General features: G+C 64.6%; 41 protein-coding genes and 1 tRNA gene. 13 read left to right on the top strand and 29 right to left on the bottom strand.

The window, feature by feature from the left end; genetic code table 11:
- The first annotated feature begins 14 nt into the window (after positions 1 to 14).
- On the top strand, positions 15 to 806 hold the full coding sequence (locus tag LN450_RS13185) for a cytochrome C assembly family protein (RefSeq protein WP_008571117.1): 792 nt from the start codon (positions 15 to 17) through the stop codon (positions 804 to 806).
- 264 nt (positions 807 to 1,070) lie between these two features.
- Here the strand turns inward: LN450_RS13185 and LN450_RS13190 are convergent, their stop codons facing one another.
- On the bottom strand, positions 1,071 to 2,120 hold the full coding sequence (locus tag LN450_RS13190) for an aldose epimerase family protein (RefSeq protein WP_011346786.1): 1,050 nt from the start codon (positions 2,118 to 2,120) through the stop codon (positions 1,071 to 1,073).
- Between the two features lie 237 nt (positions 2,121 to 2,357).
- Between LN450_RS13190 and LN450_RS13195 the strand changes: the two genes are divergently transcribed.
- Positions 2,358 to 3,941: an alpha-N-arabinofuranosidase gene (locus LN450_RS13195; protein ID WP_011346785.1), complete on the top strand. Its 1,584-nt coding sequence runs from the start codon at positions 2,358 to 2,360 to the stop codon at positions 3,939 to 3,941.
- A gap of 228 nt (positions 3,942 to 4,169) precedes the next feature.
- Here the strand turns inward: LN450_RS13195 and LN450_RS13200 are convergent, their stop codons facing one another.
- Both LN450_RS13200 and LN450_RS13205 read right to left on the bottom strand, forming a co-directional pair.
- Positions 4,170 to 4,538: a response regulator gene (locus LN450_RS13200; RefSeq protein ID WP_007967477.1), complete on the bottom strand. Its 369-nt coding sequence runs from the start codon at positions 4,536 to 4,538 to the stop codon at positions 4,170 to 4,172.
- Entirely contained in the window at positions 4,531 to 5,694 is a 1,164-nt protein-coding gene (locus tag LN450_RS13205) for a PAS domain-containing sensor histidine kinase (protein WP_011346784.1), read from the bottom strand. The genes LN450_RS13200 and LN450_RS13205 overlap by 8 nt, the downstream gene beginning before the upstream one ends.
- 158 nt (positions 5,695 to 5,852) lie before the next feature.
- Here LN450_RS13205 and LN450_RS13210 point away from each other — a divergent pair, with 158 nt between their 5' ends.
- The 6 genes from LN450_RS13210 to trxC all read left to right on the top strand — a co-directional run bounded on the left by LN450_RS13210 (position 5,853) and on the right by trxC (position 12,904).
- On the top strand, positions 5,853 to 9,026 hold the full coding sequence (locus LN450_RS13210) for a response regulator (RefSeq protein ID WP_039418740.1): 3,174 nt from the start codon (positions 5,853 to 5,855) through the stop codon (positions 9,024 to 9,026).
- Positions 8,999 to 9,847: a CheR family methyltransferase gene (locus LN450_RS13215; protein WP_008571108.1), complete on the top strand. Its 849-nt coding sequence runs from the start codon at positions 8,999 to 9,001 to the stop codon at positions 9,845 to 9,847. The genes LN450_RS13210 and LN450_RS13215 overlap by 28 nt, the downstream gene beginning before the upstream one ends.
- Positions 9,844 to 10,428 carry a chemotaxis protein CheB gene (locus tag LN450_RS13220; RefSeq protein WP_011346781.1) on the top strand — a complete coding sequence of 195 codons (585 nt, stop codon included), beginning with the start codon at positions 9,844 to 9,846 and terminating at the stop codon, positions 10,426 to 10,428. The genes LN450_RS13215 and LN450_RS13220 overlap by 4 nt, the downstream gene beginning before the upstream one ends.
- Positions 10,425 to 11,555: a hybrid sensor histidine kinase/response regulator gene (locus LN450_RS13225; RefSeq protein WP_011346780.1), complete on the top strand. Its 1,131-nt coding sequence runs from the start codon at positions 10,425 to 10,427 to the stop codon at positions 11,553 to 11,555. Before LN450_RS13220 ends, LN450_RS13225 begins: the two co-directional genes overlap by 4 nt.
- 363 nt (positions 11,556 to 11,918) lie before the next feature.
- A complete protein-coding gene (locus tag LN450_RS13230; RefSeq protein ID WP_008571105.1) occupies positions 11,919 to 12,284 on the top strand; it encodes a DUF1428 domain-containing protein in 366 nt (121 codons plus the stop codon).
- A gap of 173 nt (positions 12,285 to 12,457) precedes the next feature.
- Positions 12,458 to 12,904, top strand: a complete 447-nt coding sequence (gene trxC / locus LN450_RS13235) for a thioredoxin TrxC (protein WP_011346778.1) — start codon at positions 12,458 to 12,460, stop codon at positions 12,902 to 12,904.
- A 117-nt stretch (positions 12,905 to 13,021) separates the two neighbouring features.
- Here the strand turns inward: trxC and LN450_RS13240 are convergent, their stop codons facing one another.
- Positions 13,022 to 15,391, bottom strand: a complete 2,370-nt coding sequence (locus LN450_RS13240) for a TonB-dependent receptor (protein WP_011346777.1) — start codon at positions 15,389 to 15,391, stop codon at positions 13,022 to 13,024.
- 267 nt (positions 15,392 to 15,658) lie between these two features.
- Between LN450_RS13240 and LN450_RS13245 the strand changes: the two genes are divergently transcribed.
- On the top strand, positions 15,659 to 17,344 hold the full coding sequence (locus tag LN450_RS13245) for a glycoside hydrolase family 43 protein (protein ID WP_042840901.1): 1,686 nt from the start codon (positions 15,659 to 15,661) through the stop codon (positions 17,342 to 17,344).
- 92 nt (positions 17,345 to 17,436) lie between these two features.
- On the opposite strand, the gene LN450_RS13250 is transcribed toward LN450_RS13245, so the two are convergent.
- The 9 genes from LN450_RS13250 to LN450_RS13290 all read right to left on the bottom strand — a co-directional run bounded on the left by LN450_RS13250 (position 17,437) and on the right by LN450_RS13290 (position 29,299).
- Positions 17,437 to 19,392 carry a response regulator gene (locus LN450_RS13250; RefSeq protein ID WP_011346775.1) on the bottom strand — a complete coding sequence of 652 codons (1,956 nt, stop codon included), beginning with the start codon at positions 19,390 to 19,392 and terminating at the stop codon, positions 17,437 to 17,439.
- Complete coding sequence (locus LN450_RS13255; protein WP_008571099.1) at positions 19,382 to 20,257, bottom strand: sensor histidine kinase; 876 nt, start codon at positions 20,255 to 20,257, stop codon at positions 19,382 to 19,384. Before LN450_RS13255 ends, LN450_RS13250 begins: the two co-directional genes overlap by 11 nt.
- The gene (locus LN450_RS13260) at positions 20,254 to 21,252 is read right to left on the bottom strand and encodes an ATP-binding protein (RefSeq protein WP_080505880.1); all 999 of its coding nucleotides are present in this window, start codon (positions 21,250 to 21,252) and stop codon (positions 20,254 to 20,256) included. The genes LN450_RS13255 and LN450_RS13260 overlap by 4 nt, the downstream gene beginning before the upstream one ends.
- A gap of 2 nt (positions 21,253 to 21,254) precedes the next feature.
- A complete protein-coding gene (locus tag LN450_RS13265) occupies positions 21,255 to 21,650 on the bottom strand; it encodes an ATP-binding protein (protein ID WP_008571097.1) in 396 nt (131 codons plus the stop codon).
- Entirely contained in the window at positions 21,647 to 22,009 is a 363-nt protein-coding gene (locus LN450_RS13270) for an STAS domain-containing protein (protein WP_003484273.1), read from the bottom strand. Before LN450_RS13270 ends, LN450_RS13265 begins: the two co-directional genes overlap by 4 nt.
- Before the next feature lies 1 nt (position 22,010).
- The gene (locus tag LN450_RS13275; RefSeq protein ID WP_011346773.1) at positions 22,011 to 22,853 is read right to left on the bottom strand and encodes an STAS domain-containing protein; all 843 of its coding nucleotides are present in this window, start codon (positions 22,851 to 22,853) and stop codon (positions 22,011 to 22,013) included.
- Between the two features lie 660 nt (positions 22,854 to 23,513).
- Positions 23,514 to 25,838: a tetratricopeptide repeat protein gene (locus tag LN450_RS13280; protein ID WP_011346771.1), complete on the bottom strand. Its 2,325-nt coding sequence runs from the start codon at positions 25,836 to 25,838 to the stop codon at positions 23,514 to 23,516.
- 25 nt (positions 25,839 to 25,863) lie between these two features.
- A complete protein-coding gene (locus tag LN450_RS13285) occupies positions 25,864 to 27,732 on the bottom strand; it encodes an ATP-binding protein (protein ID WP_039416608.1) in 1,869 nt (622 codons plus the stop codon).
- A 211-nt stretch (positions 27,733 to 27,943) separates the two neighbouring features.
- A complete protein-coding gene (locus LN450_RS13290; protein WP_170808546.1) occupies positions 27,944 to 29,299 on the bottom strand; it encodes a helix-turn-helix transcriptional regulator in 1,356 nt (451 codons plus the stop codon).
- A 904-nt stretch (positions 29,300 to 30,203) separates the two neighbouring features.
- Between LN450_RS13290 and LN450_RS13295 the strand changes: the two genes are divergently transcribed.
- A complete protein-coding gene (locus LN450_RS13295; protein WP_011346768.1) occupies positions 30,204 to 30,995 on the top strand; it encodes a response regulator transcription factor in 792 nt (263 codons plus the stop codon).
- Between the two features lie 522 nt (positions 30,996 to 31,517).
- On the opposite strand, the gene LN450_RS13300 is transcribed toward LN450_RS13295, so the two are convergent.
- The 13 genes from LN450_RS13300 to murJ all read right to left on the bottom strand — a co-directional run bounded on the left by LN450_RS13300 (position 31,518) and on the right by murJ (position 47,714).
- A complete protein-coding gene (locus LN450_RS13300; RefSeq protein ID WP_008571090.1) occupies positions 31,518 to 31,904 on the bottom strand; it encodes a DUF805 domain-containing protein in 387 nt (128 codons plus the stop codon).
- A 410-nt stretch (positions 31,905 to 32,314) separates the two neighbouring features.
- Entirely contained in the window at positions 32,315 to 33,706 is a 1,392-nt protein-coding gene (gene radA / locus LN450_RS13305; protein ID WP_011346767.1) for a DNA repair protein RadA, read from the bottom strand.
- Positions 33,707 to 33,955: 249 nt separating this feature from the next.
- Positions 33,956 to 35,836, bottom strand: coding sequence for a M61 family metallopeptidase (locus LN450_RS13310; RefSeq protein ID WP_011346766.1), 1,881 nt, complete (start codon positions 35,834 to 35,836; stop codon positions 33,956 to 33,958).
- Between the two features lie 168 nt (positions 35,837 to 36,004).
- The gene (gene cyoD / locus LN450_RS13315; RefSeq protein ID WP_003484294.1) at positions 36,005 to 36,340 is read right to left on the bottom strand and encodes a cytochrome o ubiquinol oxidase subunit IV; all 336 of its coding nucleotides are present in this window, start codon (positions 36,338 to 36,340) and stop codon (positions 36,005 to 36,007) included.
- On the bottom strand, positions 36,340 to 36,972 hold the full coding sequence (gene cyoC / locus LN450_RS13320; RefSeq protein WP_008577121.1) for a cytochrome o ubiquinol oxidase subunit III: 633 nt from the start codon (positions 36,970 to 36,972) through the stop codon (positions 36,340 to 36,342). The genes cyoD and cyoC overlap by 1 nt, the downstream gene beginning before the upstream one ends.
- Entirely contained in the window at positions 36,969 to 38,969 is a 2,001-nt protein-coding gene (gene cyoB / locus LN450_RS13325; RefSeq protein WP_011346765.1) for a cytochrome o ubiquinol oxidase subunit I, read from the bottom strand. Before cyoB ends, cyoC begins: the two co-directional genes overlap by 4 nt.
- Positions 38,969 to 39,904 (bottom strand): ubiquinol oxidase subunit II, encoded by a 936-nt coding sequence (gene cyoA, locus LN450_RS13330; protein WP_011346764.1) that lies wholly within the window; start codon positions 39,902 to 39,904, stop codon positions 38,969 to 38,971. The genes cyoB and cyoA overlap by 1 nt, the downstream gene beginning before the upstream one ends.
- A gap of 360 nt (positions 39,905 to 40,264) precedes the next feature.
- A tRNA-Thr gene (locus LN450_RS13335) sits at positions 40,265 to 40,340 on the bottom strand.
- 90 nt (positions 40,341 to 40,430) lie between these two features.
- Entirely contained in the window at positions 40,431 to 41,381 is a 951-nt protein-coding gene (ispH, locus tag LN450_RS13340; RefSeq protein WP_011346754.1) for a 4-hydroxy-3-methylbut-2-enyl diphosphate reductase, read from the bottom strand.
- 66 nt (positions 41,382 to 41,447) lie between these two features.
- Positions 41,448 to 41,966 (bottom strand): signal peptidase II, encoded by a 519-nt coding sequence (lspA, locus tag LN450_RS13345; RefSeq protein WP_008577115.1) that lies wholly within the window; start codon positions 41,964 to 41,966, stop codon positions 41,448 to 41,450.
- Between the two features lie 78 nt (positions 41,967 to 42,044).
- Complete coding sequence (gene ileS / locus LN450_RS13350) at positions 42,045 to 44,876, bottom strand: isoleucine--tRNA ligase (protein ID WP_011346753.1); 2,832 nt, start codon at positions 44,874 to 44,876, stop codon at positions 42,045 to 42,047.
- Between the two features lie 6 nt (positions 44,877 to 44,882).
- Positions 44,883 to 45,935, bottom strand: a complete 1,053-nt coding sequence (locus LN450_RS13355) for a bifunctional riboflavin kinase/FAD synthetase (RefSeq protein ID WP_011346752.1) — start codon at positions 45,933 to 45,935, stop codon at positions 44,883 to 44,885.
- A 186-nt stretch (positions 45,936 to 46,121) separates the two neighbouring features.
- Positions 46,122 to 47,714, bottom strand: a complete 1,593-nt coding sequence (murJ, locus tag LN450_RS13360; protein WP_031421598.1) for a murein biosynthesis integral membrane protein MurJ — start codon at positions 47,712 to 47,714, stop codon at positions 46,122 to 46,124.
- A 116-nt stretch (positions 47,715 to 47,830) separates the two neighbouring features.
- On the opposite strand from murJ, the gene rpsT reads away from it, so the two are divergent.
- Complete coding sequence (rpsT, locus tag LN450_RS13365) at positions 47,831 to 48,100, top strand: 30S ribosomal protein S20 (RefSeq protein WP_003484323.1); 270 nt, start codon at positions 47,831 to 47,833, stop codon at positions 48,098 to 48,100.
- 91 nt (positions 48,101 to 48,191) lie between these two features.
- On the opposite strand, the gene obgE is transcribed toward rpsT, so the two are convergent.
- From obgE to rplU, 3 genes are all read right to left on the bottom strand, one after another.
- Positions 48,192 to 49,259 (bottom strand): GTPase ObgE, encoded by a 1,068-nt coding sequence (obgE, locus tag LN450_RS13370; RefSeq protein ID WP_011346750.1) that lies wholly within the window; start codon positions 49,257 to 49,259, stop codon positions 48,192 to 48,194.
- 246 nt (positions 49,260 to 49,505) lie between these two features.
- Positions 49,506 to 49,766, bottom strand: a complete 261-nt coding sequence (gene rpmA / locus LN450_RS13375; protein ID WP_003484326.1) for a 50S ribosomal protein L27 — start codon at positions 49,764 to 49,766, stop codon at positions 49,506 to 49,508.
- Between the two features lie 12 nt (positions 49,767 to 49,778).
- Positions 49,779 to 50,099 carry a 50S ribosomal protein L21 gene (rplU, locus tag LN450_RS13380; protein ID WP_003484328.1) on the bottom strand — a complete coding sequence of 107 codons (321 nt, stop codon included), beginning with the start codon at positions 50,097 to 50,099 and terminating at the stop codon, positions 49,779 to 49,781.
- 292 nt (positions 50,100 to 50,391) lie between these two features.
- Here rplU and uvrA point away from each other — a divergent pair, with 292 nt between their 5' ends.
- On the top strand, positions 50,392 to 53,355 hold the full coding sequence (uvrA, locus tag LN450_RS13385; protein ID WP_011346749.1) for an excinuclease ABC subunit UvrA: 2,964 nt from the start codon (positions 50,392 to 50,394) through the stop codon (positions 53,353 to 53,355).
- Complete coding sequence (locus LN450_RS13390; RefSeq protein WP_007967522.1) at positions 53,355 to 53,759, top strand: acyl-CoA thioesterase; 405 nt, start codon at positions 53,355 to 53,357, stop codon at positions 53,757 to 53,759. The genes uvrA and LN450_RS13390 overlap by 1 nt, the downstream gene beginning before the upstream one ends.
- The last annotated feature ends 38 nt before the right edge of the window (positions 53,760 to 53,797 follow it).

Raw genomic sequence — 53,797 nt, forward strand, 5'->3', positions numbered from 1 at the left:
GCGAAACTTCCACGATGACAATCGTTCTCATCGCGTTCGCCCTGTATCTGCTTGCCACGGCACTGCTCACCCGGGCGGTGTTGCGCGATGGCAACCAATCGCCTGCGCACTGGCTGGCGCCCGCATTGGCTGCAGTGGCCTTGCACGCCGGTTACCACGTGCTGGTGGCCGTGCGCACCGCCGGCGGGCCGGACATGCACTTCTTCGCGGCCTTGTCGTTGTGCGGGCTGGGTATGGCTGCGCTGACGGCGGTGTTCGGCGGCCGCGGGCGGATGGCGGCGGTGGGTGTGGTGGTGTTCCCGCTGTCGGCGATCCTGTTGGCCAGCTACCACGCCTACGGCCATGAGCCCAGTTCGGATCTGGGCTGGCGACTCGAATTGCACGCGTGGCTGGCCTTGCTGGCCTACGCCACGCTGGGCATCGCGGCGCTGCTGGCAATCATGCTGTGGCTGCAGGAACGCGCGTTGCGGCGGCGCGATTTCCATAGCTGGCTACGCGCACTGCCACCGCTGACCGAGCTGGAAACGCTGCTGTTCCGCACGATCACGGTGGGCTTTGTGCTGTTGAGCCTGACCCTGCTGACCGGCCTGTTGTTCGTGCAGGACTTCCTGGCGCAGCGGCTGTTGCAAAAGACCGTGCTGAGCATCCTGTCGTGGATCGTGTTCGGTGCGCTGCTGATCGGCCGCTGGCGCAATGGCTGGCGCGGCACCAAGGCGGTGCACTGGACGCTGACCGCGATGGCGCTGCTGGTGCTGTCGTTCTTCGGCAGCAAGTTCGTCATCGAGCTGGTGCTGGGGCCGCGTTGAGCGCGGTTGGCCTAGCCCAGCGTCTCTGATGTGAAATCGAACACGGCGAAGTGCGATCGCCTGGATTGCACATCCTGGCCGGTGCGCTGGCCGCGCGCATGGATCGAACTTCTGCGGCCTGCTACGGGCAGGCACACCAGAGCATTGGCAACCCAGGCTTGCGGCAACTGAAGGTCTTGCAACTTCAGAGTGGGCACTGCGATCAGCGGTGCCGGGTCGCGCCCGCACGACGCAGCTCAGCCAACCCCCAAGCGCTGAAATCTCTCACGCATCCAGCGCGGCGCGCACGGCGTCCCAGGGCTGGTCCGGCCCCGCCTTGGCAAAGCGATAGCTGATACTGCGGCGGTAGGTCTGACCCGGCCGCAGGATGGTCGAAGGGAAGTTGGGGTGGTTGGGAGCGTCCGGATAGTCCTGCGGCTCCAGGCATACGCCACGGCCCAGTCCGGGATGGTGGGCGTCCAGATGCTGGCCTTCGTACACCTGCACCGCCGGGGCATCGCTGCTGATGCGCAGCGCCACGCCACTGTGCGGGGAGTACAGCTCGGCAACGCAGTCCGCGTCGGCGGCCAGCACCAGACACTGGTCGTAGCCCTTGCCGAGGATGATCTGGGGATGCGCCGGCTGAATGTTGTCGGCCAGCGCAGCAGGCTGGCGGAAATCGAATGGCGTACCGGTCACCGATGCGATCTCGCCCGTGGGGATCGACTCGGCATCCACCGGCAGGTAGCGATCGGCCGGCACGCGCAGCACCTGCGCTGCGGCCCGCAGCTGCGGATCGCCGGACAGATTGAAATACGGGTGGTGGGTAAGGTTCAACGCAGTCGCGGCATCGCAGTGCGCTTGGAAGTTCAGCTGCAGGCTCAGCCCGTGAAGCTGTAGGTGCGCGCGCACATGCAGATTGCCGGGGTAGCCCTCTTCGCCATCGGGTGAGTCGTAGCCCAACAGCACCTGGTCCGGCGCCTGCTCCAGCACGCTCCACACCCGTCGCCCGAAACCGCGCAGCCCGCCGTGCAACTGGTTACGCCCCTCATTGGCGGCCAGCACGTGGGTGACGCCCTCCAGGGTGTAACGCGCACCGGCGATGCGGTTGCCGAAGCGGCCCACCAGAATGTTGAGGCTGTCGCCATCGGCAGCATAGGCGGCTAGATCCGGCAGGTTCAGCACTAGCGGCACGACACCCTGTGCGGTGGTCAACTGCAGCGTATGCAGGATGCCGCCGTAGGTGAGCACCTCCGCCTGCAGACCAGCCTGGCTGCGTAGCGTGAGCGCATGGATTTCGACACCGTCTGGCAACTGCCCGAACACTCGCTGCATGGATCGTCCCGCCGATGAGGTAGCCCGCGAGCATAGCCGCATGCGATGGCCGCCGACCATGCCGCCGCGCACATCCTGGCCGGCGAGGCGATTGCAGTGGCGAAGCGACTGCCGCGCTCGCCTGCAGCGGCCGCGCTGCAGCAATACAAAGGGCGGCCACCGGCACTACGCTAGCCGCGCACTTCCCATCGCAGCAGCACCCACCCGACCATCGACCAGCACAGGAGCACCGACCCGATGCAGTGGATTTCCCCCGCGTTGCAGGCATCGCGCAGGCAGCTGTTGAACGCCGTTTTCGTCGCCGCCGCGCTTGCCAGCGTGCCGGCCAGCTTCGCTGCCGAGGTCAAAGCCAGCGGCACCTTGCGCGTGGACCAGCCCGGCGCGCAGGTGTCACGGCAACTGTTCGGCCAATTCGCCGAGCATCTGGGCACCGGCATCTATGGTGGCGTGTGGGTGGGCGAGGAATCGCCGATCCCCAATACGCGCGGCTATCGCAACGACGTGGTCGCCGCGCTGAAAGCCATTGCCGTGCCCAACATCCGCTGGCCTGGAGGTTGCTTCGCCGACGAATACCACTGGCGCGATGGCGTCGGCACGCCGGGCAAGCGCCCGATCCGGGTCAACACGCACTGGGGCGGTGTGGAAGAGTCCAACCGTTTCGGCACGCACGAGTTCATGGACTTCACCGAATTGCTCGGCACCCAGGCCTATGTCGCCGGGAATGTGGGCGATGCTGCGCCGGAGGAGATTGCGCAGTGGACCGAATACATGACCGCGCCGACACGCTCGAGCCTGGCCAACGAGCGCCGCGCCAATGGCCGCGATGCGCCCTGGCAGGTTCCCTACTTCGGTGTGGGCAACGAGCTGTGGGGCTGCGGCGGCAATATGCGCGTGGAGTACGCAGCCGATGTGTTTCGCCGCTACCAGACCTTCGTCAAGTCGCCGGCCAACCAGAAGATTTTCAAGATCGCGCCCGGCCCAAGCGACGACGACTATCACTGGACCGAGGTGATGATGCGCGAGGCCACCAAGTTCATGGATGGGCTGAGCATGCACTACTACACCATTCCCGGTGGCTGGCCGCCGCGCGCGTCTTCGACCACGTTCGACGAAACCGCGTGGATCCAGACGTTGTCGCGCACGCTGGTGATGGACGAGCTGATCACCAAGCACAGCGCGATCATGGACAAGTACGACCCGGCCAGGAAAGTGTCCCTGATCGTGGACGAATGGGGCACCTGGTATGCGCCATTGCCAGGCACCAATCCCGGCTTCCTGCAGCAGCAAAACAGCCTGCGTGACGCGCTGGTGGCGTCGCTCAACTTCGACATCTTCAGCCAGCATGCCGAGCGTGTGCGCATGGCCAACATCGCGCAGATGGTCAATGTGCTGCAGGCGATGATCCTCACCGATGGCGATAAGATGGTGCTGACGCCGACCTATCACGTGTTTGCGCTTTACAAGCCCTACCAGGACGCCACACACCTGCCGCTGCAATTGCAGACACCTGCGTATCGTCATGGCGACACGCAGGTGCCGGCCGTGCACGGCTCGGCGGTCAAGGCGAAGGACGGCCATGTGTATCTCGCGCTGACCAACCTGGACGCGACTGCGGCGGCGGCTGTGAGCGTGCAGGTGGAAGGGCTGCCGCTGCGTGCGGTGGAGGGACAGATCCTGACCGCACCGGCGATCACCACGTACAACACCTATGCGCAGCCAAAGGCCGTTGCGCCGGCGGCATTCAAGGGCGCACGTGTCCAAGGCAAGGCAGTGAACGTGGCGCTGCCGGCGCATTCGATCGTGATGCTCAAGTTGCGATGAGCGATCGAATTCAATGTACAGAGCCTGCCCAGACGCATGGCGTGTCGGGCACCGCCAGCCGTGTGGGCGCCGTATTGCCTCGTTCGGACGCGCCTTCAAACGGGGCGCGATCGTTGCATCTGATGTGCCTGGTGGTCACGTCGCCGTGCCGGCGTGACACTCCGGGTTGAAGGCGCCATCGACAAGGCGCACTAGCAGCGCCGTCGATGCCGCACGCCCAGCCAACGTTTACGCGTTGGCGGGGGTGCTCTTGAGCATGTCGATGAGCTGGCGCAGGCGGTAGGGTTTGGGCAGGAAATCGACCTGAGCCGGCAACGGCGGCAACTGCGCCTTGGCAAATCCCGAGGCCAGAATCACGCGTGCCTGCGGCAGCAGTTGCGCCACCTGCTCGCTCAGTTCAATGCCCGACATGCCGTTGGGCATACGGATATCACTGAACACCACATCGTACGGGCCGCTGTCGCGCACCATGCGTAACGCGCTGTGACCATCATCGGCGGTGTCGACGCTGATGCCGGCATCGCGCAGCGCTTCGCCGATCAGTTCGCGCAGTTCTTCTTGGTCTTCCACCATCAGCAGGCGAAGGGATTCAGTCATGCTCGGCCTCCTCGACGGCCGGGAGAAACACGGTGACGGTGGTGCCGCGTCCAGCTGCGGTCTCAAGCTCGACGAAGCCACCGGACTGGGATGCGAAGCCATAGACCTGGCTCAAGCCCAGGCCGGAGCCCTTGCCGACATCTTTGGTGGTGAAAAAAGGTTCGCTGGCGCGCTGTGCAACGTGGGCGGACATCCCCGGACCATCGTCGCGTACCGCAAGGGCGACGTACGGGCGAAGGACGCCTTGGTGGCCTGAGGGTTCGGGTCGTTGCGCAGCAGAAGCAAGCAACACGATGCTGCCGCCAGCGGGCATCGCATCGCAACTATTGAAGACCAGGTTGAGCAGCGCCGCCTCCAGCTGGCCAGGGTCGACGCGCACATGCGGCAGTGCGTCGGCGAACTGCAACGCCAAGCTCACACCCGGCGGGCAGGCACGCCGTAACAGTTCCAGCGAACGGGTCACGATGTCGTTGACGGGGTGGCGCTCGGGGTTCAGCTGTTGCCCGCGCGCGAAAGCGAGCAGTTGCCGCGTCAACAAGGTGCCGCGATCCACCGCAGTTTGCGCCACTTCGATCAACATGCGGGTGCGCGCATCTTCACCAGCGCTCAGCGCTATCAGGTCCAGGCTGGTCACCATCACCGTGAGCAGGCTGTTGAAATCGTGGGCCATGCCCAGCGTCAACCGGCCCAAGGCTTCGACCTTCTGCGATTGCAGCAACGCCTGCTGCGCCTGTTGCAGCAACTGCTGCGCTTCATGGCGCTCGGTCAGATCGCGGGTGACTTTTGCAAACCCGACCAGCACGCCGAATTCCAGCACCGGTTCGATCACCACGCTGGCCCAGAACCGGCTGCCGTCCTTGCGCAGGCGCCACCCTTCGGCAGCGAAGCGCCCTTCTTGCTTGGCAATTTCCAGATTGCGGCTGGGTTCGTCGCGTTGCGCATCCTCGGGCAGGTAGAACCGCGAGAAATGCGTGCCCAGGACCTCGCTTGCGCTGTAGCCCTTGATGCGCTCGCCGCCGGGGTTCCAGCTGCGAATATGCCCACCAATATCGAGCATATAGATCGCGTAATCGGACACGCTCTGTACCAACAGCTGACACTGCCGGCTGTCGTAAGAAAGCGGCCCTGCGCTGTCGACGGCCGTTTCCGCATCCATCGCGCGATGATTCTCCGGAAAGCGCCGGACCATATTGATAGCGACGTGAAGGCTGCGTGCAAGCCAACCCGGCAGCAAAAAGCGTCAATTTCCCGGCGATTTGTGCGTGAAAGTTATCGGCTACCATGACCGCCCTTCCAGTTCGGTCCACGCACCTTATGCACACCATCTCGACCACACGCGACCGCTGGGTGTGGGTCATCGCGGGGGCCTTGATGGCTGGAACGCTGGGCATGGAACTGGTAACCCCGCTCGGTTATGCCGTGTGGCTGACCTACTTCGTGGCAGTGGGCGTGACGGTGTTTCAGAACCGCCCGCAGGTGCCACTCATCGTCGGCGTGCTGTCGTGTGTCTTGCTGGCGATCGGTTTTCAGCTCGCGCCACCAAGCACGAATTCGAGCCTTTCCTCGGTCAATCGCAGCATTGGCGGCGTGTCGTTCCTGGCAATGGCGTTGGTGGTGATGCAGGCGATCCGCGCACGCCGCCAGGCCGAATTCGCACTGTGGCTGCAGCAGGCAGAAAACACGGTCGAAGCCAGTTTGCGCGGCGATCAGGCACCGCAGGAGCTGGCCGATGCCGCGGTGCGCGCACTGTGCCAGACACTGGATGCGCAGGTCGGCGCGCTGTATCGCATCGAGGGCGACCGTCTGCGACTCACCGGTGGTGCCGCGTTGCCGCCGGATCTGCCGCAGACGCTGCCCACCGCAGCCGGCCAGCTCGGCGAAGTGCTGCAACGTGGCACGGTGCGTCGCATCCGTGGCATGGACGCCGGGCATCTGCAGATCGCCTCCGGGCTGGGCCAGAGCAGCTGCCAGGAGCTGCTGCTGGCGCCGATCACCGCCGACGACCGGGTGATCGGCGTCATCGAGCTCGGGCGCGTGACTGACCCACGCACCGCCGGCTCGCGCGAAGAAGAACTGCTGGCACGCTGCGGCGAGAACATCGGCCTGGCACTGCGCACCGCATTGCTGCGCGCGCAGCTGGTGGCGTTGCTGGAAGAAACCCAGCGACAGAGCGAGGAACTGCAGACCCAGCAGGAAGAACTGCGCGTGGCAAATGAGGAACTCGAAGAACAGAGCCGTAGCCTGCAGCAATCGCAAAGCGACCTGGAAGTGCAGCAGGCAGAACTGGAACAGACCAACGTGCAGCTGGAAGAGCGCACGCAGGCGCTTGAGGCGCAAAAGCAGGCCTTGTTGATCGCGCAGAATCAGCTGGTGCGCAATAGCAACGAGTTGTCCACTGCATCGCGCTACAAGTCGGAATTCCTGGCCAACATGTCGCACGAGTTGCGCACGCCGCTCAACAGCGCCTTGATCCTGGCCAAGTTGCTGGCCGACAACAAGGACGGCACGCTCAGCGCCGAGCAGGTGAAATATGCGCAGGCGATCCTGTCGTCCAACAACGACCTGCTGGCGCTTATCAACGACATCCTGGACCTGTCCAAGATCGAAGCCGGGCACGTGGAGCTGGCCGACGAAACGGTCGTCACCGATTCGGTGCTGCAACGCCTGCGCGAAACCTTCGAACCGCTGGCGCGACAGAAGGGTCTGGCATTGGAGATCGCGGCAGCTGCCGGCGCGCCGGCACAGTTGGTCGTCGACAACCAGCGCCTGCAGCAGATCCTGAAGAACCTGTTGGCCAACGCCATCAAGTTCACCGAACACGGCAAGGTCAGCTTGACGGTCCAGGCGCATGCGCCCGGCCGTGTGCACTTTGCGGTGACCGATACCGGCATCGGCATCGCGCGCGAACAGAGCGAGGTGATCTTCGAAGCGTTCCGTCAGGCCGACGGCAGCACGCGCCGCCGTTATGGCGGTACCGGGTTGGGTCTGTCGATTTCGCGCGACCTGGCCCAACGCATGGGCGGCAGCATCAGTGTGGACAGCGAGCCCGGGCGCGGCAGCTGCTTTACGCTGGAATTGCCGACCGATGGCGCACCTGCGGAGGTGACCGGCCCTGCCGATACAGCTACGAACGCCGCCGCGGTCGCAGGCCCGGCGTCTGCTGCCCATGTGCAACAACGCAACGGCAGCGCGATGGGTGCGCAATCCGGCGCATCTGGTGGTGCGGTGGCCCACACGGTGCCGGTGCCAATCGCATCGCCCAACGCTGCACCGATCCAACGGGCCGACGACGATCGCGACCAACGCAGCCGCCCCGGCCGGCTGATCCTGGCGGTGGAAGACGACACCCGCTTTGCGCAAGCACTGGTGGAACTGGCCCACGAACTGGATTTCGATTGCGTGGTGGCCCCCAACGCAGAAGAGGCCCTGCGCCTGGCCGCCGAGATGCGCCCGAGCGGCATCCTGCTGGACATCGGCCTGCCGGATGCGTCCGGTCTGAGCGTGCTCGAACGCCTCAAGCGCGATCCGGCCACTCGCCATGTGCCTGTCCACGTGGTGTCCGCGCTGGAACGCAGCCAGATTGCGCTGGAGCTTGGTGCGGTTGGCTACCTGATCAAGCCGGCCACGCGCGAACTGCTGGCCGGTGCGATCCGCCAGCTGGAAGAAACCAATGCACGCGCAGTGCGTCGTTTGTTGATCGTCGAAGACGACAGCGCATTGCGCGCGAACCTACAATTGCTGCTGGCGCGCGACCAGCTGGACATCGTCGCGGTCGGCAGCATTGCCGAGGCGATGGATCAGCTGGCAGGCTCCACCTTCGATTGCATGGTCACCGATCTGGCCTTGCCCGACGGCAGCGGCTACGACCTGCTCGAACGCATGGCCGGCAACGATGCGGTCGCCTTCCCTCCCGTGATCGTCTACACCGGGCGCGCCCTGACCCGCGACGAAGAACAAGGCCTGCGCCGGTATTCCAAGAGCATCATCATCAAGGGCGTGCGCTCGCCGGAACGCCTGCTCGACGAGGTGACGCTGTTCCTGCACAGCGTGGAAGCCTCGTTGCCCAGCGATCAGCAGCGCCTGCTGCGCGAAGCACGCCGCCGCGACGCGGTGCTGGACGGCGCCACCGTGTTGCTGGCCGAAGACGACGTGCGCAACATCTTTGCGCTCTCCAGCGTGCTCGAACCGCTGGGCGTCACGCTGCAGATCGCACGCAATGGCCGCGAGGCGCTGGAGCACCTGGCCAAGCACGAGGTGGACCTGGTCCTGATGGACATCATGATGCCGGAGATGGATGGCATCACCGCGATGCGGCAGATCCGTACGAACCGTCAATGGCAGGATCTGCCCATCATCGCGCTGACCGCCAAGGCCATGGCCGACGACCGCGAACGCTGCCTGGAAGCCGGCGCCAACGACTACATCGCCAAGCCCATCGACGTGGACAAGCTGGTCTCGCTGTGCCGCGTGTGGTGCTCGCGGCAATGAACGCGGTAGAGCTGTTCGACCTGGAACTGCGCGTGCTGCTGGAAGCGGTCTTCCAGCGCTATCACTACGACTTCCGCGACTATGCGGTGTCGTCGTTGCGACGGCGCATGCGCCACGCGATGGCGCGTTTCGACTGCGCGCGCGTGGCCGATCTGCAGCACCGTCTGCTGCACGAGCCGGACACCTTCGCGCAGGCGATGCAGTTCTTCACCGTGCAGGTCTCGGAGATGTTCCGCGACCCGGCATATTTCCGCGTCCTGCGCGAGCATGCGGTGCCGGTCTTGCGTACCTATCCCTCGATCAAGCTCTGGGTGGCAGGCTGCAGTACCGGTGAAGAAGTCTGGTCCCTGGCCATCCTGCTGCACGAAGAAGGCCTGTTGGAAAAGGCGGTGATCTACGCCACCGACATCAACCCCGAAGCGCTGGGCATGGCCGAAGCCGGCGCCTATGGCATCGATCGTATCGCGCAGTTCAGCCGCAATTATCTGGACGCCGGTGGCCGCACCTCGCTGTCGGACTACTACACCACCGCTTACGACGGTGCGGTGTTCGACCGGCGCCTGAAACGCAATATCGTGTTCGCCGATCACAGCCTGGCCACCGACACGGTGTTTTCCGAAGTCCACCTGGTGTCGTGCCGCAACGTGCTGATCTATTTCAACCGCAGCTTGCAGGATCGCGCGGTGGGGCTGTTCTACGACGCATTGGTGCATCGCGGATTTCTCGGATTGGGCAGCAAGGAGTCGCTGCAGTTCGGCGCGCACGCGCAGGCCTTTGAAGCCTGCGCGCGCGAGCAGCGGCTGTATCGGAAGGCCGCATGAGCCGCGCGTCTGCAGCCCAGTGTTTCGATGCGATCGTGATCGGTGCCTCCGCCGGTGGCGTGATGGCCCTGCAGGCGTTGTTGTCCGGGCTGCCGGCAGATTTGCCGATGCCGGTGTTGGTCGTGCTGCATCTGCCGCGCGACCGCCCCAGCCACATCGCCGAGCTGCTGGATGCGCGCTGCGCGTTGCCGGTGCGCGAGGCCGACGACAAGCAACCGCTGCTACCCGGCACCGTCACCATCGCCCCGCCCGACTACCACCTGCTGGTGGAAACCCGCCACAGCCTGGCGTTGTCGATGGATGCGCCGGTGTTGTTTTCGCGCCCGGCGATCGACCTGCTGTTCGAATCGGCTGCCGATGTCTTCGGCGAACGCCTGCTGGCGATCCTGCTCACCGGTGCCAGCAGCGACGGCAGCGCCGGGGTGGCCGCGGTGCGTGCGGTGGGCGGTACCGCCTGGATCCAGCGCCCCGATGACGCCGCCGCCTCGTTGATGCCCGCCTCCGCTCTCGCCCACGCCGGCGCCGATGCGGTGCTGACCTTGCAAGCCATCTGCACCCGACTGGAAGCTTTTCACGCATGAACCTCACCGCGACCGGCCTGGCTGCAAGCAGCGACGACACCGAATCGACCAAGATCCTGATCGTGGACGATGTGCCGCAGAACCTGGTGGCCATGGAAGCGCTGCTGCAACGCGACGGCATCCGCGTGCTATGCGCCGCCTCCGGTGCGCAGGCGCTGGAACTGCTGCTCGAACACGACGTGGCATTGGCGCTGCTGGACGTGCACATGCCGCAAATGGACGGTTTTTCGCTGGCGGAATTGATGCGCGGTTCGCAGCGCACCCGGCATGTGCCGATCATTTTCCTGACCGCCTCGCCAAACGATCCGATGCGCGCTTTCCAGGGTTATGAAACCGGCGCCGTGGATTTTCTGCACAAGCCGATCGAGCCGCACGTGATCTTGAGCAAGGTCAACGTGTTCATCGAGTTGTACCAGCAGCGGCGGCTGCTCAAGGCGAGAAATGCCTCGCTCGAACGCGCGCTCACGCTCAACGAAACCATGATGGCCGTGCTCACTCACGACCTGCGCACGCCGCTGTCGGTGATCCTGCTGTGCGCCGACAAACTCGGCCTGGATGTCGATGCCGACAGTTCGGCGGCGCGCACGCTGGAACACCTGGAAAACAGCGCGCACCGCATGTCGCGCATGGTCGAGCAATTGCTGGATTTTTCGCGCCTGCGCACCGATGGTTTGCCGATGCAGTTCGGCCCATGCAACCTGGGCGAGGTGGTGCACAGCGTGGTGGGCGAAGTGGCGCAGGCCAATCCACACACTACGATCGACCTGCGCACCGAGGGCGATCTGGATGGCGATGGGGATGGCGACCGGTTGGCGCAGGTCGTGTCCAATCTGGTCGGCAACGCCGTCCTGCATGGCGGACGCCATCCGGTGCAGGTGCATCTGGATGGACGCGAACACGACACCCTGCGCCTGTCGGTGCGCAACGCCGGCAGCATCCCCGACAGCCTGATGCCGCGCCTGTTCGAACCGTTCAAGGCCAGCTTCCATGCCAGCCAAGGACTGGGACTGGGCCTGTTCATCGCCGACCAGTTCGTCAAGGCACACGGCGGCACGCTGCAGGCGCGCAACGAGGACGGCGATGTGGTCTTCGAAGCACGACTGCGCCGCCACAACCTGGCAGCCTGACCGCCGCACGTTCCCGGCGGCTGCAGTGCCGAGGCGCGCGCAGGTGTGCGACCAGCGCATCTTGGCCGATGGATTGCCGCGGCCTCCAGCAAGAGGGGCCAACAGCGCGCTGCCGTCGATCAACGCACAACAGATCCGCTGCCGCCGTGTCAGCGAGCCCGACAGCCAGCGCCTTGGCAGTGCGCCAGGCGGCCCAGGTGACAGCCAACTCAAGCAGTGCCGTTGCACCCCATGCGCCGTATGCTCGTGCGGCCAGCGCGCTGGACGCACGCTCCTGCCCCACTGCTCTCCAGTTCTTGGTCGTACGAACATCCCTTGGTCATCCTCGGGTGCACACCGTGCACCCCGTCTGCGGAGGTGGTTATGTCGTATATCGATGGTTTTGTGCTTGCCGTCCCCACGGCCAACAAAGAAGCATTCATCGCGCATGCCCGCATGGGCGATGCGGTCATCATGGAATACGGTGCGCTGCGTGTAGTGGAGTGTTGGGGCGACGATGTCCAGCCGGGGCAATGGACCGATTTCTATCGCGCCGTGGATGCCACCGCCGAAGAGACCGTGGTGTTTTCCTGGATCGAATGGCCGGACAAGGCCACCCGCGATGAGGGCATGCGCAAGATGATGGAAGACCCACGCATGGACCCGTCAGTCAATCCGATGCCATTCGATGGCAAGCGCATGGTCTACGGTGGCTTCGTGCCGATCGTGGCGCTGGGCCAATCGGCGTGAGCGATGTGGGGCGTGGCGGCCCGCAGGAGCTTGGCCAGGCATGCGCAGGCTGGTGCCGCCGCTGGCATTGGGCACGGAATCGCTGGTGGTGATCGCTACACTGGCCGCATGCAGCATGCGCCGCCAGCGATGGCCGGAGACAGCGCAGGCAGCGCCGCCGACTGGAGACCAACATGACCGATGCACCACTACTGATCGCCTGCCCGAGTTGCGCTGCGATGAACCGTATTGCGCCCACGCGCCTGCGCGATGCGCCCAACTGCGGCAGCTGCCATCGGCCGCTGTTCCTGGGGACGCCGGTGGCCTTGTCGGCTGCAGATTTCGACAAGCATGCGGTGCGCAGTGCACTGCCGCTGGTGGTGGATTTCTGGGCACCTTGGTGCGGGCCATGCCTGAGCATGGCGCCGAAATTTGCCGCAGCCGCTGCAGCATTGGAACCGCAGGTGCGCCTGGCCAAGGTGGATACCGACCTGCATCCGGCGCTGGGCACGCGCTTTGGCATCCGCAGCATTCCCACCTTGCTGGTCATCCAGGGCGGGCAGGAACTGGGCCGTCATTCCGGCGCGGTGAGCAGCGCGCAAATCGTCAACTGGGTGCGCTCTGTCCTGAGCAAGCGGTGAAACGACACGACGACCAGCTGCGCATACACGCAGTCGGCCTATCCACCTGCAGGAAACATCACTGCGGCGCAGTTGCCGCAGTGACTGCATCAGCCGATCAACCAGGCGATCAACCGGTTACTGCCAGTTGACGTTGACCGACACCCCAACGACACGCGGCTCGTTGTAGACCGCGGCCATGTAGTTTTCGATCACACCCTTGAGGTTCTTTTCGTTGGTGATGTTGCGCGCGAACGCCGCCACTTCCCAGGCACCGTAGCCACCGGTGTAACCCAGCTTGAGGCCACCTTCGAAATTACCGTCGGAACGGAACTCGGTGGAGTCGTACAGCACGAAGCTGGTCTGGCCCTGCTTGTTCCAGTCGGTGGACACGAAGAACGCGCCGTCGTTGCCCACCGGGATGTCGTAGCGCGCGGCCAGGTTGAGGTTGTACTTGGGCGCGTTGGGCAGCGGGTTGCCGTCGATCTGGGCGAAGGTGTTGGCACCTACGCGGATGGTCGGGTCGTTGACGGTGCACACCACCACGCCATTGAGCGCGCAGGCCTGCGCAAACACGCGCTTATCGTGGATTTCGCTGTGCAACAGGCTCAGGCCGGCGGTGATCGACAGGTTGGAGATCGGGCGCCAGTCCAGGTCCGCTTCCATGCCGTAGGCCTTGGCCTTGTCGGCATTGAACAGCACGCCATTGCCGTCCGAGTCGTTGCCGTTGAGCTGGATATCGTCGACCGTGTAGGTGAAGCCGCTGACATTCAGGCGCAGACGGTTCTCGAACAGGCTGCTCTTGATGCCGGCTTCCCACGACAGGATGGTTTCCGAATCGGCGGTAGTGAAGTCCGAATTGAACACCGCGCTGCGGCCCTGGATGGTGGGGCCACGGAAACCGCGCGCCACGCGCGCATACACGCTCAGCTGCGGGTCGATCTCATACATCGCGCTCAGATCCCAGCTGGGCTGGGTGTCGGACATGCGCACATCGCGCCGGCCGCGGTAGGTCACCACACCGGCTGCGGTATCGGCGGTCTTGAGCAGACGGGTTTCCTTGGTGTCCTTGGTCTGGCGGATGCCGGCGGTAAGCGTCAGCGCGTCGGTCGCCTTGTAGCTGAGCTGCCCGAAGCCGGCCCACGAGGTATTGGTATTGCGCAGGCGCACCCAGTTATTCGGGTTGCGCGCGGCGGTCTGCAGGAAATAGGCACGTTGATAGAAATCGGTGGTGTCGCGGCCGTCGAAATAGAACGCGCCCACCTGCCACTGCAGGGCCTCGTCGCCTTCGCTGGCCAGGCGCAGTTCCTGCGTGTACTGGTCCAGGTCGCGGATCTGTCCCATCGACTGGCCAAAGCCGTTCGGCACGCCATTGACCGGGTAATTGGCGGCAGCACCGCCATCGGTGTCGCCACGGCTGTAGCCGGAAGTGGTTTCGTAGGCGGTGATGGAGGTCAGCGACACGCCACCGAAGTCGTAAATCGCCTTGAGCGAGCCGCCATCGGTTTGATACGCCTGCGGGTTGTCGTGCCCCTCATCATAGGCCACACGGTCGCGCGGCACGTCCACCTTGTCGCTGCCACGCGTGATCGCGTTGCGCAGGAACAAGGTGGAAGTGCCGTCGTAATCGCGCGTGTGCACCGAGCCCAGCAGCGAAAACGCATCGTTGGGCTTGAGCAAGACCTGCAGGCGCGCATTGCGGTCGTTGTAACCGCCCATCGCGTCCTTGCGCGGGGTGCGCGTGCCATCGGCGCTGCTGCCGGCAAAGGTGTTGTCCACCCAATCGTCGCGGTGCTGGTACAACGCGGACACGCGGAACGACAGCACGTCGTTGATGGGGCCACCGAAGCCGCCATCCAGCGAGATGGTGTTGTAGCTGCCGTAGCTGGCGTTGACGCGACCGGTGTAGGTGTCGCTGGGCTTGACGGTGTCGAACTTGACGATGCCGGCGGTGGTGTTGCGGCCGAACAGCGTGCCTTGCGGACCGCGCAGCACTTCGACCTGGTCCACGTCATAGACCGGATTGGATTTGAGCACGACATGCTCCAGCACCACATCGTCCTGGATGATGGAGACCGGCTGCGAGGCACCCAGGTAGAAATCGATATTGCCCAGGCCACGGATATAGAAGCGCGGGAAGATGCGCCCGGTGGTGGTTTCAGCGTAGAAGCCCGGCACGCGGCCGGACAGGGCCAGCAGCGTGTCATCGCCACCGGCGGTGTAGTCGCGCATCGCTGCGCCCTGCACCACGCCCACCGAGACCGGCACGTCCTGCAGGTTCTGCTCGCGGTGCTCGGCGGTGACGGTGACCGTGTCCAGCGCGGTCGGGCTGGCTTCGCCCTGGGTCGCCGGCGCTTGCTGCGCAGACGCGGTTGCCGCCAGCGAGGCTAGCAACAGGCCGGCGCAGGCACGGGCCAGCGGCGTGCGCTGCAAGGCGGTGCGGCGGCGCGCAGCGACCTGTGCAATAGCGGACACCGGCGACGGAAAGACAGGCGAGTACAACGACATGCGGGTTGATCCTAGGTAGTGATGCGAGGTGATGACACAGCGTCGAAGCCGTTTGGCATGGCACGCCGGTTGGCGGCGCCGCGTGGCGCCGCGTGGCGCCGCGCGCACGATATGTCAGCAATGTTGCAGCGAAGTGGCAGCGCCCGGTCCACACACCCCGCCACGCGCGTGGAGGCCTGCCACCACGCGGGGTTGGCATCGCAAAACGTCATGCCACGCCGCCCTGCGTGCTGTCATGCTGGTGTCGTACTGGCGTTGCGCCAGGGCATGGCACGAGGGGATCTCTTGAAACGACTCGCATGGGTGGCCGGCCTGCTGGCCGCATTGATCTGTCAGCTGGCGCATGCCGGCACCGCGTTGATCACGCAGATCGATTACCAAGGCGACGATGGTGGCCCCGCGCCAACCGCCGCGCAGTACCGCAACCCGGTCGTGGCCGGTTTTCATCCGGACCCGTCGGCGGTGCGCGTCGGCGACGATTTTTATCTGGTGAATTCCAGTTTCGGCTACTTCCCCGGCCTGCCGGTGTTCAAGAGCAGCGACCTGGTGCATTGGAACCAGATCGGCAACGCGATCGACCGTCCAACCCAGATCAACTACGGCAACGACGAACTGACCCGCGGCCTGTTTGCCGCCAGCATCAGCTACCACGCTGGCACCTTCTATATCGCCAACACCTGTTTCTACTGCGATGGCGGCAATTTCCTGATCACCGCCACCGATCCGGCCGGGCCGTGGTCGGATCCGATCTGGCTGGACGTCAAGGGCATCGACCCCTCGCTGTTTTTCGATGACGATGGCAGTGCCTGGCTGGTCAACAACGACGTGCCGGCCGGCAAGCTGCGCTACGACGGGCACCGCGCCATCTGGCTGCAGCGGCTGGATCTGGCCAGCATGAAGTTGGTCGGCACCCGTCAGGTGATCGTGGATTCGGGCTTCAAGCCGGCCACCAATCCCGAACACATCGAAGGCCCGCACCTGTTCCGCCGCGATGGCTACTACTACCTCACCGCGGCCGAAGGTGGCACCGGCGAGCAGCATGCGCAGATGATCTACCGCAGCCGCCAGATCACCGGGCCATACGAAACCTGGAGCGGCAATCCGGTACTCACCCAACGCGACCTGGACCCATTGCGCAATGCGCCGATCACCTCGGCCGGGCATGCACAGTTCGTCGAACTCAAGGACGGCACATGGTGGGCGGTGTTTCTCGCAACGCGCCCTTACCGCGGCAATCACTACAACCTGGGCCGGGAAACCTTCCTGTTGCCAGTGCAATGGCGCGATGGCTGGCCGGTGGTGCTGCCGCACGGCGCCGCGGTCCCTGTCGTGGCAGCGCGCCCACCCTTGCCGGCGGGCACGCAGCCCCTGCCGACCACCGGGCCGATGCAGTGGAGCGAGCGCTTCGGGGATGCGCGCGTGCCAATGCAATGGATGACCATCCACCCACCCATCAGGCCGTGGTATCAGCCCGGCGCGCAAGGCTTGCGCGTGACGCCGGCAAACATTGCGCTGGGCGATATCGGCCGTGGTCAGCCGGCCTATCTGGGTCATCGCCTGCAGCATCATCACGCCACCTTGGTCGCCAGCGTGGATGGCAGCGCGCTGGCACCAGGCGAACAGGCCGGTCTGGCGATCGTGGCCAAGGAGAGCAACTTCCTGGCAGCAATGCTGGTGCGCGAGGACAGCGGCGCTGCGGTGGTGCTGTATCGCCGCGCCGGACCGCAACAGCCCGGCACCGGCACCGAACTGGCACGCGCGCCACTGCCCGATGCCACGCAACCGGTGAAACTGCGCTTTGCGCTGGACGCCGCACGCGTGCGCGTGGATTACGCCGTCGGCCAGGGGCAGTGGCAGACGCTGCTCGAACAAGGCGATGCAAGTGTGCTCAGTACCGAGTCGGCCGGCGGTTTTCTTGGCGCCACATTCGGGCCGTACGCGTATGCGCGCTAAGCCAAGTGCAGGAACGTGGCTGCACGCCCGGTGCATGCGCAGGCCGCGCCCGCCCCGCAGCGACGCATGCGTGTTTGGAGCCGCTTAACGCCCTACGCCCGCGCCAGGACGCTGCTGTCGAGCATCTGCCCCACCGTGTTGAGCAGATCGTTGAGGCTGAAAGGCTTTGGCAGCAGGGCCATGCCCTCTGCCAGAAATTCTTGCCGCGTGGCCGCATTTTCGGCATAGCCGGTAATGAACAGGATCGGCAGACCCGGGCGTAGCGTGCGCGCCACATCGGCCATGTCGCGCCCGTTCATGCCGGGCAGGCCGACATCGGAGACCACCAGATCGATGTGCGCCTCGGTGCGCAAGTGTTCCAGCGCGCCGTTGGCATCCTCGGCTTCGATGACCTGGTAGCCGGCATCGCTGAGCACTTCACTCACCATCATGCGCACCACGTCGGTGTCGTCCACCAGCAGGATGCGCTCGTTGCGCGTGCGCGGCGCGCTGGGCGCCGGTGCCGGCAACATTTCGTTGGCCGAGAGCCCGCGCGGCAGCAAGAGCGCTACCGTGGTGCCACGACCCACATCGCTGGTGATGCGTGCGGTACCGCCGGATTGACGCGCGAACCCGTAGGTCATCGACAGGCCGAGACCGGTGCCTTCGCCGATGGGTTTGGTGGTGAAAAACGGTTCGAACACCTGGTCGAGAATGGCCGGCTCGATCCCGCTCCCGTTGTCGATCACCTTCACCGCGACATAGTCGCCGTCGTCCAGTTCCGGGTCGTTGCGCGCGGTGTAGGCCGCACTCTGGATGCGGATGGTGCCCTGCCCTTTCAAGGCATCGCGCGCATTGATGACCAGGTTGAGCACCACGTTTTCGAGCTGGTTGGCATCGGCAATGGCCACCAGCGGCGTGGACGCAAGATCCAGCTCCAGCCCGATGTTTTCGCCGATCGAGCGTTGCAGCATGTCTTCCAGCGAACGCACACGGGTGTTGACGTCGAACGGTTGCGCGTCCAGCGATTGCTTGCGTGCGAACGCCAGCATGCGCTGGGTCAGCGCGGCGGCGCGGTGCGCCGAGCCGGTAGCGATCTCGGCCAGGCGCGGCACGCGTTCGATGCGATTGGATTCCACTGCGAGCTGGATCATGTCCAAGCCGGAAATGATGCTGGTCAGCAGGTTGTTGAAGTCGTGCGCGATGCCACCGGTGAGCTTGCCCAGCGCTTCCATCTTCTGCGCCTGCAGCAGCTGGATTTCGGTGTGCTGACGCTGCGCGATCTGATGCGCGAGCTCGCTGGTGGCGGTATCCAGTTCCTGGCGCTGCTCGCGCTCGCGCAGGCGCTGCTCGGTCACGTCTTCCACCAGCAACAGCCCCAGATCCGGCTCGCGGTAGGGCGACACCCGCCATTCGGTTTCGCAGAGCTTGCCATCGCGCAGCAGCGACAAGGTGCCGCTCCAGCGCTCGCGTTGCGCCAACGCAGTGGTCAGTGCGTGCACGGCGGCGGCCTGATCCAACCCGGCGGCATGGATCGCAGCGCCGAGTGTGGCGCTGCCGATCAAGCGTTGGAATGCGGCATTGGCCTCGTGCATGTGCAGGTTGGCATCCACCACCGCAATCGGCGCGCTGATGTGTTCGAAGATTTCGCGGAAACGCGCCTCGCTGACCCGCAACGCCTCCTCGGCGCGGCGTGCGCGTAACAGCGTGCGCAAGGTGGCCAGCAACACGTTGGGGTCGACCGGATGGATCAGGTAGGCGTCGGCGCCGGCATCCAGCCCGGTGATCATGTCGCCGGTGGCGATCGAGGCCGCCGAAACATGCACCACCGGCAGCAACGCGGTGCGCGGCTCGGCACGCAGCGTCCGCACGATATCGAAGCCGCTCATGTCCGGCAGGTTGACGTCCAGCACCACCGCAGAAAACGTCTGCGCGGCAAGTTTGGCAAGACCCTCGGTCCCGGTACCGGCTTCTTCGACCGCGAACTGATGGTGTTCGAGCACGCGCCGCACCGAATAACGCGTCACCGCGTTGTCGTCGACGACCAGGATGTGGTGCTTACTGCCCACGCGTTTCCTCCGCTGCCAGTGTCATCGGCAGCACCACGTAAAATTCAGAACCCTGCCCGACCACGCTGTTGATCCCCACCCGGCCGCCCAGCAATTCGGCGAACCGTTTGCAGATCGACAACCCCAGGCCGGTGCCGGTCAGGCGTTTTTGCAGCGGCGAGTCCACCTGTACGAAATCTTCGAACAAGGCCTCGTGAAGCTCGGCCGGAATGCCGATGCCGGTGTCGTGCACGCCAAAGCGTACATGGCTGTCGCCTTCCAGCTGCGCAAACACGCGCACCTGCCCCTGCGGGGTGAACTTGAGCGCGTTGGAAATGAAATTGCGCAGGATCTGCGCCAGCTTCTTGTCGTCGGTGTACAGCAGCGGCAGCACCGGCGGATCCTCGAAGATCAGCGTGGTCGTGCCCACATCGGTGAGCGGACGGAACATGCCGCGCAGCGCCGCGAACAGGTCCATCAGGTCGAACCAGCCCGGCGAGATAGTGATGCGCCCGGCTTCGATCTTGGCCAGGTCCAGCAGGTCGTCCACCATCTCGGTGAGCTCGCGCGCCGAACCGCTGACAAAGCGCACCTGCTTGAGCTGCTCTGCATTGAGCGGCCCGTCCATGCCATCCTCCAGCAGCCGGGTGATGCTCAGGATCGAGCCTAGCGGGGTGCGGAACTCGTGGCTCATGTACGACAGAAAGCGGCTCTTGAGTTCGGACACCTCGCGCAGCTGTTCGGCCTGTTGGTCGAGCTCGGCATACAAGGCCAGCACGCCCTGGTTGGTTTCTTCCAGCTCTTCGCGCAAGGCCTGGTTCTGCTGGCGCAAGCTTTCCAGTTCAGCCATCGCCTCGGCTGCCGGCATCTTGGTGGTTGAATTCATTGCATGCCTCCCAAGCGCATGACGAACACGCAGCAATCGTCGCGGCCGCGCGCGTAATCGCGCGCCAGCACTGCGGCAATGATGCGTGGATGGCGCGACAGCAGGCCCGGATGATCGCGCAGGGTCCAGCGCGATTGCAGGCCGTCGCTGTGCATGACCAGTAACTTGCCGGCGGCGTGTGGAAAGTCGAACGGTTGCGCCTTGCGGAACTGCACCCCGACGATGCCCGGGTGCGAGGGCATGCCGCGCACGCCGTCGCCATCGCACAACGAGGCGACGATATTGCCCACCCCGGCAAAGCGCACCTGGCCGCTGCCGGGATCGAACTGCATGACCGCCGCCGCGCCGCCGCGCGTGCCGCTCATGCCGGCATGCAGGCGCGCGATGCGTTCGCCGGGTTCGCCACGGGCCGCTGCCGCAGCGCGCGTCCCCGCATCGGCGGCATCGGCCGCGCCCGCTCCGTGGCCCAGGCCGTCGATCATGCTCACGGTCACGCCCTGCGCATCGATCGCCAGATGCCAGCCATCGCCGCAGACCGTTTCGTTCTGCAGCGGCAGACGCAGCGCGCCGTAGGGCAGGTCGGGCATGTTCTCGGCATCGGCGTACACGCGCGCCAGGACCACGGCCCCCCGGGCATCGGAATAGGCGTCCAGCAACGCGGCATGTCGCTGCACCGTGCCCAGGCCGTTGCCAGGCGTGCTGCCGGTGGAATACCCGTCCGGCAGACAATCGGCCAGCACGAATCCGCGCCCCTGATCGAGCGTGCACAACTCGATGCCCAGACCATCGCGGCCGGCGACGCTGCACAGCTGCATCTGCCCGCCACCGGCATGGTTGAGCAGGTTGGTGCACAACTCGGTCGCCACCAGGGCCACGCGGCCACAGCCGTCTTCATCGAAACCGCAGGCCTGTGCAAGCGCCACCGCTTCGCGGCGCACCTGCCCGACCTGGGTACCCTCTTCGACGCGGATCACCTGGGTGAGCGCGCCGGTCATGGTTACTTCCATTTGGTGATGGTGATGCGGGTGCCCTTGCCGGCTGCGCTATCGAGCACGAAATCGTCCACCAGCCGCCGGCTGCCGGACAGTCCCAGCCCCAGGCCACTGCCAGAGGTCCAGCCGTCGGTCAGTGCGAGCTCCAGGTCTGCAATGCCCGGGCCCTGGTCGCGGAACGTCAGCTGCACGCCCTTGCGGATGCCGCTTTCAACCAGCGCCCAGTCCATGTCGCCGCCACCGCCGTAGATCACCGTATTGCGCGCCAGTTCGCTGGCCGCGGTGACCAGCTTGGTTTGATCGACCAACCGCAGCCCGCATTGCACCACCAGCTTGCGCACGGTCTGCCGCGCCAGCACCACATCCTGCTCGGTGCGTACCGGTTGCGAGCCGACCGTCATGGAGCCGCATCGGGTTGTTGCAGCAGGCGCATGCCGCGCTCGACATCGAGCGCGGTGCGCACCGACGGCAAGGTCAGCCCCAACTCCACCAGGGTGATCGCCACCGCCGGCTGCATGCCCACCACCACGGTTTGCGCGCCCATCAGCGTCGCCAGCCCGGAAATGGTGCTGATCATGCGCCCGATGAACGAATCGACGATATCCAGCGCGGAAATGTCGATCAACACGCCACGCGCAGAGGTGGCGCTGATCTTCTCGGACAGGTCGTCCTGCAGTTGCAGCGCCAGTTGGTCGTGCATGTCCACCTGGATGGTGACCAGCAACAGATGGCCCATCCGCAGGATCGGAATACGTTCCATGTCAGTCTGCCTTGCTGACGGTCACGCCGGTGCGCTTGAGCGCCAGCGCCAAGGCATCGGCCAGGTTGGCCTTGGTCACGATCCCCTGCAGGTCCAGGCCCAGATGCACGATGGTTTGCGCAATCTGCGGGCGCACGCCGCTGATGATGGCGTCGGCCCCCATCAGCCGGATCGCGGTCACGGTCTTGAGCAGATGCTGTGCCACCAGGGTGTCCACGGTGGGCACGCCGGTGATGTCGATGATGGCGATTTCCGAGCCGGTGTCGACAATGCGTTGCAACAGCGACTCCATCACCACCTGGGTGCGCTGCGAATCCAGTGTGCCGATCATCGGCAGCGCCAGCACGCCGTCCCACAGCTTCACCACCGGGGTGGACAGCTCCAGCATCTCTTCCTGCTGACGCACGATGATGTCTTCGCGGGTCTTCTGGAAAACCTTCACGGTGTACAAGCCCAGGCGGTCGAGCAATTCCGACAACGCCCACAACTGCTGGCCTAGTTCTTCCGGGGTACTGGCGTATTCGCGCTGTACCAGCGCGAACAACACGCGCTTGAGCGAAAAGATGAAGTTGGCGGTTTCCTGCGAATCGAAACCACGCGTGGCGCGGTCGCGCGAGAGATGTTCCAGGAAGCGACGCACCTCGCTCCATTCGGCACTGTCCAGGCTGCTACCGTCGTGCTTCAACGAGGCCACCAGCAAGCGCAGGAATTCGCCGGCCTGCGCTTCGAATTCCTGCCGCGACAGACGCGCATCGTTGCCCAGGCTGGACTCCAACCATGCGGCCAGCAACGCATGTTCCTGGCCACCAATCGCATCGATCGAGCGCTGCTGCAATGCCACCATGAGATCACCCACCAAAAGAAAAGAGGTTGGGCATGCGGGCTGGACTGCGCCCTGACCGACGCGGCGCCCCCACGCCGATGCGCAGCAGAATAAAGCAATTCAGATTGACCAACCAGCGAGCCAACCTGTAGCAGTCATCCGCCCACGGGCGCAGTGTGACATTGCCGCGCGCATGCCGAACGTGCGCCGGTCCACGCCTGCGGACATGCGCCGCGCCAGCGCGCGTGCAAGGCAACACGCCAACCGGTCGGCGTGGAATCACCCCGGGCCCTGGCGATGGCCGATCGACGGCGCGTCGCTGCGTTTTGAGCCTGCAGCGATGCTCTTCCGATCGGCATTGCCACTGCCATGGCGAGCTCCATCAGGACACTGGAGACCAAACAGGATCAAACGCCGCAGAAACGGCAGTGCGTAGCGCTGCGCCCTGCGCCTGCACGCAGGGCATGCACTTGCGTCATCGCCCTGCCGACGGTGTGGCGGCACGTCCAAAGCGGGAGGGTGTGCCGGCATGAATGCCGCCGCGTTGCACAAGAGCAATGAGCGTGTTCTTGACGCCGGATGCAGCGCCGCGCATCCAGCGTGGCGCCCGAACGCACGCCACGATCGCCAATGTCCACCCACCCCGGCGACAAACGCCGTTGGATCAGGCCGATCGCCGCCCTATAGTCCGTAACGCTCCACCGCATCCAGATGCGGCTGCGGATCCTGGCCGCAGGCCTCGGCAAGCCGCAGCCAGCACATCGGATGCGACCAGCGCGAGGTCGTGCATCGCAGGACGCGATGCAGTTCCTGCGGGGCGACGTTTTCCGGAAGCGCCACGGTGAACAACACGCCCGGCAGTCCGGATGTTGCATCCTCCGGGTCGAACGCGTCCGGATGGTCCGGGTCGACCACGCGGTAGTCGTCGCGACTGTGCAGCCACATCTTCCAGCCGCGCATTTCCAGGTCTGCACGCATCGCCTCGATCACCTCGTCGCCAGGATGCACGCCGTCCACCAGCCAGCTATTGGCATAGCCACCCGGTTGCAGCACATGCACCTGCGCGTAGGTCGGCACGAAACGCTCGCGTTCGGCTTCGTCTTCCGGCGGCGGATACAACAGTTCCGCGTCGAACACCACCCAGTCGCCGACATGCTGGCGCCGATGCGCAGGCGCGTTTTCGACGATGCGTGCAGTGACCGGGCCGGTGCGGCGCGCGTAGTACTCGGCCATTTCGCCATCATCCATGCAACGAATGATCACCCAGCCCCAGGTCTCTTCGACTACGCCGCCGGTGCTGCTCAGCTCCATGCCAATGGCCTGCGCAGAGGCACGCACCGCGTCCCAATCCTGCGCCGCACTGGCCGCCGTCATGTGATCCCAATGCGCAGAACGCGGTTCTTCCAGCAGCTCGGTAAGTTGCCGATAGACCGCGGCGGCCTCGGCAAACCGGCCGGTATCGAGATACATGCGCGCCAACAAGCCGCGTGCGCCGTGCGAGCCGGGCGATAGCTCCAACAGTGCCGTGCAGGCCTGCTCCAGCGCCGGCCAGTCGCCCAGCCGCTGCGCCAGCTGCGCCTCGCACCACAATGCCGCCACCGGCGCCTGTGGGCGATACAGCTGTGCCAGCCGGCGCACACCGGCTTCATCGCCGCGGCCCAGCAACAGATTCATCAGCCGGAAGGTGGGGCTGGTTTCGCGATCGGCATGCCGCTGCACGAATGACCACAGCAACGCGATCGCTTCCTCGTCGGCCGCACAGGCACTCAAGGCAGAAGCAGTGGTGTCGACAAGCTCGGCATCGTCCGGACAGTCAGCGACGGCCTGCAGCAACCACTGCGCTTCGCGCTCGGGATTGCGCACCACATCATCGCCCTGCGCGTTCAACCATTCCAGCAACTGCGCGGCAGCGACCGGTGACTCCTCGCCCGCTGATACGGCCGCGATGCGCGCAGCCCAACCGTCCAGCGCCAGCGTGGCACCACGGTCCTGTCGCAACTTGGGCAGATGCGCACGTGCAAGCGCCAGATGCCTGCGCGCGGTCCACACCGCGCCGCGTTGCAGCGCCAGTCCGATCGCAAGCTCGGCCGCTTCGATCAGGATGCGATGCGCGCCAACCTGCGCGTAATGGTCGAGCATCTGCTGCACGCGGCTGCCCAGGTCCCAGCTATTGCGCTCGGGCGCGCGCGCCACCAGCACCGCCACCGCACGCAGCCAGTGCAGGCGATAACGCGGCGCAATCTCGCGCCATGGCAGCAACGCTTCCATGGCTTCGTCATCGCGCTGCAACAGCGCCAACGCGCGTGCCTTCTGCAGGCGCCGCGGCTGGCTGCAATTGGCCCACTCGGCACCTTCGCGCGCGGCGTCGCGTTCGCGCTGTTCCACCAGCGCCAGCGCTTCCTGCGCACGCCCAAGCGCAAGCAGGATCGAGATGCGCATGTCCGGCACGCCGTCGTAGATTTCGCCGCCATGGTCCAGGATGGCCTGCGACTGCTGCTCCAGATACTGCAGCGCCGCGTCACCGCGCCCGTCGTCGAGCAATGCATCGGCTTTTTCGCAGCTCAGGCACTGGTAACACGACCAGCTCGGGTCGATGCGGCCCAGGGTTTCGTCGCACACTTCGATACGTTCTTCCACCCAACCCGGGCCATCGATGTTGGCATAACACGCGGCCAGGTCCTGGGTCACGCAGACCGATTGCGGGCACTCCACTGCGTCGGCGCGATGCGCACGCTCGAACAGCGCCACCGCATCGCCCAGCGCACGCTCGCCTTCGCACAGGTTGCCGACCCGGTTGCGCATTTCCCAATGCCCGACAAACACCTCCAGCCACGGGTTGGCCAGCGTCTTGCCCAGCGCACGTGCCTCCGGCAACAAGGCCTCGGCGCGGTCGATCTGCAGATCGCAGATGTGGTCGGTCAGGCGCGTCAGCAACTGCGCATTTTGCGGCTGCCCAGCTTCGCCCAGATCGTCCTGCAGTTTTTCCACCCAGTTCCAGATTTCCATCGTGCCGCTCCTGCGATGCGGCGCTTCAGCGCGCCAGCAATTGGGTCACGGTCTCGGCGAAATCGCCGAAGGCCTTGTTGAGATCGGAAACACCTGATTCGGTGCTGCCCGGCTGCGGCTGCGTACGCCCCTGCGCCGCGACGATCACCTTGAGCGCACGCAGCAAGCGCGCCGCCACCGCGGCCTGCGGGTTGCCTGCGCGCTGCGCGCCCAGCAAGGCCTGCAGCGCCGGATTATCCAGATTCAGATACAGCCGCTGGGTCTGCCGCGCTTGGATGCGCGCGGTGAATTGCCGCGCCAGGCGCAACGCGGCGGTAGAGACACGCTTGTCGTTTTCGTCCTGCTCCAGGCGGCGTTTGAGCTCGGCCTCGCGGTCGGGCACTACCACCAACGGCAGTTCCTGCGGGCTGAAACGCGCCGGCACCAGCGCTTCGCCATCGCCCAGGTGCTGTTCCAGCCAGGCCAGTTCATCGGCCGGCAGCGTGTCCAGCTGGAACAACTGGCGGTTGCCCTGCTCGGTGCCCAGCTCGACCAGACGCACACCCTTGACCTGCGCCCAGCGCCGCAGAAACGGCACCACCGCATACCGGTTGCCGTAGGCCACCGGCACGCCCATCGCACGGAACAGCATTTCTTCGAAACCGCTGTCGCTGTCGAGGATCACGTGCACCGCACCGCGCGATGGCAATTGCTGCGCCGGCAGATCGCCTTGCGACGTCGGTACCCGCACGTGTTCCAGCAGCAATTCGAACAGGCGCTCATCGCACAGCGCCGCGCCCAGCAGAGCTTCGTTATGACGCAACAGGATGCGTCGCCATGCCTCCGGTTGCTGGCGCGCCACATCGGCCAGGCCTTGCACCAAGGCCTCGGACAAGGCGTGCTGCACCGCGCTATAGACCGTATCGCGCTGCAGGTCTTCGCGGCTTGCGGTAGGCGTCAGCCGATTGGATTCGATCACCCCACCGATGAAGCCCGCCCACGGCGGCAGCAGTTCGCGCGCGTTGTCATCCAGCAACATGCCGCGCAGGAACACCGACAGATTGCGGTTGTCGCTGGTGCCGTAGGTCGCACCGTCCTGCACCCACAACAGGCCGACCGCATCGCTGCCCTCTTCCGCACGCACCGGCATGCAGCACAACGGCTCGAAATTGCGCTCAAAGCGCGCGGCGAACTCGCGTTGCCGGCGCCAGGCCTGCACCGGATGCAACGGTACGGCGTCCTGCACGCGCCACGGCGGCGGCTCGGGATTGATCGGCTGCGTTGCGGCGCCGATCCAGATCGGCTCGCGCAACAGCGCGCAATAGCGCGACAGAATCTCGCGCAGCCGCCCTTCCTGAGCCAACGACAGATAATCGCCGTGTAGTTCCAGCACCACCTCGGTGCCCACCTGCGCACGCGCAGGAATCGGGCTGACCGTGTACTGCTCGGCGTTGCTGGAGATGTAGCAATAGCCCAGCGTGGGAGACTGGTAGGAGGTGGTGCGCACGGTCACCCGCCGCGCCAGCACGAAGGCGGACAAGAAGCCCAGCCCGAACATTCCGATCAGGCCGCTGTCCTCGTGGCCGCCCTGGCGCAGCCCACGCGTATAGCCCACGCCCACGGTGGCCAGGTAGTCGTGGATTTCCTGCTGGGTCAGTCCGGCACCGGTATCGACGATGCGCACGATGCCTTGCGCGGTATCGGCATGCACCTCGATGCGCGATTGGCCGTCCCAATCGGGTTGTTCCAGACGACGACGCAGGATGGAATCGTGCGCGTTCTGCACCAGCTCGCGCAGCGCCACCACCGGGGTGGAGTACAGGTGCTTGCCGAGGACCGACATCAGTCCATTGAGATCGACGCCTGCCCGGCGGATCTGCGAGGCGTCGGTCGCCTCGGGAGTGGGATCTTGCATGATCGGTCGTCGTTTCCTTGGCGACGACGCCCATCCTCGGACGCGTCCCCCTGGGTGCCAGTGCCAGCCGGAAAGGCTAGCCGGAACCCACATTGCACGCACGTCTCAGTTTGACCCCTGCCCTCCGTTGCGTACAGCGACGCGCACTGCACCGCACGCCGGGTTGACCCACCACGGATCGGTAGCGCTACCAATCCGTGGGTTGCGGAGATTACCGCTGCAGGGTCTCCATCGGCGCCTCATTGAAGTGCTGGCGATAGCCCTTGGCCAACGCCGAACGGCTGCCGACGCCCCAGCGACTGGCCGCCTGCAACACACTGCCGCAGCCGCCTTCGGCCAGCAGTTCGTCGCGGATGCTTTGCATCCGGTAGCGGCGCAGCACCTGCGTCGGCGATAGCCCGGTAGCCGACTTGAACGCTTGCTGCAGCGCGCGCCCGGTGACCCCGATCTGTGCGGCCACTTCGTTGATCGACAGATCCGAGCGATGCGCATTGGTGATCATGTAGCTGTAGGCGCGCCGATACTTGGCCGGCAACCGGGCGGAGATATCGTCGCTGACGTGCGCCGGGGTGCCGCTTTCCAGCAAGCGCGGTGCCTGCACTTCGCTGCGCAGGCACTGCACCGCGCCCAGCGCGTAGCGGTTGTAGAGCAGCAACGCTTGTTCGGTGCGCCCCATCGCCTGGCTGATCTTGGCCTGGCAGTACTCGAACTCCAGGTTCCAGCGCGGCGCATGATGTCGGCCGGCACCGGCCAGCGCACGCTCGGCCAGATCGGCACGGCCCACCGCCAATGCCGCCAGCGCCAGTTCCACCTGCGCGTCCTGACGCGCACACGGCGGGCAGCCGGTGGCTGCGGCCGGCAATGCGTCGATCTGCGCGTCGAAGCCGAAGGTGTCGCCGCCGGCAATACGCAACAGGCTGCGTACATGCCGCATGCGCTGCGCAAGCACCGGCATGCTCTCTGCCAGATCGGCGATGCAGGCGCGCAGGTCGCTGGGCTCGAAGGCATGCGTGGCATCTTCCTGGCGCAGCGTGGCTTGCCAGAACACATGGTCGCTCATGCGGTCGGAGCGACGGATACGCAGCTGCGCAATCATGTCCAGACGCAGCGCAGTGGCAATCCGCAGCCAGTCCGACGCGCCGCTCTCCAGGTCGGCCAGCACCTCGCGGGCACGCTCCAGGGTCTGTAAGGCCAACGTGCTCTGGCCCAGATGGAAGTGGGTGAGCGATTTGCCCAACAGGCTCTCGCCGCACAGGCTGGGCGGCGTTTCGCGGTCCATTGCCAACTGCGCGAAGCAATTCAACGCCGCGCTCAGGCGCCGCTGTCTCAGCATCAACCAGGCGGTGTTCCGGCACGACAGCAGGCGCAATTGGCGCTGATGCCCGCGCATGGCCTTCAAGGCCTGCCGATACGCATCTTCGGCCTCTTCCTGATATTCCAGGATCAGCAACGCATCGCCGCTGGCACCGAACAAGCTGACCTCATCGTCGGCGCCATCCGCTGCGCCCTGTCCGTCGCGTCGCTGTTGGAGATGTTGCAGTCCCTGTGGCCAAGCACCAACCAGCATCCTGCTCGTATAGGTAGGAAGACGTTCTGCGTATGACAACGCAGAGATCGCTGCAAAGTAGGTGGAAAGGATCATGCCGGTCTCTCTCTTTGGGGGGCGGAGCAAAAGACAACAGGCGCCGAACTCGCTGGCGCAAACGATTGTATGCAGCGGATCCAATAGAATTTCCCTCTGAAAGCCATTGAAAAAATCAAAAAAGCTCACTCTGTCAAACAACCATGTGATGCGTTTTCTCCCGACGCAAAGCGCATTTGCACATCGTTGGCATTGTCGTACGCCAGACATTTCGCGCCATCCGGTTGAGTATTGATATCGCCGGTCTACGCCAATCCCCAGGCACAGTCGGACAACGTCTGCGAACGCGCCGCTTCCATGCGCATTGATGGTCATCGGCGATGTTCAACACGATGCACCGTGACTGTACGGACACGTACGCCGAAGCGTTTTTGATCGCGAGAAGCGGGCATGCCACGAAGGAAAATCGCTGCTGACCTATTCCAGCCGCGCGCGATCCCACGACCAATCGCAATAGATTGGTCTAGACCTCGGCAACCGGATGCCTCTGCCCGCGCGCGTCGGTCCATGCTTACTCGCTACTGCATGACGCGCATGGCGCAATTGCATGCGTCCCAGACATGCCCGCTATGTAAGAGCTCTGTTACGTCTAAATGAGCGCGAGTTAAAGCCGATGTCGACAAATCCGAAGACGCGTACGCAAGCGTGAAACTTTTGGTCTCTGCAATGGTACATACCATTCGTCCAGCTCCACTGGACTCTCCCCCGCCAACCGACTGGTCCGACGATGCAGCGATCTTTGAAGATGGATTTTGTCCTGGCATTGGCCGACCCGCACCGGCGCCCGTCCCATGCGTGGCTTGTACGCCGACACGCGAAGGCCGCCTGAATGAACGACCACTCCCCCTCCAATGCCGGATCGGTGTTCCTGTTGACGCAGGACGCGCGCCTGACCTCGCAGGTCAACGCCAGCCTTGCACCGCTCGCACGCAACGTCTCGACGTTTTCCGATGAACTGGAGCTCCTGCGTTCGCTGCGGCACTCGCCGTGCGAGCTGCTGATCTTCGATGCCAGCTGTGTCGCCGCCGATGACAGTTCACTGCTGGCCTGGCAGCGCTGCCATAGCGGCCAGCCCACGCCGCTGATCGTGCTTGGCCGTTTCGATTGCGCCGACAACATTCTGGCCTGGTATCGCGCAGGCGCGCAGGAGGTCCTTGCGCTGCCTTTCAATTCGCATGAGTTGCACGTGCGCGCGGCCCTGGCGATATCGCCGGTGGCGCATGCCTGCCCGGAGACGCAGCACCTGAGCGTGGGTCCCTACAAGCTGATCCGCGATGAAAATACCGTCTACCTGGAAGGCAAGCCGATCGCGTTGACCGCACGCGAGTTCTCGATTGCCTGGCTGCTCTTTTCCAGCCCCGGCGTGTGCTTCCGGCGTTGCCAGCTGGCCAAGGCGGTCTGGGGCAGCCATACCGAATTCACCGACCGCACCATGGAGCAGCACATCTACAAGTTGCGCAAGAAACTGCAGCTGAGCGGTGACAGCAGCGCGGTGCGCATCAGAACCGTCTATTCGCACGGCTACAAGCTGGAGCTCGCGTTGCACGATACCGAGGCAACGACAATGAGCAAGGCCGTTAGCCCAAGTCTTGGCCCTGCACATCACGCAGCCGCCTGCTGAGCAAGCGCACCGCTGCAGATGCGATCTGCGAGCTGCACTGCGCAGTCTCGCCTGCGTGACAGCGAAGGGTGCTTGATGACAGGACGGGCGTCGGCACGCCATCGACGACGGAGCGGCCTGCACGCGCACCCGGCCCGCAAGCTGTGCCGTCATTCAAGTTCTGCAGGTACCGGCCATGCGACTGGCTGCATCGTTCACTGCACAGCGTGGGGTGCACGCTGATCGGCGTTGAGCGACGTCGCTGCATCCGTGAGCAGGCGTGGCAGCGACGAATGCGGCGCTGCCTGCTGCGCCGGGACTGTCCAGCGAAACACGCTTCAAGCATGTCGCTGTGTCTCCGCCGTCCATCTCTGGGGATCGGATGCGGACGCCCACTCTGCAGAGCGCAGACTTGGCAACTCTCACGCACGCAGGCCGTGACCTTGCGCCTATGCGCCATACGCAATGGCACGATTGGCACATTCACACACGACAACGGCGCAGGGAACTCCTGCGCCGTTGTCCGCTTTCATAACGCGCGAATTACTGCTTGGGGTTTTCGCCATACTGGTTCGGGCCGGGCGTGCCTTCGATGCACATGAAGACCAGCAACACGAAAGCACCGACGTACGGCACCAGGCTGATCAGATAAAACCAGCCGGACTTGTCCTGGTCGTGCAGGCGGCGCACCGTGACTGCAATACCGGGCACGATCAACGCCAGACAAACGATCACCATGACCGCACAGATCAGCCAAGCCAGCGCACCCGGGCCGTTCTCGTTCCCCATCGCCACTGCCGCGACGGCGAACAGGCCGCCAAACACGAACAGCACCAGGAGCTGCATCAGCGCGAACATCCAGTATTCCTTGCGGCGCGAGCGACCGTTGAAGTCGGCGTAACGCTTGAGCGGCAGCAACATCCATTCCATCGTGATTCTCCTGAAAACGCAGTGAGTGGTGTCTGTGGTCCGGTGCACAGTGCAACGGGCCGCGCATGTTGCCATAGCCCCACTCTTTCTGAAAACGCTTTCTCGACAACCAACTACCAAATCCCGGCGTTTGTCCGACAAACGGCTTGCGGGCGTCAGGCCGCCCTGCGACGCATGCCATGCGCGCCTCCGCAGCACGTCTGAAAGGCACGCAATGACCTCTGCACTCAGCGTTTCTTGAGGGTGGCGGCACGGCCGCACCGGTGGTGACCAAGCCGGACGATCATCGATGGTCGCCCGGCAGCCGGCCGAGACGATGGCAGCAGGCTGGCCCCGGACATGGCAAAGACTTCCGACGCATTCGTAGGCCGCCAACCCGGCCTATCGCAACATCCGCGCGGTGCGCGGCTTCAGTCGGCCGCCGCTTCCAATGCCTGGCTCAAGCGCTCCACGGCAATGATTTCCATGCCCTTGATGCTGGTGGTCTTGGGCGCATTGGCGCGGGGCACGATGGCGCGCTTGAAGCCATGCGTCGCCGCTTCCTTCAGGCGGTCCTCGCCATTGGGCACCGGGCGGATTTCGCCGGACAGGCCCACTTCGCCGAACGCGATGGTCTTTTCGGACAGCGGCCGGTCGCGCAGCGACGACAGCACCGCCAGCAGCACCGGCAAATCGGCCGCGGTTTCCTGCACGCGGATGCCGCCCACCACATTGACGAACACGTCCTGATCGCCCACCACGATGCCTCCATGGCGATGCAGTACCGCCAGCAGCATCGCCAGCCGGTTCTGCTCCAGACCCACCGCCACCCGACGCGGGTTGGACAACGGCGAGGCATCCACCAGCGCCTGCACCTCCACCATCAGCGGGCGGGTGCCTTCGCGGGTGACCATCACGCAACTGCCCGGCTGCTGGGTGCTGCCGCCGGACAGGAAGATCGCCGACGGGTTGGAGACTTCCTTGAGGCCCTTCTCGCCCATCGCGAACACGCCCAGTTCGTTGACCGCACCGAAGCGGTTCTTGAACGCGCGCAACAGGCGGAACCGGCTCCCGCTCTCGCCTTCGAAATACAGCACCGCATCGACCATGTGCTCGAGCACGCGTGGCCCGGCGATGCCGCCTTCCTTGGTCACATGGCCGACCAGAAACACCGCGGTACCGGTTTCCTTGGCGTAGCGCACCAGCCGCGCTGCGCTCTCGCGCACCTGGCTCACCGAGCCTGGCGCTGCGGTCAACGATTCGGTCCACAAGGTCTGTACCGAATCGGCCACGATCAGCTTCGGTCGCGCCACGCTGGCGTGCTGCAGGATGTTTTCGATGCCGGTTTCGGCCAGGGCGTTCAGGCCTTCCAGCGGCAGGTCCAGGCGCACAGCGCGCCCGGCCACCTGGGCCAGCGATTCCTCGCCGGTCACATACAACACCGGCAACGTGGAGGCCATGCTCGCCAGCGCCTGCAACAGCAGCGTCGACTTGCCGATCCCGGGATCGCCGCCGATCAGCACCACTGCACCTTCCACCAGCCCGCCACCCAGCACCCGATCGAACTCGCCGATACCGGTGGACACACGCGCCTGCTCGGACTGCTGCATGTCCTTGAGCGCGGTGATCTTGGGCGCCTCGGCCTTGCCGGCCCAGCCGCTACGCCGCGATGCCGCTGGCGAGGCCTTGCCGCCCGGCGCGGCGCTCTCGAGCACGATTTCGCTCAGCGTGTTCCAGACACCGCATTCGGTGCACTGGCCCTGCCACTTGGTGTACTCGGCACCGCACTCGCCGCAGACATAGGCCGTTTTCGCCTTCGCCATCGCTCTTGCCCATCGTGATTGAAGCAGCAGGATAGTGGCTGACGGTCTCAGTGTGCGCGACGCAGGACTTTGCGGATTCGGGATTCGGGATTCGGGATTCGGGATTCGGACAAGTCGACGATTTGCTGATGCGCAGTGCAAGCGATTGACCAGCTGCGCCCACACAACGGCGGCATGACCGGTGACGACCGGCCATGCCGCTTGGATTCCACTGATCCCACGTCGGGCAACGACGTGGGCGTGTGCCACTCAGCGCGCCTTGTACAAATCGCTCAGGCGATCTGGCTTGCCGGCGATGCGCTCCAGATGCGGATACAGCAGACCGCCGTGGTAGTCGATACGGACGGTTTCGTAGCGGTCGCCGCGCTTGACCAGCAGTTCGATCGGTGCAGTGGTGCCCTTGGCCGCCTTGATCGCATCCTTGATCACATCGGCGCTGAAGGCGCGGCCGTTGACGGCCACCAGGGTATTGCCGTTGATGATGCCGGCATTGAATGCCGGGCTGTCCCACAACACCTCGTTGACTTCGCCCGAGCCCTCCAGCGACAGGCCCAGCGAATAGGTCAGGCTGACGTCGTTTTCGTTGCTCTCGTAGGTCTTGATGGCCAGGTTCGGTTCGTCGTTGTAGACCAGCTTCCAGCCATTGGCTTCGATGCCGCCATTCAACGAACCGTGCCCGTCCATGCGCTCGCGCAACAGGCTGGCCCAGTCGTAGGCGGCCACGCCGTTGAGCGTGCTGACGATGTCGTCGAAGGTATACGGATTGACGTCCCAATCGCCGTTCTTCATGCCGAAGAACGCCTTGGCGAAATCGTCGATGGAACGCTTGTTGTTGGTGAGCGCGCGAAGCTTGCTATCCACTTCCAGCCACATCATCTGGCCGCCGGAGTAGTAGTCCTCGCTCATCTGGTAGCTGCGGTATGCCTTGGGGCGCCGCATCGACATGGTCGGGTCGTTGGTGGTGTCCTGCACCGTGCGCCAGGCCATGCCGGGGCGGCCGCGCTCGTAGGTTGCCGCCACGCCCGCCAGCATGTCGCGCGCCTGGTCCTGCGTCCACAGGCCGGAACGTGCGGCCACCACTTCGCCCCAGAACTGGGTCTGGCCCTCGTACAGCCACAGCAGGCTGTCGCCCATCGGCACGTTGAAGTTCGGCGTCGCCAGGTCGGCGCCACGGCGGTACTTGCCGTTCCAGGAGTGGTTGAACTCGTGCGCCAGCAGGTCGCGCATGGTCCAGCTCTTGTCCCACTCGGTGAAGTAATTCGGCGGGCCGCTGTTTTCGCTGGAACGGTGATGCTCCAGGCCGATGCCGCCCAGCTTCTTGGTCAGCGCCAGCAGGAATTCGTACTGGTCGAAGTGACGCGCGCCGTACAGCTTGTCCATCTGCTGCACCAACGCGGCGTGTGCCTTGATCTGCTCGGGCTTGGCCTCCAGCGATTTGGCTTCATCGGCGAACACGTTGAGGTAGACCGGCTGCTTGCCGTTGCTCAGCTCCACGCGCTTGTAGTACTTGCCGGCGAACATCGGCGAATCGACCAGGTCGTCGAAATCGATCGGCTTGAAGCTCACCGTGTCGCCGACGCGGCGATCGGTTTCCAGTGCCGTGGCATAGCTCCAGCCGGCCGGCAGCGTGACGCTGGCCTGCGCCTTGATGTTGCGCGCGAAATAGCCGGCCGGGTACAGCGCCGTGGTGTTCCACTGCAGGTTGAGCATTTCCGGGGTCATCATCACCCGGCCCTGGTTGCCGGCCTGCGGCGAGAGGAACTTGAACTCGGCCGTCAGCTCGGTGGCGCCCTGTGGCACGTCCACCTTGAACGCATAGACATCGAATTGGTCGCGTTTCCAGGGCACCACCTTGCCATCGACCTTGATCACCAGACCGGCGAGCTTGTCGATCGGTCCGGTCGGCGAATGGTTGCCGGGAATCCACTGCGGGTACAGCAGCGTCATCGGGCCCGGCTTGGCCGGCATGGTCGTCTTGACCTTGAAGATGCGGTGCGCCAGATCGGTGGCGTCCACGTCGATCTTCAAGGTGCCGTCGAACGGCACGTCCTGCGGCGGTGCGGTTTGCGCAGCCGCCGGCAGCGACAACGCCGCCAACAACGAAACGGACAACAGGGTGGGCATTTTCATCGCAACTCCGCAGGTGACCTGGACAGGCAAGCCCACGATGCTAAGCGCCTGCCTGTGCTTGACCGTATGCCATTGGTCATGCTGCGGGCGATTGACGCGTAAAAAAAAGGCCGCCAATCACTTGGCGACCTCTTCTTCAACATTGCGGCGATTCGGCGTGTCGCCGTCTCAATGCATCATGTTGACATTCATGTTGTGCAGCACCCACAGCGAGCCGACGATCACGATGCCGATGATCAGCAGCGAGAACAGGCCCACCTGCACGTTGGAGCGCTGCTCGGGCGTGCGGTCCATGTGCAGGAAGTACACCATGTGCACCAGCATCTGCACCGCGGCCATGACCGAGATCACGACGATGGTGACACCCTTGGAGAACGCGCCGCTCATCACCATCGCAAACGGGATGACGGTGAGGATCACGGCCATCACAAAGCCGATCAGGTAGGACTTCAGGCCGCCGGCATGCGCATCGGCAGCGGTATCGGTGTGGTGGTGATTGGCCATTACAGCGCTCCCAGCAGATAGACGACGGTGAACACACCGATCCAGATTATGTCCAGGAAGTGCCAGAACAGGCTCAGGCAGGCCAGACGCGTGCTGTTGCGCGCGGTCAGGCCGTTCTTGGAAATCTGGATCACCAGCACGGCCATCCACAGCAGGCCGGAGGCCACGTGCAGGCCGTGCGTGCCCACCAGGGTGAAGAATGCCGACAGGAACGCACTGCGACCCGGGCCGGCACCCTCATGGATCAGGTGGTTGAACTCCCATACTTCCATGCACAGGAAGCCGATACCCAGCAGCGCGGTGACGGCCAGCCAGCCGTACAGGCCGCCCATCTTGCGCTTGTGCGCGGCAATCATCGCAAAGCCGAAGCTCAGGCTGCTGAACAACAGCAGGAAGGTTTCCACCAGCACGAACTTCAGATCGAACAGCTCCTTGGCGGTCGGCCCGTCCACCGTGGCGCCGGAGAGCACCGCATAGGTGGCGAACAGACCGGCAAACAGCAGGCAGTCGCTCATCAGATAGACCCAGAACCCGAAGACGGTGTTGCCACCGCCGTCGTGATGCTCGTGGTCGTGATCGTGGCCGCCCGCGTGGGCGGCGTGGTCAAGCGTGGTCGAGGAAGCCATGGTCATACCACCTTCGCGGCCTGCGCCGCCTGTTGCTGTTCGAGCAGGGCGAAACGTGCGTTTTCGATGCGCTCCACTTCGTCGGCCGGCACCCAGTAATCGATGTCGTCATCGAAGGTGCGCGCGATGAAGCTGCCGATCATGCCCACCAGGCCGATGATGGCCAGCCACCAGATGTGCCAGATCAGACCGAAGCCCAGCAGCACACTGAAGGCACCGATATAGACGCCAGCGCCGGTGTTACGCGGCATGTGGATCGCTTCGTACTTGGACGGACGCACCCAGCCCTTGCCATTCTGCTTGTCGGCCCAGAACTGATCGCGGTCGTCGATGTGCGGCAGCACGGCGAAGTTGTAGAACGGCGGCGGCGAGGAGGTTGCCCATTCCAGCGTACGGCCATCCCACGGGTCGCCCGTGTAGTCCATATGCTCCTTGCGCTTCCACACGCTGTAACCGATCTGCACCAGGTTCAAGAAGATGCCCATGCCGATGATGGCAGCACCCACCGCGGCCACGTACAGCCACGGCGCCCACTCGGGGTGGTTGTAGGTGTTCATGCGACGGGTCATGCCCATGAAGCCGAGCACATACAGCGGCATGAAGGCCACGAAGAAACCGATGATCCAGCACAAGAACGAGGCTTTGCCGATCTTCTCGTTGAGCTTGAAGCCGAACGCCTTCGGGAACCAGTAGGTCAAGCCCGCCAGGTAACCGAACACCACGCCGCCGATGATCACGTTATGGAAGTGCGCGATCAGGAACAGGCTGTTGTGCAGCACGAAGTCCACGGCAGGAATCGCCAGCATCACGCCGGTCATGCCGCCGATGGTGAAGGTGATGATGAAGCCGATCGTCCACAACACCGGCGAGGTCATGTGCACGCGACCGCGGAACATGGTGAACAGCCAGTTGAAGATTTTCACGCCGGTCGGGATCGAGATGATCATCGTCGTGATGCCGAAGAAGGCATTGACGTTGGCACCCGAGCCCATGGTGAAGAAGTGGTGCAGCCACACCACGAACGACAGCACGCCGATGCACGAGGTGGCGTACACCATCGAGGTGTAGCCGAACAGGCGCTTGCGGCTGTAGGTCGCAATCAACTCGGAGAAGATGCCGAATGCCGGCAGGATCAGGATGTAGACCTCCGGGTGACCCCAGATCCAGATCAGGTTGACGTACATCATGGCGTTGCCGCCACCGTCGTTGGTGAAGAAGTGCGTGCCCAGGTAACGGTCGGCACCCAGCAGCGCCAGCGCCACGGTCAGGATCGGGAACGCGGCGATGATCAGGATGTTGGTGATCAGCGCAGTCCAGGTGAAGATCGGCATGCGCATCAGGGTCATGCCCGGCGCGCGCATGCGCATGATCGTCACGAAGAAGTTGATGCCGGTCAGCAACGTGCCTAAACCGGACACCTGCAGCGCCCAGATGTAGTAATCGACACCGACCCCAGGGCTGTACTCCAGCCCCGACAACGGCGGGTACGCCAGCCAACCGGTCTGCGCGAATTCACCAACGCCCAGCGAGATGTTGATCAGCGCCGCGCCGGCCACGAACAGCCAGAAGCTCAGCGAGTTCAGGAACGGGAACGCCACGTCGCGCGCGCCGATCTGCAGCGGCACGATCAGGTTCAACAGGCCGGTCATGAACGGCATGGCCATGAAGAAGATCATGATCACGCCGTGCGCGGTGAAGATCTGGTCGTAGTGATGCGGAGGCAGCACGCCTTCGCCACCGCCGCCGGCCAGCGCCTGCTGGGTGCGCATCATCGCCGCGTCGGCGAAGCCGCGCAGCAGCATGACCAGCGCCACGATGATGTACATCACGCCGATGCGCTTGTGATCCACCGAGGTGAACCACTCTTTCCAGAGATAGCCCCACAGCTTGTACTTGGTGATGGCGCCCGCGATGAGCAGGCCGAGCAGGCCGGCACCACCCAGCGCGACCATGATGATCGGCTCGTGGTACGGAACTGCCTCGATGGTGAGTTTGCCTAGCATCACTTGTCTCCAGAAGTGCACATGGCGACCGGCTCCGTAGCCGATGCCTGATGGTCGCCGTGGCCCTTACTGTGGCCCGGACCATTCATGTATTTGTCGACCAGCGAGCGGAACATGCCGTCCTGCACCGACGAGTAGTAGGTGACCGGATACTGTTCCTTGTCGTTGCGATTGGCTGCCAGCACCTGGTACTCGGCAGCGTTCAACGCGGTCGGCGATGCCTTGACCTTGGCCACCCAGGCCTCGAAGCCGGCCTGATCGACGGCGTGCGCCTTGAAGCTCATCTTCGAAAAGCCGTGGCCGCTGTAGTTGGTCGACAGGCCGAAGTATTCGCCCGGCTCGTTGGCCACCAGGTGCAGCTTGGTTTCCATGCCCGCCATGGCGTAGATCATGGTGCCCAGGTGCGGGATGAAGAACGAGTTCATCACCGTGTCGGAGGTGATCTTGAAGTTCAGCGGCGTGTGCACCGGGAACGCGATCTCGTTGACGGTGGCGATGTTCTGGTCGGGGTAGATGAACATCCACTTCCAGTCCAGCGACACCGCTTCGATGTTGATCGGCTTGACGTCCGAATCCAGCGGCCGGTACGGGTCCAGCGCGTGCGACGAGCGCCAGGTCAGCACCGCCAGCACCAGGATGATCACGCACGGGATCGACCACACCACCACTTCGATGGCAGTGGAGTGCGACCAGTCCGGCTCGTAGCGCGCCTTGGTGTTGGATGCGCGATATTTCCACGCGAACGCAATCGTCATCACGATCACCGGGATGACCACGATCAGCATCAGCACCACCGAGGTGATCAGCAGTTGCTTTTCGTCGTGGCCGATCTGGCCTTTCGGATTGAGGATGGCCGAGTTGCAGCCTGCCAGCAGCAGGAAGGGCAACATCAGACCTGGACGAAGTAAACGCCCGAGCTGTTTCAGCGGAATCATCGGTCGATCCAAGTGCGAAGGAACGCCAGCCTCGTTCGTCGTATCGGTCGCGGGATGTTCCCGACGCAGCTGTCTTCCTGGGGGAGATGAACTGCGCAGACCGAAGACACGGGTTAGCGCGCTAATTTTAGTCTTTGCTGCACCTGCACGAAACCCATTGGCAATGATCTGACGCAATAAAAGCGCGCCAATTTGTGCGACATGTTGTCGCAGCGCAGCGCGACGCAAGAATTGCGCCGTTGCGGCCGCCGAACGGGAAGCGCCTGCGCGGCTGCAACACGCGCGGGCAATGCGTGAAACGCGGCACTCGACGCCTCAAAACGCAACTGGGCCGGCACAGGCCGACCCAGTCTTGAAGCGTGGTGCCGGAAATAGGAATCGAACCTACGACCTACGCATTACGAATGCGCCGCTCTACCAACTGAGCTATTCCGGCGAGCCGCCAATTGTAGGAGCGCAGCCGCCCCCGGGTCAATCACTGCAGGCACCGCGTCGCGCCTGCACCGTCATGCCGGAAGCAGTCGCGTCAGCTGACCAGACGCAAGCGCAGCTCCTTGGGAAGCGCGAAGACCATCGATTCCGGCTCGCCTTCCAGTTCGGAGACGCCGGCTGCGCCCAATTCGCGCAAGCGCGCCAGCACGCCATCGACCAGCACCTGCGGCGCAGAGGCGCCGGCGGTCAGGCCGATATGCTGCTTGCCCACGATCCAGGCCGGGTCGATCTCGCTGGCGTTGTCGATCAGGTAGGACTCCACCCCGTCGCGCCGGGCCAGTTCGCTCAGCCGGTTGGAATTGGAGCTGTTGGGCGAACCGACCACCAGCACCAGATCGCACTGGCGCGCCAGATCGCGGACCGCGTCCTGGCGGTTCTGGGTGGCGTAGCAGATGTCGTCGTGGCGCGGCCCCTGCATGGCCGGATACCGAGCCCGCAGGGCTTCGATGATGCCCATGGTGTCGTCCACCGACAGCGTTGTCTGGGTGGTGTAGGCAAGGTTATCGGGTTGGCGGACATCGAGCGTAGCGACCTGTTCGATGTCTTCCACCAGGTAGATCGTGCCCGCCCCGCGCTCGCGGCTCCACTGCCCCATCGTGCCTTCCACTTCCGGGTGCCCGGCGTGGCCGATCAGCACCACGTCGCGGCCGGCCCGGCAGTGCCGCGCCACCTCGAAATGCACCTTGGTCACCAGCGGGCAGGTGGCGTCGAACACCCTCAGTCCACGCCGCTCGGCCTCCTGACGCACCGCCTGCGAGACGCCGTGCGCGCTGAAGATCACGGTGGCATCGTCGGGCACCTCGTCGAGTTCTTCGACGAAGATCGCGCCACGCTGCTTGAGGTCGTCGACCACGAAGCGGTTGTGCACGACCTCGTGCCGCACATAGATCGGCGCGCCCAGCGTCTCGATCGCACGCTTGACGATCTCGATTGCACGGTCGACACCGGCACAAAAACCACGGGGATTGGCGAGCAGGACATCCATGGCGGGCATTCTACGGGAATGAGGGATGCGGGGTCGGACCGGGCGGCATGCGCCTGCAGGCAGGCTTCAGCGCAGATTCCCGGTTCCCGGCTCCTGCTTGCCGGATTTGTCGAACAAGCCGAACACGGCAATTCCGATCGCGCCACCCACGATCGCCGAGTCGGCGATATTGAACGACGGCCAGGTATGGCTGCCGATGTACCACTGGATGAAATCCACCACGTGGCCGTGCATCAGCCGGTCGATCACATTGCCGATCGCCCCGCCGATCACCAGCGCATACGGCAGCGCGCTGCGCCACTGCCCACGCGCGGTGCGCGAGAGCCAGAACGCCAGCAGGCCGCTGATGCCCACCGCCAATGCAGTGAAGAACCATAGCTGCCAGCCGCCGGCATCGCTCAGAAAGCTGAAGGCCGCGCCGGTGTTGTAGGTGCGGTACCAGTTCCAGAAGCCGTCGATCACCGGCACCGGGGTGTACTCGGGCAGGCTGGACAGCACCCAGGCCTTGCTCCACTGGTCCAGGCCGACCACCAGCACAGAGAGCAGCAGCCAGATCAGGGCGGAGGGATTGGGGCGTTGACTCATGTCGAAGGATCGCAGTTGGTGGCCGCTGCTCCGATGCCGGAGAAGACGCCTGGGTGGGAGACAGTGACGGCGGCGGCGTCAGAACCAGCGACGCTGCTCGCCCGGACCTTCGATATTGCTGACGCAACGGCTGCACAGTTCCGGGTGACGCGGGTCGCTGCCCACGCTGGCCTGGTGGTGCCAGCAGCGCACGCACTTGGCCTTGGTGGTCGGCTGCGCACTGACGAAGATGTCGTCGGTGCTGGCTGCGGTCACGGTGACATCGCCACTGATGAACAAAAAGCGCAGTTCCTCGGCCAGCGGCTGCCAGCGCGCAGCGGTCTGCGCATCGGCGGCCACGGTGATCTCCGCTTCCAGGGCCGCACCGATCGCGCCATTGGCACGCATCGGCTCCAGCACCTTGGCCACCTGCTCGCGCAGGACCAGCAACTTGTCGAAATCCGCACTGGTCAATGCAGCATCGGCCGGCAACGGCGCAAGGCCGTCGTACCAGGTGGCGAACAGCACGTTGTCGACATGCTGGCCCGGCAGGTAGCTCCACAGCTCCTCGGCGGTGAAGCTCAACACCGGCGCGATCCAGCGCACGAACGCCTCGGCCACGTGGTACATCGCGCTCTGCGCCGAACGGCGGCCGCGTGCGTCTTCGGCCATCGTGTACAGGCGGTCCTTGGTGACGTCCAGGTACAGCGAGCCCAGGTCCACGCTGCAAAAATTCAGCAGCGCCTGCACGATCTCGGCGAAGTCGTAGCGCGCGTAGGCGGCCACGATCTTTTCCTGCAGCGCGTGGGCACGATGCACGATCCAGCGGTCCAGCAGCACCATCTGGTCCAGCGCCACCAGGTGCCGCAGCGGATCGAAACCATGCAGGTTGCCGAGCAGGAAGCGCGCGGTGTTGCGCAGCCGGCGGTAGGCATCGGCGTTGCGCTTGAGGATCTCCTGCGACAGCGACATTTCGTTGCTGTAGTCGGCAGAAGCGATCCACAGGCGCAGGATGTCCGCGCCCAGCGTCTTCATGATGTCCTGCGGTTCGATGCCGTTGCCCAGCGACTTGGACATCTTGCGGCCGTGCTCGTCCACGGTGAAGCCGTGGGTCAGGCACTGCTTGTACGGCGCGGCCTTGTCCATCGCCACGCCGCTCAGCAGCGAGGACTGGAACCAGCCGCGGTGCTGGTCGGAACCTTCCAGATACAGGTCGGCCGGCTTGGGCAGGCCACGATCCGGAAGCACCGCTTCGTGCGTCACGCCGGAGTCGAACCACACATCCAGGATGTCGGTGATCTTCTCGTAGTCGGCCGCCTCGCTACCCAGCAGCTCGGACGCGTCCAGCGTGTACCAGACATCCACACCGCCCTGCTCCACGCGGTCGGCGACCTGGCGCAGCAACTCGGTGCTGCGCGGATGCGGCTCGCCGGTTTCGCGATGCACGAACAAGGCGATCGGCACGCCCCAGGTGCGCTGCCGCGAGATGGTCCAGTCCGGGCGCCCGTCGACCATGCCGGCGATCCGCGCCTGGCCCCAGGACGGATACCAGTGCACGTTTTCGATAGCTTTCAGCGCATCGGCGCGCAGATTGGCCTGCTCCATCGAGATGAACCACTGCGGCGTGGCGCGGAACGCGATCGGCGTCTTGTGCCGCCAGCAATGCGGATAGCTGTGCTCCATCTTGCTGGCCGCCAGCAGCACACCGGTGCCGCGCAGCGCGTCGATGATGACGTCGTTGGCCTTCCAGATATGCAGGCCGGCCAGCGCGGTATCGCCCAGCGGCGGCGTCGACGGCAGATACACACCGCGCCCGTCCACCGGATTGATCTGCGCGGCGCCATAGCGCTCCAGCAGACCGTAGTGCCTGGAGACCTGATAGTCCTCCTGGCCGTGACCCGGTGCGGTATGCACGGCGCCGGTACCGTCCTCGGCCGACACGTGATCGCCCAGCAGCAGAGGGATCTCGCGTTCTGCATAGAACGGGTGGTTCAGCAGCATCTGCTCCAGCGCGGCGCCCTTGGCGTGGCCGTGCACCACGACCGCATCCACGCCGTAGCGCGCCAGCGCCTTGGCAGCCAACGCTTCGGCGATCACCAGCCAGCGCGGCTGGCCGCGATCGGCCGGGCCTTCCACCAGCACATAGTCCAGCTCCGCGCCCAGGCTCACCGCCAGCGACGCCGGCAGCGTCCACGGCGTGGTGGTCCAGATCGGCACCGCCACGCCCACGCCCGCCGGCAGGCGCGCGCCGAATGCGGCAGCCACTGCACCTGGATCGCGCGCCGGATAGGCGATATCCACCGTCGGCGACACCTTGTCGGCGTATTCGATCTCGGCCTCGGCCAGCGCCGAACCGCAATCGAAGCACCAGTGCACCGGCTTGACGCCGCGGGTCAGATGGCCGTTGTCGACCACCTTGGCCAGCGCGCGGATTTCGTTGGCTTCGAAGCGGAAATCCAGCGTCTTGTACGGGTTGTCCCAATCGCCGATCACGCCCAGGCGCTTGAAATCGCGCCGCTGCAGATCGATCTGCTCGGTGGCGTACTCGCGGCATTTCTGCCGGAATTGGGCCGCGTCGAGCTTGACGCCGACCTTGCCGTATTTCTTTTCGATCGCGATCTCGATCGGCAGGCCGTGGCAATCCCAGCCCGGGATGTACGGCGCGTCGAAGCCGGCCAGATACTTCGACTTGACGATGATGTCCTTGAGGATCTTGTTGACCGCATGGCCCAGATGGATCTGGCCATTGGCATACGGCGGGCCGTCGTGCAGCACGAACAACGGGCGGCCGGCGGCATTGGCACGCAGCTGCGCGTAGAAGCCCTCGCGCTCCCAGCGCTCCAGCATCGCCGGCTCGCGCTTGGGCAGGTCGCCGCGCATCGGAAATTCCGTCGCAGGCAGATGAAGAGTGGCTTTGTAGTCTTGGGTCACAGGAATCTACCGTTGCGCTGGATTGCTTGAGAAGTCCGCACATGGATGTGCGGGCTCTTGCGAGGGACTCGCAGTATCTACAGGCTCTTGCGAGGGACTGGCCGTAGTCGAGGGTTGTTGCTCAGCACGCATATGCGCCGCCAGCACCTCACGTGCCTGCTCGGCATCGCGGTGCATCTGCACGGTCAGCGCCTCCAGGCCATCGAATTTTTCTTCGTCGCGCAGCTTGGCGACGAATTCCACGGCAATGTGCCGACCATACAGATCGCATTGGAAATCGAACAAGTGCGCTTCCAGCAGCGGCTCCACGCCCGCTACCGTGGGGCGCGTGCCGAAGCTCGACACCGACGGCCACGGCCGTTCGGCCACGCCGTGCACCCAGGTCGCATAGATCCCCGACAACGCCGGCGTGCGCGGAAAGCGCAGGTTGGCGGTGGGATAGCCCAAGGTCCGGCCAAGCTGCTTGCCGCGCACGACCCGGCCACCGATGGCGTACGGGCGACCGAGCAAGTCGCCAGCGTGGGCGAATTCGCCGGCGCCGAGCAGTTCGCGAATCCGCGTCGCCGAAATCCGCTCCCCATGCAGATGCACCGGCGCAATCTCGCCCGCCACAAACCCATGCTGCTCGCCAAGCGTACGCAACAGGCCGATGTCGCCGCTGCGTCGATGGCCGAAACGGAATTCCGGGCCAATCCAGACTTCGCGCGCGCGCAGCCGGCCAACCAGCGCCAGCCGCACAAAATCTTCCGCACGCATCTTGGACAGGCGACCGTCGAAACGGATCATGCCCACGCTGTCGGCGCCGAATCCGTACAAGCCTTCGATCTTGGCGCGCGCCAGGGTCAGACGCGGCGGCGGCGCGGCGGGTGCGAAGAATTCACGCGGTAGCGGCTCGAAGCTCACCGCCACTGCCGGCACACCGAGTGCGCGGGCACGCGCCACGGCGTGTTGCACCAGCGTCCGATGCCCCAGATGCAGGCCATCGAAGGCACCGATGCAGACCACGCTTCCGCGCGGGAACAGCGTCCCGCCTTCGACGTCTCTAAACAGCCTGCTCATTCCTCGATCCAAACAGATGCCGGCCCGCCGGCCGACCCTCGTTGATACATAACCTGCAAGTATAGCCGTGCCTGTCAAGCCGTATGGGCACCTTGGCGTGGCAGCGCGCCACCGCCTGCGGTGCGCGGGGATGCGCAACCTCAGCCAGCGCAGGCGACCGTGCCGCGCATTCGTTCGGCTGTCGCCTCAGCCTTCGCGCAGATGCCGCGGCCGCAGCCCCAGCGCCAACTGCGCGACCAGATACGTCGCCCCGCCACTGCCCACCAGCACCGCCAGCCAGCCGATGCGGCTCCATTTATCCATCTGCGTAAACGACGGCAGCCACCACAGCAGGCTCAACAGCACTGCCGCCATCGCCGCGCACGCCAGCAGCAGACGCAGCGTATAGCCCCCCCAGCCTGGGCGGCGTTGGTACACGCCGGACTTGCCCAGCCAATACCACAGCAATCCCAGATTGAGATAACTCGACAATGCACTGGCGATACCCAACGCCAGATGCAGGCCCGGCTGCTTGCCCAGCGCCTGCATCACACCCTGGGCCTTGAGTTCGGGCGGCACCATGATCTGGTACACCACCGCCAGCAATGCGAAGTTGAACACCATGTTGGCGATCAGCGCCGCCACGCCCGCACGCACCGGGGTGCGGGTGTCCTGGCGCGCGTAGAAGGCCGGCAGCAGCACCTTCAGCATGGCGTAGGCCGGCAAACCGAAGCTCAGACCGTAGACCGACATCGCCGTCATGCGGGTGTCGAACGCGGTGAACTGGCGGTACTGGAACAACGTCGCCACCAACGGTTCGGCCAGCAGCAGCAGGCCGAGCATGGCCGGCATCGCGATCAGCAAGGTGGTGCGGAAGCCCCAGTCCAGCGCGCCGGAGAACGCGCTGCGATCGGTCTTGACGTGATGGCGCGCCAGCGCCGGCAGGATCACCGTGCCCAGCGCCACGCCGAACACACCCAGCGGCAGTTCCAGGAACCGGTCAGCCAGCGACAACCACGACTGCGACCCATCGGCCAGGCGCGCGGCGATCACCGTATCCAACATCAGGTTGATCTGCGCAATCGACGAGCCGAACAAGGTCGGGATCATCAAGGTCAGCACCTTGCGCACATCCGGGTGATTCCAGCCCCAGCGCGGCAGCGTCAGCAGGTCGATACCCTTCAGCGCCGGCAACTGGAACAGCAACTGCAACGCACCGGCCACCAGGACCGCCCAGCCCAGCGCCAGGATCGGGACCTCCAACCGCGGCGCCAACCACAGCGCGCCGGCAATCATGCACAGATTGAGGATGACCGGCGTCAGCGCCGGAATGGCAAAGCGCTGGAAGCTGTTGAGCGCGCCGCCGGCCAGCGCCGTCAACGAGACGAACAGCAGGAACGGAAAGGTCAGGCGCAACAGATCGACCAACAAACCGTATTTTTCAGGATTGGTGGCCGCACCATCGGAAAACACCGCGGCCAGTTGCGGGGTGAAGATCAGCCCCAGTGCGGTGATCAGCAGCAACATCCCGCCTAAGGTGCCGGACACGCGCGCCATCAGCTCGCGCAGGTCGGCATGCGGGCGGGTCTCCTTGACCTCGGTGAACACCGGCACGAACGCAGTGGCGAACGAGCCTTCGGCGAACAGCCGGCGCAGGAAATTGGGAATGCGGAAGGCCACCCAGAACGCGTCGGTCACCGCATTGGCGCCGAAGGTGGTGGAAATCGCCTGGTCGCGGATCAGACCCAGCACCCGCGAGATCATGGTCATACTGCTGAATGAGAGCAGGCCTCTCAACATGCCGGGCTTGCTCACTCTGCATCCCTCTTGACAACTGACTTGACGTACATATCCGGGTCCATCATACTTTCGCGCTTGCTTTTTCCACCATACCGATTTTTCAGGAACCCACCACCGTGGCCAATATCAAGTCCGCCAAGAAGCGCGCCAAGCAGACCATTGTGCGCAATGAGCGCAACACCGGTCAGCGCTCGATGCTGCGCACCGCCGTCAAGAAGGTGATCAAGGCCCTTGACGCCAACGATGCTGCAGGCGCCGAAGCTGCTTTCGCCGTTGCCCAGCCCATCCTCGACCGTTTCAGCGCCCGTGGCCTGATCCACAAGAACAAGGCTGCACGCCACAAGAGCCGCCTGACCGCGCGCATCAAGGCCATCAAGGCCGCGTAAGCGATCGGTTTGCGCATTGCCGGGAGCCTGGCTTCCGGCAATACAGAAAAACCCGGCCTTGGCCGGGTTTTTTGTGTGCCTGCGCCTGCACTCAGCCTGCATTGCGTGCATCGAGCTCGTCTTCGCGCTGGCGGTCGAAGAACGCCATCACGTCCTTCATGATCGGGAACGTGCCGTCACGCCCGAGAGCGGACACCAGGTACCACGGCGCCGTCCAGCCCAACTCGGCCACGATGCTCTCTGCGGCGGCACGCGCCTCGTCTTCGAACATCAGGTCGGCCTTGTTGAGCACCAGCCAGCGCGGCTTCTTGAGCAACTCGGGATCGTGCCGTTCCAGTTCGCGTTCGATGGTGCGCACCTGATCGGCTGGCGATACGCCGTCCACACCACCCTCGCCATACACGCCCAGCGCAGGCGAAATATCCACCAGATGCAGCAGCAGGCGAGTGCGCTGCAGATGGCGCAAGAACTGCGTGCCCAGACCGGCACCGTCGGCAGCACCTTCGATCAGGCCCGGAACGTCGGCAATGACGAAACTGCGGTACGCCTCGACACTGACCACGCCCAGATTCGGGTACAGGGTCGTGAACGGGTAGTCGGCCACCTTCGGTGTGGCCGAGGACACCGCGCGGATCAGGGTGCTCTTGCCGGCATTGGGGAAACCCAGCAGGCCAACGTCGGCCAGCAGCTTCAGTTCCAGCTTGAGCAGACGCTCCTCGCCCTCCTCACCGGTGGTGGCCTGGCGTGGCGCACGGTTGACCGAGCTCTTGAAATGCATGTTGCCCAGGCCGCCCTTGCCGCCCTTGGCGACCAGCAAGCGGTCGCCGTGCCGGGTCAGGTCGCCGATCACTTCGTCGGTCTGCACATTGATCACCACGGTACCGACCGGCACCACGATGATGCGGTCTTCGCCGCCCTTGCCGTAGGCCTGGCGGCCCATGCCGTTCTCGCCGCGCTGCGCCTTGAAGGTGCGCTCATGGCGGAAATCGACCAGCGTGTTGACGTTCTCGTCGGCCACGATCCAGACGCTACCGCCCGCACCGCCATCGCCGCCATCGGGCCCACCCAGCGGAATGAACTTCTCGCGGCGAAAGCCGACACAGCCGTTGCCGCCATTACCGGCGGTGACCAGGATTTCTGCTTCGTCGACTAACTTCATGGGATGACAACCGGGAATGGAGAATGGGGAATCGGGAATCGGCACAGCGAGTGGCCGCCTCCTGCCAGCAAGAATGCTTGCCAGCACAGCCGTGGAATCCGGCCGGGGGGCAGAATCGCTTTTCCGATTCCCTGCTCCCCATTCCCAATTCCCAGCCGTCAAACGAAAAACCCCGCAAAAGCGGGGCTTTCCGTCTTGCCCGTAAGGCATTACCGCCTCATGGACTGGCCTGCATGGAGCGGGCGATTACGCCTCGGCAACCACGCTGACGGTACGACGCTTCTTCGGACCCTTGGTGGAAAACTCCACCTTGCCGTCGACCAGCGCAAACAGCGTGTGGTCACGACCCAGGCCGACGCCGGCGCCCGGATGGAACTGGGTGCCGCGCTGACGCACGATGATGTTGCCGGCGTCGATGGCCTGGCCACCGAAGATCTTCACGCCGAGGTACTTCGGATTCGAATCGCGACCGTTGCGCGAGGAACCTACGCCCTTTTTATGTGCCATGACTGGTTCTCCTTACTTCTTGTCGCCACCGGCAATGCCGGTGATCTCGATTTCGGTGTAGTGCTGACGGTGTCCCTGACGCTTCATGTGGTGCTTGCGGCGGCGGAACTTGATGATGCGCACCTTGTCGGCGCGGCCGTGGGCCACGACCTTGGCGGTGACCGAGGCGCCCTTCAGCGCATCGCCCAGCTTGATGCCATCGCTATCGCCCAGCATCAGGATGGTGTCGAACTTGATCTCGTTGCCAGCTTCGACTTCGAGCTTTTCCACGCGGAGCGTTTCGCCCTGCGCGACGCGGTATTGCTTACCGCCGGTTACCAGAACTGCGTACATGACCAGGTGTTCCTCTGTAGTTATTATGGTCGCCTGACTTACCCATGGGGCAGACAGGAGCGGAATTGTACTGGCCTAGCCGGTTTCGGGTCAAGTCGCAAGCGGCCTGGCCGCGACTGGCCCGCACTGGGCTGGTAGAACGCATCATCCGGCCGCCACAACGGCCCCGGCAGACTGGCATTTGGGGCAATTGCCCTCACCTAGGTCGGCGGGTAGGCTGATCGACTGCCACTCATTCCTGCTGAGCACGCTCGCACCACTGCCGGTTCGCCGGCCCGACATCGGATCCCCCATGGCGATGGATTTCATCCGCATCCGCGGCGCGCGGACGCACAACCTCAAGAACATCGACCTCGACCTGCCCCGCGACAAGTTGATCGTGATTACCGGCCTGTCCGGCTCGGGCAAGTCGTCGCTGGCGTTCGACACCATTTACGCAGAAGGCCAGCGCCGCTACGTCGAGTCGCTGTCGGCGTATGCGCGCCAGTTCCTCAGCGTGATGGAAAAGCCGGACCTGGACCACATCGAAGGCTTGTCGCCGGCGATTTCGATCGAACAGAAATCCACCTCGCACAACCCGCGCTCCACGGTCGGCACGATCACCGAGATCTACGACTACCTGCGCCTGCTGTACGCGCGCGTGGGCCAGCCGCGTTGCCCGGACCACGGCTTCCCGCTGGAAGCGCAGACCGTCAGCCAGATGGTCGACCACATGCTCACCCAGGATCAGGAGCAGCGCTACATGTTGCTGGCCCCGGTGATCCGCGACCGCAAGGGCGAGCATGCGCAGGTGTTCGAGCAACTGCGTGCGCAGGGCTTCGTGCGCGTGCGCGTGGACGGCGAGCTCTATGAAATCGATGCGGTGCCGCCGTTGGCGCTGCGCCAGAAGCACACCATCGAGGCAGTGATCGACCGCTTCCGTCCGCGCGAGGACATCAAGCAGCGTCTTGCGGAAAGTTTCGAGACCGCGCTCAAGCTCGGCGAAGGCATGGTGGCGGTGCAGTCGTTGGACGACCCGGCGGCCGCGCCGCACCTGTTCTCGTCCAAGTACAGCTGCCCGGTGTGCGACTACTCGCTGCCTGAGCTGGAACCGCGTCTGTTTTCGTTCAACGCACCGGTGGGCGCCTGCCCCAGCTGCGATGGCTTGGGCGTGGCCGAATTCTTCGACCCCGATCGTGTGGTGGTGCATCCGGAGCTGTCGCTTTCGGCCGGCGCGGTGCGCGGCTGGGACCGGCGCAACGCCTATTATTTCCAGCTGATTGCCTCGCTGGCCAAGCACTACAAGTTCGACGTGGACGCGGTGTGGAATACGCTGCCGGCCAAGGTGCGGCAGGCGGTGCTGTTCGGCAGCGGCGATGAGGTGATCAGCTTCACCTATTTCACCGATGCGGGCGGGCGCACCACGCGCAAGCACCGCTTCGAGGGCATCCTGCCGAACCTGGAACGCCGTTACCGCGAAACCGAATCGCCAGCGGTGCGCGAAGAACTGACCAAGTACGTCAGCCAGCAGCCCTGCCCCGCGTGCAACGGCACGCGCTTGAATCGCGCTGCGCGCAACGTGTTCGTGGCCGATCGCCCGCTGCCCGAGCTGGTGGTGCTGCCGGTCAATGAGGCGTTGAATTTCTTCCGCGGCCTGTCGTTGCCGGGCTGGCGTGGCGAGATCGCGGCCAAGATCGTCAAGGAGATTGCCGAGCGGCTGGGCTTCCTGGTCGACGTGGGTCTGGACTACCTCACCCTGGAACGCAAGGCCGACACCTTGTCCGGTGGCGAGGCGCAGCGCATCCGCCTGGCCAGCCAGATCGGTGCCGGCCTGGTCGGGGTGATGTACGTGCTGGACGAGCCCTCGATCGGCCTGCACCAGCGCGACAACGAGCGCCTGCTCGGCACGCTGACGCGGCTGCGCGACCTGGGCAACACGGTAATCGTGGTCGAGCATGACGAAGATGCGATCCGCCTGGCCGACCACGTGCTGGACATCGGCCCCGGCGCCGGCGTGCATGGCGGCGAAATCTGCGCGCAAGGCACGCTGGACGACATCCTGAAATCGCCGCGCTCGTTGACCGGCCAATACCTGTCGGGCAAGCGCCGCATCGAGATTCCCAAGCAGCGCCACAAGCCCAACCCGAAGATGATGCTGCATCTGCGCGGCGCCACCGGAAACAACCTGAAGAACGTCGACCTGGATATTCCGGCCGGCCTGCTGACCTGCATCACCGGCGTGTCCGGCTCGGGCAAGTCGACGCTGATCAACGATACGTTGTTCACCCTGGCGGCCAACGAGATCAACGGTGCATCGCACACCGTGGCGCCGCATCGCGAAGTCGAAAACCTGGACCTGTTCGACAAGGTGGTGGATATCGACCAGTCGCCGATCGGGCGCACGCCGCGTTCCAATCCGGCGACCTACACCGGCATGTTCACGCCGTTGCGCGAGCTGTTCGCGCAGGTACCGGAGGCGCGTGCACGCGGTTATTCGCCGGGGCGTTTCAGCTTCAACGTGCGTGGCGGCCGCTGCGAGGCCTGCCAGGGCGACGGCATGATCAAGGTGGAAATGCACTTCCTGCCCGATGTCTACGTGCCCTGCGATGTCTGCCACGGCAAGCGCTACAACCGCGAAACGTTGGAGATCCGCTACAAGGGTTTCAACATCAGCGACGTGTTGCAGATGACCGTGGAAGATGCGCTGCGCCTGTTCGAACCGGTGCCGTCGATCGCGCGCAAGCTGGAAACGCTGGTCGATGTGGGATTGAGCTACATCAAGCTGGGCCAGAGCGCGACCACGCTCTCCGGCGGTGAAGCGCAGCGCGTCAAGCTGTCCAAGGAACTGTCGCGTCGCGATACCGGGCGCACCTTGTACATCCTGGACGAGCCGACCACCGGCCTGCACTTCCACGATATCGAAGCGTTGCTCGGCGTGCTGCACAAGCTGCGCGACGAAGGCAACACGGTGGTGGTGATCGAACACAATCTGGACGTGATCAAGACCGCCGACTGGATCGTGGACCTGGGCCCGGAAGGCGGACATCGCGGCGGCACCATCCTGATTTCCGGTACGCCGGAAGACGTGGCCGCGCATAAGCCGTCCTATACCGGGCAGTTCCTGGCCAAGATGCTGCCATCGGTGAAGGCGCGCGAGACGCGTCCGGCGGCGATGGCCAACAAGCCCGATGCGCGCCCGCCGCGCAAGGTCAAACCGGAGAAGGTGGCCAAGGCCGCCAAATCCGCCACCAAGAAGACTGCGAAGAAGGCAAGCTGATGAGCGAACACAAGGTACTGGCACGCATTCCGATCAGCGTGCGCTGGCGCGACATGGACAGCATGGGCCATGTCAACAACGCCAAGTACATTTCCTATCTGGAAGAAGCGCGGGTGCGCTGGATGCTGGGCGTGCAAGGCGTGGCGATGACCGACCGCATCGCGCCGGTGGTGGCCGCCACCAATGTCAACTACAAGCAGCCGTTGATCTGGCCCAACGACATCACCGTCGAGTTGTTCGTCGAACGCCTGGGCACCAGCAGCGTGACCATCGGCCACCGCATCTTCGACCAGAAGGACGACAGCAAGCTGTACTCCGATGGCAACGTGGTGGTGGTGTGGATCGATACGCAGACCGGCAAAAGCGCCGCGCTGCCGGATGCGGTGCGCGCGGCCAGCAGCTGAATTCCCATCGGCCCATTCGCTGAGGTTGCAGCGCGAAA

This window comes from Xanthomonas euvesicatoria pv. euvesicatoria, from assembly GCF_020880415.1.
GTDB classification, from domain to species: Bacteria; Pseudomonadota; Gammaproteobacteria; order Xanthomonadales; family Xanthomonadaceae; genus Xanthomonas; species Xanthomonas euvesicatoria.

What these genes read in the sequence shown, in the direction of transcription:
- rplU (WP_003484328.1), bottom strand. Translation starts at nt 50,099, where the DNA reads ATGTACGCAGTTCTGGTAACCGGCGGTAAGCAATACCGCGTCGCGCAG.
- LN450_RS13275 (WP_011346773.1), bottom strand. Translation starts at nt 22,853, where the DNA reads ATGGTGGCATTGCAGCAGCGCTCGATCGATGCGATTGGTGGCCAGGAA.
- radA (WP_011346767.1), bottom strand. Translation starts at nt 33,706, where the DNA reads ATGGCGAAGGCGAAAACGGCCTATGTCTGCGGCGAGTGCGGTGCCGAG.
- LN450_RS13210 (WP_039418740.1), top strand. Translation starts at nt 5,853, where the DNA reads ATGCACACCATCTCGACCACACGCGACCGCTGGGTGTGGGTCATCGCG.
- cyoA (WP_011346764.1), bottom strand. Translation starts at nt 39,904, where the DNA reads ATGATTCCGCTGAAACAGCTCGGGCGTTTACTTCGTCCAGGTCTGATG.
- LN450_RS13205 (WP_011346784.1), bottom strand. Translation starts at nt 5,694, where the DNA reads ATGGATGCGGAAACGGCCGTCGACAGCGCAGGGCCGCTTTCTTACGAC.
- LN450_RS13310 (WP_011346766.1), bottom strand. Translation starts at nt 35,836, where the DNA reads ATGAAAATGCCCACCCTGTTGTCCGTTTCGTTGTTGGCGGCGTTGTCG.
- LN450_RS13290 (WP_170808546.1), bottom strand. Translation starts at nt 29,299, where the DNA reads ATGCTGGTTGGTGCTTGGCCACAGGGACTGCAACATCTCCAACAGCGA.
- LN450_RS13195 (WP_011346785.1), top strand. Translation starts at nt 2,358, where the DNA reads ATGCAGTGGATTTCCCCCGCGTTGCAGGCATCGCGCAGGCAGCTGTTG.
- uvrA (WP_011346749.1), top strand. Translation starts at nt 50,392, where the DNA reads ATGGCGATGGATTTCATCCGCATCCGCGGCGCGCGGACGCACAACCTC.
- LN450_RS13285 (WP_039416608.1), bottom strand. Translation starts at nt 27,732, where the DNA reads ATGCAAGATCCCACTCCCGAGGCGACCGACGCCTCGCAGATCCGCCGG.
- LN450_RS13280 (WP_011346771.1), bottom strand. Translation starts at nt 25,838, where the DNA reads ATGGAAATCTGGAACTGGGTGGAAAAACTGCAGGACGATCTGGGCGAA.
- cyoB (WP_011346765.1), bottom strand. Translation starts at nt 38,969, where the DNA reads ATGCTAGGCAAACTCACCATCGAGGCAGTTCCGTACCACGAGCCGATC.
- trxC (WP_011346778.1), top strand. Translation starts at nt 12,458, where the DNA reads ATGACCGATGCACCACTACTGATCGCCTGCCCGAGTTGCGCTGCGATG.
- LN450_RS13295 (WP_011346768.1), top strand. Translation starts at nt 30,204, where the DNA reads ATGAACGACCACTCCCCCTCCAATGCCGGATCGGTGTTCCTGTTGACG.
- obgE (WP_011346750.1), bottom strand. Translation starts at nt 49,259, where the DNA reads ATGAAGTTAGTCGACGAAGCAGAAATCCTGGTCACCGCCGGTAATGGC.
- ispH (WP_011346754.1), bottom strand. Translation starts at nt 41,381, where the DNA reads ATGGATGTCCTGCTCGCCAATCCCCGTGGTTTTTGTGCCGGTGTCGAC.
- LN450_RS13240 (WP_011346777.1), bottom strand. Translation starts at nt 15,391, where the DNA reads ATGTCGTTGTACTCGCCTGTCTTTCCGTCGCCGGTGTCCGCTATTGCA.
- LN450_RS13255 (WP_008571099.1), bottom strand. Translation starts at nt 20,257, where the DNA reads ATGAATTCAACCACCAAGATGCCGGCAGCCGAGGCGATGGCTGAACTG.
- LN450_RS13185 (WP_008571117.1), top strand. Translation starts at nt 15, where the DNA reads ATGACAATCGTTCTCATCGCGTTCGCCCTGTATCTGCTTGCCACGGCA.
- LN450_RS13265 (WP_008571097.1), bottom strand. Translation starts at nt 21,650, where the DNA reads ATGACGGTCGGCTCGCAACCGGTACGCACCGAGCAGGATGTGGTGCTG.
- cyoD (WP_003484294.1), bottom strand. Translation starts at nt 36,340, where the DNA reads ATGGCCAATCACCACCACACCGATACCGCTGCCGATGCGCATGCCGGC.
- LN450_RS13270 (WP_003484273.1), bottom strand. Translation starts at nt 22,009, where the DNA reads ATGGAACGTATTCCGATCCTGCGGATGGGCCATCTGTTGCTGGTCACC.
- LN450_RS13300 (WP_008571090.1), bottom strand. Translation starts at nt 31,904, where the DNA reads ATGGAATGGATGTTGCTGCCGCTCAAGCGTTACGCCGACTTCAACGGT.
- lspA (WP_008577115.1), bottom strand. Translation starts at nt 41,966, where the DNA reads ATGAGTCAACGCCCCAATCCCTCCGCCCTGATCTGGCTGCTGCTCTCT.
- murJ (WP_031421598.1), bottom strand. Translation starts at nt 47,714, where the DNA reads ATGTTGAGAGGCCTGCTCTCATTCAGCAGTATGACCATGATCTCGCGG.
- rpmA (WP_003484326.1), bottom strand. Translation starts at nt 49,766, where the DNA reads ATGGCACATAAAAAGGGCGTAGGTTCCTCGCGCAACGGTCGCGATTCG.
- LN450_RS13220 (WP_011346781.1), top strand. Translation starts at nt 9,844, where the DNA reads ATGAGCCGCGCGTCTGCAGCCCAGTGTTTCGATGCGATCGTGATCGGT.
- LN450_RS13245 (WP_042840901.1), top strand. Translation starts at nt 15,659, where the DNA reads ATGGCACGAGGGGATCTCTTGAAACGACTCGCATGGGTGGCCGGCCTG.
- LN450_RS13260 (WP_080505880.1), bottom strand. Translation starts at nt 21,252, where the DNA reads ATGACCGGCGCGCTCACCCAGGTGATCCGCGTCGAAGAGGGTACCCAG.
- LN450_RS13355 (WP_011346752.1), bottom strand. Translation starts at nt 45,935, where the DNA reads ATGAGCAGGCTGTTTAGAGACGTCGAAGGCGGGACGCTGTTCCCGCGC.
- LN450_RS13190 (WP_011346786.1), bottom strand. Translation starts at nt 2,120, where the DNA reads ATGCAGCGAGTGTTCGGGCAGTTGCCAGACGGTGTCGAAATCCATGCG.
- cyoC (WP_008577121.1), bottom strand. Translation starts at nt 36,972, where the DNA reads ATGACCATGGCTTCCTCGACCACGCTTGACCACGCCGCCCACGCGGGC.
- LN450_RS13230 (WP_008571105.1), top strand. Translation starts at nt 11,919, where the DNA reads ATGTCGTATATCGATGGTTTTGTGCTTGCCGTCCCCACGGCCAACAAA.
- LN450_RS13390 (WP_007967522.1), top strand. Translation starts at nt 53,355, where the DNA reads ATGAGCGAACACAAGGTACTGGCACGCATTCCGATCAGCGTGCGCTGG.
- LN450_RS13200 (WP_007967477.1), bottom strand. Translation starts at nt 4,538, where the DNA reads ATGACTGAATCCCTTCGCCTGCTGATGGTGGAAGACCAAGAAGAACTG.
- LN450_RS13225 (WP_011346780.1), top strand. Translation starts at nt 10,425, where the DNA reads ATGAACCTCACCGCGACCGGCCTGGCTGCAAGCAGCGACGACACCGAA.